Raw genomic sequence first — 41,593 nt, 5'->3', positions numbered from 1 at the left:
ATCGCGTGTATCGCTGATATGTGAAGAGACCATGTTCCCCGTAATAGATTTCTCACATTGGAGTGGCTGTTGGGAATAAATTTTTGATGGAGGTCTGCTCTCGATTCGGGCTTCCAGTCGGACACGACTAGGTTCCGATGTGGCTCAGATTACTGATAGACTGTAGGTGGCTCGTGGGGCTGGGGGACGCGGTTGCTAGGTGTTCAGGTCTCTCGTCAGTCACTAAAGGCGAGGTGACTTCGCTTTAATTGGATAAAATTTTTATCTATCTGGAATGGAAAATGCTCTCACTGAATTCGATCAAGCTTGCAGTAATTGGTCTAGGTTACGTTGGTCTACCGCTGGCGGTGGAGTTCGGAAAGCTTCGCTCAGTGGTTGGATTTGATATCAATCTGTCACGCATTGATGCCTTGCGCGGTGGACATGACGCAACGCTTGAAGTTGATGACGAAGAGCTGAAAGAAGCTAAGTTCCTCAGGTATAGTGCTGATCTTGAGGAGCTTCGGGATTGTAATGTATTTATTGTAACTGTTCCTACGCCAATCGACGAATACAAACAACCTGACCTTACACCCTTGATTAAAGCTTCTGAATCTATCGGAAAGGTTCTCAAGCAGGGTGATATAGTAATTTATGAGTCGACAGTTTACCCTGGGGCTACTGAGGAAGATTGCGTTCCTGTTCTTGAAAAGTTTTCGGGGCTGATTTTTAATCAAGACTTCTATGCTGGGTACAGTCCTGAGCGGATAAATCCGGGCGATAAAGAGCATCGGGTTACTACGATTAAAAAAGTGACATCGGGTTCTACGGAGGAAACTGCTGAGCTAGTCGACGGTCTTTATCGCCAGATAATCACTGCGGGTACACACAAGGCTTGCAGTATAAAAGTTGCAGAAGCTGCGAAGGTTATTGAAAATACTCAGCGAGACTTGAATATTGCATTAATAAATGAGCTTGCAATCATTTTTAATAAGATGGGAATTGATACTGAAGCAGTTCTCCAAGCGGCTGGTACCAAGTGGAATTTTTTACCGTTCCGACCAGGCTTAGTTGGTGGTCATTGCATAGGTGTAGACCCATACTACTTGACCCATAAGGCGCAGAGTATTGGTTATCATCCGGAAATTATTCTGGCCGGACGAAGACTTAATGACAGCATGGGTGCTTATGTAGTTTCCCAGTTGGTTAAGGAAATGATTAAGCGTAGAATTCATGTTGACGGCGCAAAAGTATTACTCATGGGGTTGACTTTCAAAGAGAATTGTCCTGACCTTCGAAATACCAAGGTTGTCGACATTGTAAAAGAGTTGCAGGAATACAACATCGTGGTTGACGTGTATGACCCGTGGGTCTCCACCAACGAAGCTCAGGCTGAATACGGCATAACACCTATTCTGAGTCCTCAGTCCGATACTTATGATGCGGTGATTTTGGCCGTTGCTCATCAGCAGTTTAAAGAGATGGGGGCTGAAGCAATTCGGTCTTTGGGGCGGAATAATCATGTTTTATACGACCTCAAGTATCTGTTGCCGGCAAGTGCAAGTGATTTGAGATTGTAAATGAAATGAATGAAGTTCATCACCTATTCACCCTTTTGATGATGCCATTATGAGTGCAATTGATACCGTTAAAACTAAATTGTCGCAATCCCCCCGCACGTGGTTAGTCACAGGCGTCGCGGGCTTTATTGGATCAAACTTGCTAGAAACACTTCTTAAGCTCGATCAGAACGTGGTCGGGCTTGATAACTTCGCTACTGGACATCAATATAACCTTGACGAAGTCAAGGCGCTCGTTTCTGACCAGCAATGGAAAAAGTTTCAGTTTATCGAGGGAGATATTAGGTATCTGCCAGATTGTCAAAAAGCTTGCGCTGGTGTCGATTATGTTTTGCATCAGGCAGCTCTTGGCTCGGTTCCACGTTCTATCAATGATCCCATTGCTACTAATGGCACTAACATTGATGGTTTTCTCAACATGCTTGTGGCTGCACGGGACTGCAAGGTGAAAAGTTTTACCTATGCGGCGAGCAGCTCCACATACGGTGATCATCCCGGGCTGCCGAAAGTTGAAGATCGGATTGGTAAGCCGCTTTCGCCCTACGCAGTTACTAAGTTTGTGAATGAGCTGTACGCTGAGGTTTTCGCTCGGGCTTATGGCTTTCAAACAATTGGGTTGCGTTACTTTAATGTCTTTGGCAAGCGGCAGGATCCGAATGGTGCTTACGCTGCTGTGATCCCTAAATGGGCGGCGGCGATGTTGCGCCAAGGCGAAGTTCAAATTAATGGCGATGGTGAAACCAGCCGAGATTTTTGTTTTATTGAAAATGTAATTCAAATGAATCTTCTTGCTGCTACGGCGAGCGAAGATGCAAAGAATCATATTTATAATGTAGCTTTCGGTGAAAGAACATCTCTCAATCAGCTATTTGAATATTTGGTGAGCGCGTTGCGAAAAAACGGCATCACATATGAGGCCGCAGCCGTATATAAAGAGTTTCGGGGCGGAGATGTTCGCCATTCACTGGCTGATATCAGCAAGGCACAGGCGGCGCTTGGTTATGCACCAACATTTAATATTAGAGATGGTATCGAAAAAGCGATGCCTTGGTATATTGGCCTCTTTAACTGATATAAAAATAGCATCACGCGCGTGGGAATAATTGTTTAGGGAGTGAGTATGTTTCAGGTTGGGGTTTGCAATGAGTAGGGGGACTATATTTTACATCGGCGGATTTGAGATGCCTGACAAAAATGCCGCTGCTTTGCGCGTTTTGGCTAATGGCAAAATTTTTCGCAAGCTTGGTTATGAAGTCGTGTTCATAGGTATTGATGCGAATATGACTTCCCATTCCGAACCCCAGTGCCATACCCATGCTGGTTTTGAATGTTGGTCGGTCCCCTATCCCAAGACGGTCTGGGCTTGGCTAAAATATATAACTGGTCTACCTGCGGTGTTAAATATTATTACGAGTGCGCGTGATGTTAAGCCGGCGGGGGTTGTATGTTATAACTATCCCGCCGTAGCAAGTTTACGTATTCGTAATGCATGCAAAAAACTAGGTATTAAGATGATGTCCGACGCTACGGAGTGGTATGATTCTAGTGGAGGTAACTTCTTGTATAGATTGATAAAATTCCTGGATACCAATCTACGTATGCAAGTAGTACATGGTCTTTCTGATGGGGTTGTTACTACAAGCCAGTACCTAACCGATTTCTATGCTCAGAAAGGAAAGGTAACCGTCGAGCTACCTACGCTTTTTGATGCTGATCTTTTTAATCCCCCTTCATCGCGGGGGAATAAAAGTTCTAAAAAATTTATCTACGTTGGTTCACCTTTTGATGCAGGCAAGGTCAATCGAAACAGAACAAATATTAAAGAACGACTAGATGCTTGCATTGAACTGTTTTATTCACTGCATGGAAAAGGTAAGGACTTTAATTTTGATGTTTTTGGGATCTCACTGAATGATTATTTAAAGGTGTTTCCTGAACATGGTTCGATGATTGAGCAGACGAATGGGAAAATCAAATTCCATGGTCGGCAACCGAATGCTCTGGTTCTAGATCAGATTAAAAAAAGCGATTTCAGCATTTTCTTTAGAGATCGTACGAGAGTGACTCTTGCGGGATTTCCATCAAAATTGGCTGAATCTATCAGCGTTGGAACGCCTGTTATTTCCAACAGGATGCTCAGCGTGGAGCGCTATGCTCAATGCCCAGGTGTTTTTTTGGCTGAAAGAGGCGATGAATTAGAGTTGGTTGTCACATTGACTGATCTTGCCGCCTCCGAAGTCGATGCTATAAAATCTAGCACATTTGAATCGCGTACGTTTCACTACGACAATTATACGGGCGCGGTATCTGATTTCTTGAAGAAGGTGGGTGTTTGAAATGGCGCTGCATAGACTGCTGAAGGTTTTTACTGTTCCGTTTCGTATGTTCTATGCTTTATATAAACCTGTCGAGTATGCACGCCGCATTGGAGTGTCTATCAATGGTAGTGTAACGATCTATGGGTCAAGTTATGCCATGTTCAGTTCTGAGCCTTACCTAGTTACGCTGGGGGATAATGTGTTTATCAGCGTCAATGCACGCTTCGTATGTCATGACGGCTCTACTCTTCCGTTCCGAAAGGAAATTCCGGATCTGGAACTGGCAGGTGAAATACACGTGGGAAACAATGTCTTTATAGGAATGGGGGCACTGGTACTCCCAAATGTCAAAATTGGCAATAATTGTATCGTCGGAGCTAATTCTGTAGTGACCAAGGATGTGCCGGATGGAGTTATCGTGGCGGGAAACCCCGCGCGTATTGTCAGCGAAACTGCGGATTTTTTAACGAGGGCTGAGAAGAAGTCATTGAAAATTGGTCATCTAAGTGGAGAGGAGAAAGTAAACGCCTACAAAAGGATTTTTAATAAAAAATGAAAATAATTAGCTATCGTTACCTGCCTGTAAATATATATATTTTGTATTCTTCTTTTGTGTTGCTTAGTTATTTTATTGGTCCTATAGAATACAGTGGGATGGACTCCCAAGTTCTTCTGGTTTTTCTGATTCCCGTACTTGTGTTGTTTTGTGCTGGCTTTATTCTGGGGGCAAGAGGTCATTATGGTGATCCTCTACCCTTTCTTGGGCGCTGCCATGCACTACAGCGCATTGCTGTTTTCTTCAAAATGATGCTAGCGCTGACGTGCTTGGTTTCTTTGGTGCAGTGGTTTGCGTTCCTGTCCTCAGGTGGTGGATTGTCATTCGATGCGATTGGCGAAAACTATGTTTCTGGCTATGAAGGATATGAGCGGGGGCAGGCCAGTATTGACGCTGCATATATTTTTAATATTTTTCAACAAGCCTTGACGTTGCTTACGCTATTGTTTGGCTTTTATTATTACAAGGTATTGGGTAATGTTGCTCGTTTGCTGTTTGTGTTTGTTGTATTGACTTATCTATTGGTCAACGTGCTTGGTGCCGGCAAGCAAAAATACCTTGGTGATCTTGTTATATTCTCTGTCTTTTGTGTCGCAATTAATTTGGCGGCAAGTGGCAGGCGCTTTCGAGCGTCTTCTATAGTTTTTGTTTTGGGAGCAGCGGTTTTTGTATTTTTCTTGTTTGTTGAAATTCTCAGGCAACGTTATCAAGCGGCTGGTATTAATATCGATAATATATACGATAAAGCTCACGCGTTAATTACATGGGATCGAGATGCCTGGATTTTTAGTATAGTAAATACGGACTATGCGTTGGCTTTGGGGATTTTTTTTGGTTACTTTACAAATGGACTATATGGTCTGTATTTGAGTTTGACTTTACCCTTTGAGTGGTCTTATTTTGTCGGAAACTCTTACTCACTGGGTCGCATAGTGGAAATTCTATTTTCAGCTAATGGAGCCGTGTTGGATCATACATATCCCTATCGCGTGGGTCAAACCTACGGCTGGGAGTTTGATAAGTGGCACTCGATGTTTGCTTGGCTAGCGTCAGATATATCATTCCCCGGTGTAGTATTGTTAGCGCCTATTTTCGCTTTTTTTTATGCAAGAATTTGGATTCAAGCGTTAAGAGGAAGCAATCCGTTTGCTGGCCCATTGTTTATCTATTTTTCCATGGGTTTGGTTTTTAGCTATGCGAATAATCAGTTGATGCATAGTCTTTCAGGTGTGATCGTTTTTTTTGTTTTATTGTTGGGGTGGGCGATATCTCGAAATCGTTCTGATTCAGTGGGTGGGTCAAATCTTGAAGACGGTTCGGGGCAGCAATGAAGCTAAAGTACTATGGTTACGCGGCCGTTGTATTCGGATTGGTTTTGTTAGGTAAAATTAGTGGATTATTCAAAGATCTTCTTTTCACGTATTATTATGGAGTGTCTGATGTAACTGATGGCTATTTCTTGGCAAACTCAATTTCTTCGCTGCTGTATATAGCTGTCTACTCTGCGGTTCCTGTTGTTATGGTTCCGATGTATTCGCATCTTACTTCGCTCGGGCAGAAAAATACAACTAATGGTAAACTCACGAATGCGTTAATATTTTTCTTTCTTATTTCTCTTTTTCTAGGGCTAAGTGTTGCTTTGTTTGCAGCTCAACTAATTGAGTTGTTTGCGGGTGGCGTCAGTAGGGCCGTTAAGTCCCTCGCAAGTGATTACTTGGTAATTATGGCGATGACCTTTGCGCTATCTACAGTGGTCGCATTTTTTAATGCCTTGCAAACGGTGCATAAACATAATCTGCCAAGTTATATTGTGCCTTTGGTCAATAATTTCATGTTCTGTGCCGGTCTTGTTTATTTTGGTTCGACGGGTGGACTTGCAGAGGTTTTATACTTAGGTGTTTTTGCTTGGTTTGTTTTACTCCTCGTAAATGCTTTTCTGGCGAAAAATTATTTTTCATTTAGCATCGCTACTTTTGGTTTTGTGCAACCCGACTTTAAAATTTTTGTCCTATTCTTGCCGGCCGTACTTTCATTCTATGTTGAACAAGTTAATGGTTTCGTAGGTGTGTACTTTGCCTCCCAGCTTGAGACTGGTGCTATATCGGTGTTGGGTTATGCTGGTAAACTTAATCTTATTTTTCAATCTGTTTTTCTTATTTTTTTGACTACTTCATTATTTCCTAAGATTGCTGGGTTGGTTGCCGATGGAAATCGTGCCCAGTTGAATGGCTATCTGGGTCGATGCTTTAGATTGGTTATTATCTGTTCTCTTCCTTTGATTATTTTCATGGTCTACTACTCGGCCGAGATTGTAGAGCTTCTTTTTAAGCGTGGAAAGTTTATTGATGATGATGTTCTCAGGGTGTCGGCCGTTCTGTCGATCATGCTGATCGCTGTACCGTTTGGCTTGCTACGGGATGTGATGAATCGTCTGTTCTTCTCGAGTGGTAAAAATACCTATCCGGTTTTACTGTCACTTCAGTCGTTGGTCGTAAATGGCGTGGTAAGCATGTTAGCCTATCGCAGCTTTGGACTCTCCGGGCTTGCATGGGCTATGGTGCTGGGCACGTTGTCGAGTTTTTTTGTCGCGCTTTTTATTGCCAAAAGGAATTTGGGCATCGTTTTATTGCGCGCAAACCTACGGACCTTGTTCGTCGCTGGCACAAGTGTGGCGTTTGCCACCGCAGTACTCATATGGCTCAACGGTCTTCTAGCAAAAATTTGGGTTTTGAATTTTTTACCGTTCGTCTGTTTCTATGTTGGTATGCTTTGCCTTTTTCGAGTTGAGGAATGCACCTTGATTATAGATCGGATAAAGCGTAATGGATTGTCTCGAAAAGGCTAACAGGTATTGCTGGCCATTACGTTCAAATGTTTTTACGAGGGGTATGTATGCGTGTTTTGATTCTAGGGGTCTCGGGGATGCTTGGGAGTACTGTGCTAGACGTTTTTAGCCAGGATCAGACTTTCGAGATATACGGCACTCTAAGGAGTGCGAGCGCTCTTCAATTTTTTCCGCATTCTGTGCACTCTCGTTTACTAACCAATGTCGATGTCCTAGATGCTGACAGTTTAATGCAGATCCTGGGACAGGTCCGGCCAGATGTAGTCATAAACTGCGTGGGTCTAATTAAACAGTTGGCTAATGCTAATGATCCTTTGGTTGCTCTGCCGCTAAACACCTTGTTCCCACATAGGCTATCTCATCTTTGCGCCCTGGCTGATATTCGGCTCATTCATATCAGTACAGATTGTGTTTTCTCTGGGCGCAAGGGTATGTACTGCGAATCAGATACTTCAGATTGCACAGACCTTTACGGTAAGTCTAAATATTTAGGTGAAATTCACGATCAACCGCATGCCGTCACGTTGCGCACGTCGATCATTGGTCATGAACTTAATTCTCAAGTATCCTTAATCGATTGGTTCCTGTCTCAAGGAGGCACGGCCAAGGGCTTTACGAAAGCAATTTTTTCGGGGCTCCCGACTGCTGAACTAGCATTTGTTATTAAAGATTGGGTGATACCAAATCCTCAATTAAGTGGTCTTTATCATGTTGCTGCTGAGTCTATAAATAAATATGATTTATTGAAGCTCACCGCATCAGTTTATGGAAAAGAGTGCGATATTACTCCCGATGAGTCTGTTGTTATTGATCGCTCACTGGATGCTAGCCGATTTGCAGCCGCAACGGGCTATAAGGCACCTAGCTGGCAAACGCTTATAGAAAAAATGCACACCTGGAGAGACTTGCGCCAAGCTCAGTTTGCACGGTGAACGTCCCTTTGGCATAGTTTCTATAGAGCAATTTAATTTTGGATGGAATGCACATGTTTGATGACAAAGTTTTAATGATAACGGGTGGCACTGGTTCTTTTGGGAATACTGTGCTTAAACGATTCCTGAATACGGGCGTCCGTGAAATCCGTATCTTCAGTCGGGATGAAAAAAAGCAGGAAGACATGCGTATCGCCCTTGCAAATGACAAGGTGAAGTTCTACATCGGCGATGTTCGTGACTATAATAGTGTCGCACAGGCGATGATCGGGGTTGATTATGTTTTTCACGCGGCGGCCTTAAAACAGGTGCCGTCGTGTGAGTTTTATCCCATGGAAGCGGTAAAAACCAACGTCTTGGGTACTGAAAACGTATTGAACGCCGCTGTCGCGTCGGGCGTTAAGCGTGTAGTTGTACTCAGTACTGACAAGGCAGTTTATCCTATTAACGCCATGGGTATTTCGAAGGCAATGGCCGAGAAAATCATGGTTGCGAAATCTCGCATGATTCCTGCTGATGGTCCCGTAATTTGCGCGACCCGTTATGGCAATGTAATGGCTTCTCGTGGGTCTGTTATTCCTCTCTTTGTCGAACAGATTAATCGAGGTGAGTCATTGACTGTGACTGATCCTGAAATGACGAGATTTCTCATGTCTCTAGAGGATTCGGTGGATCTGGTCCTACACGCCTTTGAACATGGGCAGCAAGGTGACATCTTTATCCAAAAAGCACCCGCTTCCACCGTTGGGGACTTGGCTGAAGCATTACAACAACTGATAGGGAAAACGGTCCCGGTTAAGGTCATTGGAACTCGGCATGGTGAAAAACTTTACGAGTCGTTGGTCTCTCGCGAGGAGATGGCAAAGTCAGAAGATATGGGGCGTTACTATCGAGTCCCTGCTGATAATCGCGATCTCAACTACAAAAAATATTTTGTTGAAGGAGAGCAAAAAATCTCCGAGGGTGACGATTATACGTCTCACAATACGGAGCGTCTGGATGTCGAAGGCGTTAAGCGCGTATTGTTGAAGCTTGACTTCATCAATGAGGTGCTCAATGCTTAAGGTTATGACGCTGGTCGGTACCCGACCTGAATTGATCAAGATGAGTCGAGTTATCGCCGAACTGGATAATCAAGTCAACCATGTGCTTGTTCACTCCGGTCAAAACTATGATTACGAACTCAACCAAGTATTCTTTGATGATCTTGAAATCCGAAAGCCGGACCATTTTCTTGGAGCTGTAGGTGAGACCGCTGCATCGGCAATTGCGGAAGTAATTAAAAAGTCGGATGAAATTTTTGATCTTGAGAAGCCTGATGCTCTACTTCTCTACGGCGATACCAATACTTGTCTAGCGGTAATCGCAGCGAAACGTCGAAAAATACCGGTGTTCCATATGGAGGCAGGCAATCGTTGTTTCGATCAGAGAGTGCCTGAGGAGCTTAATCGGAAGGTACTCGACCACCTAAGTGATATTAATATGGTGCTGACGGAACATGCACGTCGATATTTGATCGCTGAAGGCATCCGCCCAGAAATGATTTTCAAAACCGGTTCCCACATGGCTGAGGTCCTAGACCACTATCGTGAGAAAATCGATAATTCTGATGTTTTGGCGCGTATGTCGTTGAATCAGGGCGGTTACTTTGTAGTCAGTACTCATAGAGAGGAAAACGTAGATAGTCAACAGAATCTTAAGGACCTGATTGATACGTTGCAAGCGCTTGCAGAGCGTTACGGCATGCCCATAATCGTCTCTACTCACCCGCGCACGCGTAAACGTCTTGAGGAAAGTGATATCTCACTGAATAATCCGCTGGTTAGTTTTATGAAACCGTTTGGATTTCTTGACTATATCAAGCTGCAAATGTCGTCTTTCTGTGTCTTGTCTGACAGCGGTACCATTACCGAGGAGGCGTCGCTTCTCAATTTGCCTGCAGTCACCATACGAAATGCTCATGAACGACCTGAGGGAATGGATGAAGGGACGTTGGTGATGTGTGGGTTGAAAGCTGAGCGGGTTTTGGAGGCTGTCAAGGTTGTGACGAGTCAATATAATCGTGAGCGCCCAGTGGTATCTGTAGTTGGCGATTACCAAGGCGGTGCCGTGTCCGTGCAAGTTGTACGTATTGTGCTGAGCTATGTCGACTACATAAATCGCACTGTATGGTCTAAATCATAGTTAATCATTCTAGCGCGGCGCCCATTAATATTTTTAAAGGGCGCTTTAGTTAAGGTGTCAATAGGAATTAACCGCGACAATGACGATGAAATTTTTAATAGTTGCCAGCTTCCCAGAGTCGTTGTTGGGTTTTCGTGGAGCGTTGCTGGAGAGCCTAAAAAGTAAAGGCATAGATGTCCATGTAGCCGCGCCGGACCTTCCTGCCGGTTCTGCTCTTAGGGCAAAGATTGAGATGTGTGGGTATTGTGTTCACAATATCAAGCTCCAGCGTGTGGGTATGAATCCATTGCGTGATTTGATTTCAATAATTGAACTCTGGCGGCTTATGACATCGTTAAAGCCTGACGCAGTGCTTGCTTACACTGTCAAGCCTGTTGTATATGGTTTATTAGCTGCTCGATTAGCGAGTGTGCCCAAACGATTCGCGTTGATCACAGGATTGGGATACGCATTTCAGGGAGCAGAGTCTACCTGGGGATCACGTAATTGGTTACGTCTGATTGTGCAGAGATTGTATGCTCTAGCACTGCGTGGCGCTAACAAGACATTTTTTCAAAATCCTGATGACCAGAAATTGTTTTTTGAAAGGGCTCTATTGCGACCTTCAGCCGAATCTGTTGTGGTGAACGGTTCGGGGGTTGATCTGAAAGTGTACGAGCAAAGTGTTCCGCCGACCCCGATAAGTTTTCTGTTAATCGCAAGACTTTTAGGTGATAAAGGTATTCGAGAATACGTTGAGGCGGCCAGGCTGATTAAGAAATTGCACCCAGCAGTGAGGTTTAATCTCGTAGGTTGGATTGATGATAATCCAGATTCAATTTCTTCCGCCGAACTAAACTCGTGGGTCACAGAAGGGCTGGTAACCTATTGGGGGCGTCTGTCTGATGTCCGTCCCGCGATAGAGAGCAGCAGCGTCTATGTGCTCCCCTCTTATCGAGAAGGGACGCCAAGAACGGTGCTTGAGGCCATGGCAATGGGACGTGCAATTATCACCACTGATGCGCCCGGATGCCGTGAAACGGTAATCGATGGTCTCAATGGCTATTTGGTTGAGGTCAAAAATGCGGAAAGTCTTGCATTCGCAATGATGAGATTTGTTTCTGAACCGAATATAGTATATGCGATGGGCCAAGAGTCGCGTAGGCTGGCTGAGGAAAAATTCGATGTGCACGCTGTAAATAATAAAATGCTACGTGAAATGCAAATCTCAAAATATATTGGCTAAAGTTGTATTTATAAAACTTAGGTGCATCATGCTCAAGCGCTTTTTTGATTTTTTTTTCGCTGCTGTAGGCCTGATCATCCTTGCGCCCGTTATTGGCTACGTCGCGTGGGCGGTCAAGCGTAATCTTGGAGCCCCTGTCTTGTTTAGGCAAGTAAGGCCGGGGCTTAATGGTAAACCTTTTGAAATGGTTAAGTTTCGCACCATGCGAGATGCAAGGGACGCTGCTGGCAATTTCTTATCGGATGCTGAACGGATGACTCGTTTCGGCTCCTTTCTACGTGCAAGTAGTCTGGATGAGCTGCCGGAGTTATGGAATGTGTTAAAGGGCGATATGAGTCTGGTCGGGCCTCGCCCCCTGTTGATGGAGTATCTACCTTTATATAATGATCGACAATATAAGCGCCATGCACAGCGCCCTGGCGTTACAGGTTGGGCTCAAATTAACGGGCGGAACTCTCTAAGTTGGGAAGAGAAGTTTGAACTGGACGTATGGTATGTCGAGAACCGCTCTCTTTGGTTGGACTTGAAGATAATTCTCGCAACGATCAAAAAAGTCATCCGACGCGATGGAATCAGTGCGGAAGGGGAAGTCACGATGTCTAAGTTTACTGGTACTAAGCCATGAGGCACTTGGCCATCCTCGGTGCCAGTGGTCATGGGAAGGTGGTGGCCGACACTGCCGAGGCGTGTGGTTGGAAAAATATTCTTTTCTTTGATGATGCTTGGCCGGCCATAGTTGCTAACGGTCCATGGACGGTTGCTGGCACTTCATCAGACCTTTTTAATCGGTTGAAAGAATTTTCTGGCGTGATAGTGGCCATCGGTAACAATACAGTCCGTTACGCTAAGTTAGTCGAACTGATAGCCGCCCAAGCTCCGCTGGTCACTCTGGTTCATCCGCGTTCGGTTTTGAGCCCTTATGCGCGGCTGGGTGTGGGGTCTGTGGTTTTCGCGGGCGCAGTCATCAATGCTGGCGCAGTGATTGGACGTGGCGCGATAATCAATACTGGTTGTAGTGTTGATCACGATTGCCAGCTAGGCGAGGGCGTGCATGTCAGTCCAGGTGCACACTTAGCAGGTGGCGTTGTCATCGGGGACAAATCCTGGATTGGAATTGGTGCTACAGTTCGACAGCTGATATGTATAGGAAGCAATGTCACGGTAGGAGCCTCTTCAGGGGTGGTTCGTGATGTTCCTGATAACATCGTTGTGGTCGGCGTACCTGCTCGAGCGTTGGGCTAGCGCGTATCAACCTATTCAATGGCGGCAGGTGTAAACTGAGTTCCACTCTCCCGTCCAAAAGCATCTATTTTGTAGGAATGCACTGTGCTGAATACCTCGTTTTCCCCTTGGCCTTCGTTTAGTGAAGAAGAAGCAGATCGCGTGCGCGACGTGATTCTCTCCAACAAAGTCAATTATTGGACGGGTCAGGAATGCAGGAGCTTCGAGCAAGAATTCGCCGCGTGGGTTGAAGTCAAGCATGCTGTCGCGGTAGCAAATGGTACGGTGGCGCTCGACCTAGCATTCAAAGCACTTGACATCGGGCCAGGCGATGAAGTCATTGTTACCTCCCGCACTTTTCTGGCCTCGGTGTCCAGTATTGTCAATTGTGGGGCCGTTCCAGTCTTCGCTGATGTCAATCGCGACTCTCAGAACATTGACGTTGAAACCATTAGTAGCGTGCTGAGCGCACGTACCCGTGCGATCGTCTGTGTACATTTGGCTGGTTGGCCATGTGACATGGATCCGATAATGGATCTCGCGGAGCAGTTCAATCTGAAGGTGATTGAGGACTGCGCCCAAGCTCATGGCGCAAGGTACAAAGGCCGCCCAGTAGGGTCTATCGGTCAAATCGGTGCTTGGTCGTTCTGTCAGGACAAGATCATGACCACGGCGGGTGAAGGCGGGATGGTGACGACTAATGACCAAGGTCTCTGGTCTCGCATGTGGTCTTATAAAGATCATGGTAAGAGCTGGGAGGCCGTTTACGAACGGGCGCATGAACCCGGATTCAGATGGCTGCACGAAAGCTTCGGGACCAATTGGCGTATGCTTGAGGTTCAGGGCGCCATTGGTCGCATCCAGTTACAGCGGATGTCAAGCTGGCACGCTGCGCGAGTTTCGAATGCCGAGCAAATCTGGGATTGTGCGAGGCAGCTTCCGGGGTTGCGAGTACCCAGCGTACCGGAATTAGTAGTACATGCTGCTTACAAATGCTACGTTTTTATCGAGCCATCTCAGTTGGGCGAGGGCTGGACGCGTGATCGAGTAATCAGTGAAGTGGTTGCCGAAGGTGTACCTTGCTACTCAGGCTCTTGCTCCGAGGTTTATTTGGAAAAGGCATTCGACGGAACCGGCTGGCAGCCTTGTGAGAGGCTGCCAGTGGCAAAGGAACTCGGCGAGACCAGCCTTATGTTCCTGGTTCATCCTACTCTTAGCAATGAAGAGATCATGAAAACCTGCGAAGCTTTGGAGAAGGTGATGCGGCTAGCTGCTAAGCGATAAAAGCCCTTGTTTGGTGGTATTCGGGCGGTTTAATGATCAAAGCTAAAGCTGATGTTTGTTGTTCGTGGTGTTGATGTGCTAGCAAACAGGCGGAGAGTACAGGAGTTGGGTTTGGTTCGGAGTCAGGAGAGCAAGCGAATGATGGACAAGGTTCGTACGGGAATGTTGTCGTTACCCCGTCGTTATAAGCGCACACTCCAAGTCGTTACTGACGTTATATTGGTTTGGCTAGCCTTGTGGCTCGCGTTTCTTGTGCGCTTAGGCACCGATGAAATGTACGAGCCAGTACAGGTTCATTTCTGGTTGTTCGTTACAGCACCAGTTATCGCCGTCCCGATTTTCATTCGCTTTGGAATGTATAGGGCGGTAATGCGCTATTTCGGTAATGATGCCCTTATAGCAATCGGCAAAGCAGTTTCACTTTCGGCGTTGCTTCTGGCATTGGTTGTCTACTGGCATAGTAATCAATCTGCAGTCGTCCCTCGCTCCATCATATTTAACTTCTGGTGGTTGAGTCTGGTGATGATTGGTGGCTTACGCCTGATAATGCGTCAGTATTTTTTAGGCGATTGGTTCGCGGCAAGACAACATGTGCCGTTTACCAATCGCGATGATGGTTTGCCGAAAGTAGCGGTTTACGGCGCAGGAGCTGCAGGAAATCAGCTCGTTGCTGCGCTACGTATTGGCAGAGCCATGCGGCCGGTAGCATTCATCGATGATGACGAAAGCGTAGCTGATCGAGTAATTTCGGGGTTGCAAGTCTTTCGAAGTAAAGACATTCAGAAGGTTATCGATGTGACTGGGGCAGAAGAAATTTTGCTGGCGATACCTTCAGCCACACGCACACGGCGTCGCGAAATTTTGGGCTTCCTGGAAAGTTTCCCTTTGCATGTGCGTAGTATCCCAGGCTTCATGGATTTGGCCAGTGGTCGAGTAAAAGTTGATGATATTCAGGAAGTTGATATCGCGGACTTGCTTGGTCGGGACGCTGTTCCTGCTCAGAACGATCTACTAGCACGCTGCATAACTGGTAAAACCGTTATGGTTACTGGTGCAGGTGGGTCCATTGGGTCAGAGCTGTGTCGCCAAATTTTAATGCTGAAACCCAAAACGTTTTTATTGTTTGAGCATAGTGAGTTCAACCTCTATAGTATTCATGGGGAGCTGGAGCAGCGCATTGCTCGTGAGTCTCTTTCTGTGCATTTGGTACCATTTCTGGGCTCCATTCGAAATCCTAAGCATCTTTATGACACAATGAAGATGTGGCGGGTGGATACCGTATATCATGCTGCGGCTTATAAACATGTTCCCATGGTTGAGCATAATATCGCAGAAGGTGTACTAAATAATGTGATTGGAACTTTGAATACTGCTCAGGCTGCTGTGCAGGCAAATGTTGAAAATTTTGTTTTGATTTCGACAGACAAAGCCGTGCGCCCAACTAATGTTATGGGAAGTACAAAGCGGCTATCTGAAATGGTTCTTCAGGCTCTTAGTAAAGAGGTGGCACCTGTTCTCTTTGGTGACTCTTGCAATGTTTCGCGCGTTAATAAAACGCGTTTCACTATGGTGCGGTTTGGTAACGTCCTAGGCTCTTCAGGTTCAGTTATTCCTCTTTTCTATAAGCAAATAAAGGCAGGGGGACCTTTGACTGTTACACATCCTAAAATTACTCGATATTTTATGACTATTCCAGAGGCAGCTCAGCTTGTAATTCAAGCTGGGTCGATGGGGCAGGGTGGGGATGTGTTTGTGCTCGATATGGGGGAGCCGGTGAAAATCGCCTCGCTTGCCGAGAAAATGATTCATTTGGCTGGTTTGAGCGTGAAGTCGGAAAATAATCCCAAAGGCGATATAGCTATTGAGTTTACAGGCTTGCGGCCAGGTGAAAAGCTATATGAAGAATTATTAATTGGTGACAATGTTTCTCCTACCCAGCACCCTATGATTATGTCTGCAAATGAGGACTGCCTGGCATGGGACGCCTTGAAAGAGCGTCTGGCTCGGCTTCTGCAGGCTGTGACAGACGAAGACTTTTCGCATGTTAGACAAATTTTGCGTGAGGTTGTAAGTGGTTATGCGCCAGAGGGCGAAATTGTTGATTGGTACTATCAGCAGCGACGTTTAGATGCGTAAAATTTGGTTTTCTTAAAATAGGCACGCTTTATCTAGATTTTTCTTATCAGTTGTCCGAGTTTTTCACCGTCCTTGGCTTTTTGGCCTTGGACGGTGAATCTGAAACCTTGCTTGAATACGTCTGAATCGCCCCTGGTTTCGTAGACACCTCCAAGCCTCATAATGAGGCCCAAATAGGAGGAGCCATGAGTCGTCAGCGTTACCCCGAAGAATTCGTAAGTGATCCATAAACCCCACCCGTTACATGAAGGACGGGGAAATTAGGTATTCGAGTCGGGCGCCTGCCCCGCTTGAGCCCTTAACCCGAACAACTGGTCAGCTAGCTGACGGCCTCTCTCCAGTCCCTCCGCCGTCAACCAAATGGATTTGTTTCTGTTAACAGGATCACTGATGAAGCCCTGTTCATGCAGTCGATTCATGATCTCGAAGTCGAATCCTTTCCACGCGTTACCCTTGTCGGAGCTATAGGCTGCCAACAGGGCAAGCACTGCGTCTTCAATCAGCCTATCGTCGTATTCCATAGTCGTTACTCCGTTCTTGTTCTTCAAGGCTCCACCTGACCCACAATGGGCAGAGCACTCAGCTATGTATTTTAGGCGTGCAATTCCACGGCAGCAGCGCTTCATAGTCTTCCACTGAGGACGCCAGCGGCAAGCGTTCCAGTGCGTGGCGCAGCCACGCATAAGGCTCTTTGCCGTTGGCTTTGGCCGTCTCAACCAAGCTGTAAAGTTGCGCACTGGCCGTCGTGCCTCTGGGCGTGTCACTGAACAACCAGTTCTTTCTGCCAATGACAAACGGGCGGATCGCACGCTCGGCGGCGTTATTGTCGATCGGCAAGTCACCATGCTCGACGTAGCGTTCTAACTTGCTCCAGTTGCTGGCCAGATAGCCGATGGCTTTACCCAGTACATTCTGGGCCGTGACCTGAGGCTGTGTTTTCTCCGTCCAGCTTTTCAACTGGGCCAGCACCGGTTGACTGCGCGCCTGGCGGGCCAGCTTGCGATCTTCATCGCTGCCGTCCTTAAGGTCACGCTCGATGCCATACAGCTTGTTGATCAAATTCAGGGCGATGTCTGCGCGCCCGGTTTTACCCTTGGGCTGCACTTTCTGCGCGTCGACGAACTTGCGGCGTGCGTGCGCCCAGCAGCCCAATCGCTCCACGCCGTCCTGTGCGGCCAGCGCGTTGTAACCGGCGTAGTCGTCGGTCATGACATAGCCGCGATAGCCATCCAGCAGGCGCGTCGGCACTTCCTGCGCTCGGCTGGGGGCATAGTCGAAAAGGATCACTGGCCGATCAGGTGGGCCGCCGGTTTGTACCCACATCCAGGATTGACTGCTGGGCTCACGCCCAGGCTCTTTCAACACCTGCACGCGGGTTTCATCACAGTGGATGATCCGACTGCTCAACAGGCTTTCGCGCATCAGATTCAGCAGCGGCTGCAAGTGCTCGCTGCACTGAATCACCCAGCGTGCCAAGGTTTGGCGTGGGATATCGATACCGTGGCGCCCCAGAACTTTTTCGAAGCGGTGAAGCGGCAGGCCGTCTACATATTTGGTGGTCAGCAGCATGGCCAGCACACTTGGGCTGGCCATGCTTTTCTCGATCACCTGGGCGGGCTTGTCCGCCATTGCGGGCGCTGACTCGCAGTCCCGGCAGCCGTACACCTTGCGAACATGTTTGATGACGCGAATTTGCATCGGGACGATTTCAAGCTGTTCGCTGACCTCTTCACCGATGACATGTTTGCGGCAGCCGCAAGCGCAGGTCAGTTCATGCTCGGGCAGTTCGTGGACGACTTCGATACGCGGCAAATCAGCCGGCAGTGGCTTACGCTTGCCACAGCGCTTGGTCGGTGCAACGACTTCTTCGTCGCCGGCCTCATCCAAGGGCTCGGCCAGGCTTTCCGCCTCGTCGAAGAGCGGCAATTGTGGCGTTGCCGCATCGCCTGTCTGCTCGGTCTTGCGCCCGAACAGGCGCTGGCGCAGCAGCGCAACTTCCTCTTCGAGATGAACGATCTTGCCCTTGTCGGACGCGCGCTCGTTGATCATCTGCTCAAGCAATTGCTTGAGCAGAACAGGGTCGTCAGGGAGGTTTTCGGGCATGGAAATCATGCCGCGGATTATACCGAATCAGGCCACGTATCGAGGCGTCAAAACCTGATGCGGACGGTTGCGCCAGAGGTCGAAGCCGTCGAGTAGCCAGTTCAGTTCCCGAACGGTCAGTACGATGGCGACGTCAGTTGGATCGGGTGAGGTTTTGAACCGTTCGGAGTCCAGGCGTTTGAGCCACAGGCAGAAGCTGTTGCGTTCCCAATACAAGATCTTCACGCGGTTGCGCGGCTTGTTGAGGAAAACGAAAAGCACCGGGTCGAACACCGCCACCTTGATATCGAGTTCGACCAGCGCGGCCAGGCCATCGATGGATTTTCGAAAGTCGACGGGCTTGGGGTAGAGGTAGACTTTTTCGACTTTGGCGTCGGGTCGCATCATCGTCGGCGAACTCCAGAAAGAAATCGGGAGCACAGCATCGGGGATCGGGTAAGCGCTTTGAATGTGGGGTTCATGGAGCGCTTACGTTCAAAGTCAGTGAGCCGAATAAGGTCTGGGTAACCGATATCACTTACATCCGCACCTATGAAGGATGGCTGTACCTGGCGGTAGTCCTGGATCTGTTTTCCCGCCAAGTGATTGGCTGGTCAATGAAGCCCCGGATGTGCAGCGACCTGGCGATTGACGCGATGTTGATGGCCGTGTGGCGCCGCAAACCACGGCAGCAAGTGATGATTCATTCAGACCAAGGCAGTCAATTCAGTAGCTCAGATTGGTAAAGCTTCTTGAAGGCCAACAATATAATCAGCAGCATGAGCCGGCGGGGAAACTGCCACGACAATGCCGTAGCCGAAAGCTTTTTCCAGCTTTTGAAGCGGGAGCGAATCCGACGGAAAATCTACGCAACACGTGACGAAGCCCGAAGTGATATTGGGCCTGCCCTGTGGCAGCGGACGCCAAGAAGCTGGTTACTGAGCCAACTGCCTTAAGCCTTTTGCGTATTCGTTCGGTGAACGATAGCCCAGTGCCGAATGCAGCCGACTGCTGTTGTAAAACCCATGGATGTAGCTGGCAATTGCCAGGTGAGCCTGTTTCTTGGTGGGGTAGACCGTGCAGGCTTCCTCCCTCTTCAACGTAGCGAAGAAGCTTTCAGCTACAGCGTTATCCCAGCAGTTTCCTCTCCGGCTCATGCTCTGCGCGAAGCCCTTCTTGGCCAAAGCGAAACGAAATTTGCTGCTCGCGTACTGGCGCCCTTGGTCGGAATGGAAAACCACTCCGTAGACGCCCAAACATGCGTTCCAGGCGTTCATGAAAGCGCGCTCGACCAAGTCGTCAGGCATCCTGTCCGCCAAGCTGTAGCCCAGCACTTGACGCGTTTGGATACTCAGTACCACTGCCAGATAAAGCCAACCCTCTTTCGTAGAGATATAAGTGATATCGCTGACCCAGGCTGGGGTGGTGCTTTGGACAGAGAACTGTCGATCCAATAAGTTACTCGCCACCGGCAGCGCATGGTGACTGTCGGTGGTGCACGGCCTGAAACCGCCCTTGGATCGGCCTTGTAGGTGCTCTTCATGCATCAGCCGGTCAACGCGCTTGTGACCCACCGCGTGGGCCTGTTGCCGTAGCGCCTCGACCAGCCTCGGTCGACCATAGGTCTTACGGCTAGCCGCATAAGCCTTGCGCAGATCGATGCGAATTTGTGCATCCGGATCTGGACGGCCTTGGCGGTGCAGATAGTCGTAAAACCCTGAAACCGAGACACCCATCACCCGGCACAATAGACGCACCGGGAACTGAGCCCGTTCTTCAGCGACGAAGGCGTATCTCACCTGGACTCTTTGGCAAAGAATACCGCCGCCTTTTTTAGGATTTCACGCTCCAGTTTGAGCTCAGCGTTCTCGGCTCGTAATCGCGCTAATTCGCTATCTTCCTTGGTGATCGGGCGACGGTCAGCAGAGCTCAACGGCTGGCCACTGCGCGAAGCGTTAACCCAGTTGTCCAACGTTTTCACAGATATCTCCAGCTGGCGAGCAGCTTCCGTCCTGCCAAGCGTTTCAGCCAGCGCAACGGCCTGAATCTTGAACTCATCGGTGTAGTTGCGGCGAGTGGTCGGGTACATGGCAACCTCCAAGATAGCGATGTAAGTATCGCTTCTTGGCGTCCGTTGTCACGGGGCAGGCCCACTGATTAGTTTTTATGCAGGAACAGCGGCAGCTTTGTCCTTGAACATTTTCGATGCGACCCGCCGCCCTTTTTCCCTAAGTGGAGACTCGATGAATCTGTATGAAGCCTCACTCAGCAGGAGGGTTAGAGCAAGTGCCGCGATTCCCAGGATGTAAGGCGTTTCACCACCCTTAGGCAGCACGCCATAGAAGCGGACAAATGTCTCACGCACAAGGAGAATGGAAAGCATATGAGTAAGGTACATTGAGTATGATCTCTCTCCAAGGTAAGCCATTACCTTCGAGCAAGCTCCAGTGCGCGCAAAGTATCCTTTATCGTAGGAGGCAACAAAGACAAGCAAGCCAGAGACCAAGGCCACAAGCCCGTTAAAGAACCAGACAACCTCCTTCTTTGCAACCAACACCAAAAGCATACACAGAACAATTGAGCAAATCATTCGCGAACGTGTTGAATCCAAGAAGCGTGGAGCCAGACTTTCTGCATACCCCTTAACATGAATACATGCTATCAACACGCCAATGCAGATAGCATCGGTCCGGAAAAACCAAAGCGGAGACGGCCATGGGCGATGGAGGAACATCTGAGAAACAGCCAAGGCGGCGGCCAATATAGCGATCTTTCGATTCCCAAGGAAAAACAGTAAAACTGGGAAAATAAAGTAGAACTGCTCTTCAAGTGAAAGGCTCCAATAGATCCTTAATGGCGAAGCGGCAGTACACTGAACATACTCAGTGTAAAGACAAGAAACCATTCTGAAATTTTCTACTTGAAGCCAAGCCGCCACTGCTGCTAAAACGTTGTGCTCGAACGTATCAAAGGAGTTGCGTTGGTTGTAAGCAAAGGAGAGAAACAGCACTACTAACGACCAAAACAGTGCAGCAGGCCACAGCCTAAAAAACCGTCTAACCAAGAAAGGTACATAGAAACGGATGAAGTTAGATTCGCGCTTAGCAAGAAGCCCTCTGGCAATTACGAACCCCGATATACAAAAGAATAAGTCAACACCACCACCAAGCCAAAAATAGTGCGTATATGCGCTAAGCGGCAACACAAGCGGCTCAAGGTGAGCGATTACCGTCAACAATATGGCGTATCCGCGTAGGCTCTGAATTTCTAAATTTTTGCTTGCCACAACCCCTCCCTAAAGCAGTCACAATCGACGCAAAAACGGGATAATACAGTAGCCCTAGGTTGTGCGCATTCGCCAATACTGCCAGCTCGTCGCGATGTCACTCTGGAGGCTTAGGCCAGTCTACATCGGATCAGTATCCAAGCTGTTCCGTGATGCGATTTAGAGCTACACGGTATCGCTTCCATTCGATCAGCGATGCAATCTCAGCCTCGGTCGCCTCATCGAGATCAGCGTAAGCGGTCAGGCATCCCGTCTTGCGCAACTAAGTCGGTTGCCATCGATGCGGCAACAACTCCCCAATCTCACTCGCCCGCTGCGTCGGCAAGCGAGTAAGAACATCCTTCAGATAAGCATACGCATCATGCCCGTTGAGCTTGGCCGATTGGATCAAACTCATCAGCGCCGCAGCACGTTGACCGCTGCGTAGTGAGCCAGCAAACAACCAGTTCTTCCGCCCTAGAGCCCATGCCCGTATCTGATTTTCCAGGTGGTTATTGTCTATGGGCACCGCGCCGTCATCCAGGTAACGGCGCAACGCAGCCCAACGCTTGAGGCTATAATCCAGCGCCTTGGTAATCCCCAAACCTTCATGCACACGCTCGCGCTGGGCGATCATCCAGGCATGAAACGCGTCCATCAGGGGAGCTGCTTTTTCCTGGCGTATTCGTCGCCGGACATCCGGTTCCAAATCGCGGACTTCGCGTTCAACTTCATATAAAGCCGCGATGTACCGCAATGCTTGCTCGGCCAGCACGCTTTTTTGGGTGACGTGCAGATTGTAGAACTTACGGCGGGCGTGGGTCATGCAGCCGATTTCAGTGACGCCAAGTGCAAAACTGGCTTTGTAACCACCGTAATCGTCGCAGACCAACTTGCCTTTCCAGCCGCCGAGGAAGTTACGGGTATACTCGCCCGAGCGGCCAGGGCTGAAGTCGTACACCACCGCGCTTATCTCAGCGAACGCGGTCGTGGCGTAGCCCCAAACATAAGCTCGATGGGTTTTCTTCTCGCCCGGCGCGAGCATCTGCACCGGCGTTTCATCGACATGCACCACGTTGTGCTCAAGCACGACTTCGCGCAGGGCATCGACCAGTGGCTGTAATTGCACGCCGCAAACGCCGACCCAACTGGCCAGTGTTGAACGAGGAATCGCGAGACCTGCCCGCCCGAAGATTTGCTCCTGGCGGTACAACGGCAAATGATCGGCGTATTTCGCGATCATCACCTGGGCCAACAGCCCGGCCGTCGGGATGCCTTTGTCGATCACCTGCGCCGGCACTGGCGCCTGAATCAAGGTTTCGCAGTTGTCGCAGACCCATTTGCCACGAATATGCCGTTCAACGCGAAACACACCTGGTACGTAGTCGAGCTTCTCGCTGACGTCTTCGCCGATGCGCTTGAGGGCGCACCCGCATTGGCATTGAGTGTTTTCTGGATCGTGATGAATCAGTGTGCGAGGAAACTCGGCAGGCAACGCAGTGCGTTTGGGTTGCTGGCGGACTGCCGATTGCGCTGGCTTCGGTGCCAGGATTTCAAGCTCTGCTTCGATGGCGGCCAGGTCGGTCTCAATCAGGTCGTCGAGCAAGCTGGCCTGATCAGGGCTGAACGACTCGGAACGTTTGGCGAAGCGGTGGCGTTTGAGCTGGGCTATTTCGTGAATGAGTTGCTGATTGCGGGTCTTCTGATGAAGCACCTCTTTGTCGAGGCTCGCCAGCTGCGTATCTAGATGCTCAACGCGTTTGAGCAACTGCGCAGCGAGGCTGCGCAGTTGTTCGGTGTCGAGCTGATCGAGAGGAGTAGTAGGAATCATGGCGTTGACTCTGCCCGATCTGCTGATCAATGTATGTCATCCATGTCTCTTAATGGTTACGGATGGCTCCGTCAGACCCAAGCCGTTGCCAGGGAAGACCGACGACCAGAGCCTGTAATTGCTCGGGGCTTAACTCCATTTGATCGCCATGTCGGTTGCTCGGCCAGGAAAACTTCCCCTGGTGCAGGCGACGTGACGCCAACCAAACGCCCAGTCCGTCGTGCACTAACACCTTCATGCGGTTGCCCCGGCGATTGGCAAAGAGGTAAGCGCAGTGCGGCTGCGCCGCACCGAAGACAGACACGACACGGGCGAGGGCTTTCTCGGTGCCGGAGCGCATATCCATCGGTTCGGTGGCCAGCCAGATCGCATCGATGCGGATCACGAAGCAAGTCCACGGACAAAACGGACACACCCTTCGGGATCAGAAGACGGCCATTTCACCGTGATGGTTTGCTCGCCAAATGGCAGCTCGATGACCACAGATGACTCGGCCTGCCTTTTCGGGGCGACCTTTACCGGAACAAACGCCGGCAGGGTTGCGGGTGGTTGATCTCGGAAAAGTGGCAGCCACTTGCGGATCACGTTGGCATTGATGCCGTGACTGATGGCTACGCTGGAAATGGAGGCGCCGGGTTGCAGGCATTCCTGGACAACCTGGGCTTTGAACGACTTGGGGTAAGAGCTTCGTTGGCGCATTTAAGGGCTATCGCGTCCGCTTAAAAATAGGCGGACACCATCGCCCTTAATTTGGGAGGTCGGTAGGTGTGTTCACCGTTCGCTTACAGATCAGCTGCATTCTGAAGGGGGGCAAACCTAAGGGTAGCGGTAGCCAACAATCCATCTCGGGTAGTTAATGCGATGCTTTCCAGACTTGGAGCAGATGCCTGAGGGAATTCGGCGAATCGTGAGTCACATCTCCAATTTCAACGATGCCAGGCCATACATCTGGGTTTTGTTCGCTTGGGAATACGCTTATGATTTTTCCGTTTGCATCAATCTGGGTAAATAGCATGTCATCAAATCTCGTACTGTGTAGCGCAACCGATAAAGGACGCCTTACCTGTATTAGAGTTTGTCGAGGCATAGACTGTCTGCGCGACGGCTATTGGCGAGAGCAGCGAATCAAGGAGCTTGAGCAGCAGCTTGAGCTGATGAGCCAAAAGGCTCAGTTTTTTGAGACGGTAGTTGATGTCCTGAAGAATTATTACGGTGTATCGGTCATAAAAAAGCGATCCGGCAAGTCCTCTCGCAAGGTCAAGTCGAAGGACTGAGCATTGCCAGGGCTTGTCAGTTTCTAGGCATCAGCCGACAGGCTTACTACAAGCGTAATCGAGCTGCCGATAGCAAAGCATATCAGGCAGATCGGGTTGACGAGTTTGTTCAGCAAGTCCGGATGCGCCAGCCCCGCTTGGGGACGCGAAAGCTTCATTATCTGCTGCATCGCCAGCCTGACAGGCGTGTCCAAGTCGGGCGAGACCGGTTGTTTCAAGTCTTGGGAGAGCGTCGCTTGCTGGTGCTGCCCAAGCGGGCATATCACAAGACAACGCAAAGTTTTCATCGCTTCTACCGTCATCCCAACCTACTCAAAGCAGGCCCGAATCAGGTTGTCCCGTCAGGCCCGGAGCACGGTAAAGGTCTTCTTCGCTGACCCCCATAACCCATAGCAGCGCGGTACGAACGAAAATACGAATGGTCTTCTGCGCCAATACTTCCCCAAAGGTACCGACATGTCTCGCTGGAGTGCTCAACAGATCCAAGCTGTAGCCCAGGTACTGAACGCGAGGCCCCGAAAATCACTTGGCTGGAAATCACCCGCTGAAGCTCTGAATGAGCATCTGTTCAACAATCCAGTGTTGCAACCACCGATTCAATCCGCCCAGTTTAGTAGCTAAGATTGGCAATGTAATCAGCAGGATGCGTCGCGTGGAAATTTCCACGACAATGCCGGGGTCGAAAGATATTTCCAGCATTTAAAGCGGGAACGAATCCTACAAAAAATCTACGCAGCGCGCGAAGAAGCCCGAAGTGATATCCCCGATTGCATCTAGATGCAATATAACTCTAAGCTTCAATATGGCAGTGCTATGCAGCTGAATCCAGTAGATTATGAAAAACGCTATTTTCTGAGTTTGGATAGCGTCTAGGGAGCCAGGAACGATTCATGCTGTACTTGCATTGTTGGTAATTGTCGAGTCGTGGTTACAGTGTAGGGCTTTCTGATGGCGGTGTTATGCCGTTTTGGCCAAGATTTGTATCAATAATTGAACTTGAAAACGTAATAGAGTATCGCCCAAGATCACTAAGGTTCCGTCCAAAGTTTACAGACACCCCTTGAGTAATCCACTTGTAAGCCTCTGTCTCGTAACATGCTCCAGAGTTTAATTTTACCCAATGGCTTGCACTTGTTGCTGGCTCCCCTAGCTTATCAGTGAGCATTTCTTTGACCAGATACAGATTGCTGGCGTTGCCAGTCAACACCAATTGACTTACAGTCTGATCCGTAACAGTAGCGAAAAGCTTATAATTTTGCGGAATTGGCAAATACGGTAAACCCCGGATCTCATAGGTTCCAAGTTTTGTGGTCGCAATCCGGCAAGGTTCACTTGGATAATTTTCTGCCGCTGCACACTCCGGCACCTCGGCCATGAAATTCCCTTGCAGCTCAACACCTAGGAACGCACTAGGCGTGATAACTTGGTCAGCAAGCTGCGTGGATTGTGCCCAGATAGGCAAGGGGGCAAACAGGGCCGCAATAACGACAGAACGAATCATGGAAGGCATGAGCGATCCCAGTGAGTGGATGGTTTTCGTGAAAATGGTCAGTATTTTGCACTGCCGGCAATGACAGTACAAGTGTCAACAGCGTAAAAGGCGTCTTACCGCTATACTTCTGCAAATTCCCGTCTAGAATTGCGCTAGCTACTTTCAGTCACACACATGAGAAGCGTTCAACCCTATGACAGTACTGGTTACCGGCGGCGCCGGCTTCATCGGTGCGAATTTCGTGCTGGATTGGGTAAGCCAGTCAGGCGAAAACCTAATTAACCTGGACAAGCTGACGTACGCCGGCAACCTGCAAAGCCTGGCCAGCCTGGAGGGAAACCCGCAGCATTTTTTCGTGCACGGTGATATAGGTGACGGTGCGTTGATTAAGCGCCTGCTGGAGGAGCACCGCCCGCGAGCAGTGCTCAACTTCGCAGCCGAGTCGCATGTCGACCGCTCCATTCACGCGCCGCAAGCTTTTGTGGAAACCAACGTGGTGGGTACCTTCCAGCTGCTTGAAGCGATTCGCGGTTACTGGCAGGACCTGGATGAGGTTGATCGGGCTGCGTTCCGCTTCCTGCACGTCTCTACCGACGAGGTCTATGGCTCGCTCAAAGCTGGTGAGCCGGCGTTCACTGAAACGCATCAATATCAGCCCAACAGCCCATACTCTGCCAGTAAAGCGGCGAGTGACCACCTGGTACGCTCCTACCACCACACCTACGGTCTGCCCGTGCTGACCACCAACTGCTCGAACAACTACGGGCCACTGCATTTCCCGGAAAAACTCATTCCGTTGATGATCGTCAACGCCTTGGGCGGCAAGGTGCTGCCAGTGTATGGCGATGGTCAGCAGATTCGCGACTGGCTGTACGTCAAAGACCACTGCAGCGCCATTCGCCGGGTGCTGGAAGCCGGCACGGTGGGCGAGGTGTACAACGTTGGCGGCTGGAACGAGAAGCCGAACCTCGAGATCGTCAGGTGCGTCTGCGCCCTGCTGGACGAGCTGCGCCCGCGGGCTGACGGCAAGCCCTATGCGGCGCAGATCTCCTACGTCGCCGACCGCCCTGGCCACGACCGGCGCTATGCCATCGATGCCCGCAAGCTGGAGCGCGAGCTGGGCTGGAAGCCGGCCGAGACGTTCGAGACCGGTATTCGCAAAACGGTGCAGTGGTACCTGGACAACGCCGCCTGGGTCGAGGGCGTGCAGTCGGGCAGTTATCGCGAATGGGTAGAAAAGAACTACAGCGGCCGTTCAGGGAAGCACGACACATGAGCACGATCAAACCACGCAAAGGCATCATTCTGGCGGGCGGCTCGGGTACGCGCCTGCACCCGGCGACACTGGCGATTTCCAAGCAACTGCTGCCGGTGTACGACAAACCGATGATCTACTACCCGCTGACCACGCTGATGCTGGCGGGTATCCGCGACATTCTGATCATCTCCACCCCGATGGACACACCGCGCTTCGAGCAATTGCTGGGCGATGGCCACCAGTGGGGCATCAACATCAGCTATGCGGTGCAGCCTTCGCCGGACGGCCTGGCCCAGGCCTTCATCATTGGCGAAGGTTTCATCGGCAACGACCTGTCGGCGCTGGTGCTGGGCGACAACATCTACTACGGCCACGACTTCCACAAGTTGCTCGACGGTGCCATGGCGCGCAGCGAAGGGGCGAGTGTATTCGCCTACCATGTGACCGACCCCGAGCGCTATGGCGTGGTCGAGTTCGATGGCCAAGGCAGGGCTGTCAGCCTGGAGGAAAAGCCACAGCAGCCGAAGTCCAACTATGCGGTGACCGGGCTGTATTTCTACGACCAGGATGTGATCGAGATGGCCAAGGGGCTCAAGCCATCGCCACGTGGCGAGCTGGAGATCACCGACATCAACCGGCTCTACATGGAACGGGGGCACTTGTCGGTCGAGGTCATGGGCCGGGGTTATGCCTGGCTCGATACCGGTACCCATGATTCGCTGCTCGAGGCCAGTGGTTACATAGCCACCCTCGAGCGCCGGCAGGGCCTCAAGGTCGCATGCCCGGAGGAAATGGCCTTCCGCCAGCAGTGGATCGGTGCGGAGCAGCTGCAAGCGCTGGCCGAGCCGATGCGCAAGAACGGCTATGGCCAGTACCTGCTGCGTCTGCTGCGTGATCCTGTCCTGCAAGGTTGAAGGTAGTGTGCACGCCTGCCGTAGGATGTTTCGCTGGCGGGTGTGCAACATGCTGTGACGTCTGATTTGGTAACCATTGCCCGCTGGGAACAACTGCCTGTGTGCCGCTAGGTTGTAGGGGCAGCCAAGGAAACTGGCTGTCCGCAACCTCAATTCACAGGAGTGACCCTCATGCGCAATACCGTCCTCAATTACCTGCTGTTGCCTCTGTTCGCCGGCTTGTCGTTTTCCCTCAGCGCGGCGCCGGGGGCTGCGACGGTGCCGACCGAGCCAGTACCGCTGGTCAGCCAGGCGCAGGCGCCGGTGGAACGCTTGAATTTGAACGCCGCTGATGCATCGACATTGCAGAAGGAGCTGAACGGGATCGGCAAAGCCAAGGCCGAGGCGATCGTGGCGTATCGGGAGGCCAATGGGCCGTTCGCCACGGTGGACGAACTGCTCGAAATCAGGGGAATAGGCAGCGCGCTGCTGGAGCGCAATCGCGACAGGCTGATGGTGGAGTAGTGGTGTAACAGCATGCCCTTTGTGGGAGCCGGCTTGCCGGCGATCGGGCCAACCCGGTTTCTTGTCTGTGCTGGCCTCATCGCCGGCGAGCCGGCTCCCGCAGGGGTTGTTGCTTCAATCTCGGTTATCGGTCCTGCGCATCCTTGGCATCCGCCTCGGCATTGCGTTCATGCACCTTGCGCAGTTGCTCTTCGGTCAGCGGCAGTTTTTTCGCTGTATCGCGCAGCATCATCAGCCCGCCGACGATCGAGCCGAGGGCTATGATGAGTATCAGCCAGGCATACCAGGGCATTGTCGTTCTCCTGTGGCGTCGAGGGCTTCGCTTGTATAGCGGTTGATCGGTTCCCTTGACCATTGGTTCAATTATAGGAGCCATGCCTGGCCGGGCCAATTCTGATGACCCGCGGCCCCCAAAGCCTGCGTCACTTCGTTTACAATGCGCGCCGATTTCGACTTGCCAAGAGACCCTGACCATGTCCGCCTGCCAGACGCCCCTGATCGTCGCCCTGGATTTTCCCACCCGTGACGCCGCCCTGAAGCTGGCCGACCAGCTCGACCCTGCCCTGTGCCGGGTGAAGGTTGGCAAGGAGCTGTTCACCAGCAGTGCTTCGGGCATTGTCGAGACCCTGTGCGCCAAGGGCTTCGAAGTGTTCCTCGACCTCAAGTTCCACGACATTCCCAACACCACGGCCATGGCGGTCAAGGCGGCGGCGGAGATGGGCGTATGGATGGTCAACGTGCATTGCTCCGGTGGCCTGCGCATGATGTCGGCCTGCCGCGAAGAGCTGGCCAAGCGCAGTGGCCCGCAGCCGCTGCTGATCGGTGTGACCGTGCTGACCAGCATGGAGCGTGAGGACTTGGCCGGCATCGGTCTGGATGTCGACCCGCAGGAGCAGGTGCTGCGCCTGGCTGCGCTGGCCGAGAAGGCGGGCATGGACGGTCTGGTGTGCTCGGCCCTGGAAGCGCCGGCGCTCAAATCTGCGCACCCGTCGCTGCAGCTGGTGACGCCTGGCATTCGCCCGGCCGGGAGTGCGCAGGACGACCAACGCCGCATTCTTACCCCACGCCAGGCACTGGATGCCGGTTCCGACTACTTGGTGATCGGCCGCCCGATCAGCCAGGCGGCAGACCCGGCTCAGGCGCTGGCGGCGGTGGTGGCCGAGATTCGCGGCTGATTCGCGAAGCAAAAAAATGGGGCTGCATGTGCAGCCCCTTTTTTTTGCTTCGTGTTTCAGGTAATGACCAGCGGCTGGAACGACTTGACCAGGTCATCCAGCGCCTTGATCTGCGCCAGGAACGGCTCCAGCTTGTCCAGTGGCAGGGCGCTCGGGCCGTCGCACTTGGCCTGGTCCGGGTTCGGGTGGGCTTCCAGGAACAGGCCTGCCAGGCCTACAGCCATGCCGGCACGGGCCAGGTCGACGACCTGCTCGCGGCGGCCACCGGAGGCGGCGCCGGACGGGTCGCGGTTCTGCAGGGCGTGGGTGACGTCGAAGATGATCGGCAGGTTGTTGCAGGTCTTCTTCATCACGCCGAAGCCGAGCATGTCCACGACTAGGTTGTCGTAGCCCATGCAGGTGCCACGGTCGCAGAGGATCAGCTGGTCGTTACCGGCTTCGTTGAACTTCTGCACGATGTTCTGCATCTGCGAAGGGCTGAGGAACTGCGGCTTCTTGATGTTGACCGGCTTGCCGGTCTTGGCCAGGGCCACTACCAGGTCGGTCTGGCGGGCCAGGAAGGCCGGCAGTTGCAGGACGTCGACGACTTCGGCGACCGGGGCGCACTGGTAGATCTCGTGCACGTCGGTGATGATCGGGACGCCGAACTCGGCTTTGACCTTCTCGAAGATGCGCAGGCCTTCTTCCATGCCCGGGCCACGGTAGGAGTGGATCGAGGAGCGGTTGGCCTTGTCGAAGCTGGCTTTGAAGACATAGGGGATGCCCAGCTTCTGAGTGACGCGCACGTACTCTTCACAGGCCTTGAGGGCCAGGTCTTCGGATTCGAGGACGTTGATGCCGCCGAAGAGGACGAAGGGTGCGCTGTTGGAGCACTCGATGGTTGGGGTGATCTTGATCATGTTCTTTCTCTGCAAATCCCAGTCACTGGTTTCAGTGGCGATGGGTGATCTTACAAGATCTCGGTGAGCCGTGCAGGCCCACGAATTCTGGAAAGCTCATGGATAGCGCGATCCCTGTGGGAGCCGGCTTGCCGGCGATAGGGCCCGAATGGTGTTTGCATGGGCCGGCCTCATCGCCGGCAAGCCGGCTCCCACAGTCAAACGAGTGGATTCAGACCTTCAGCACCAACTTGCCGAAGTTCTCCCCGCTGAACAGCTTGAGCAGCGTCTCGGGGAAGGTCTCCAGGCCGTCCACCACATGTTCTTTGCTCTTGACCTTGCCGCTGGCCAGCCACCCGGCAATCTCCTGCGCGGCCTTGCCATAGTCCTTGGCGTGGTCCATCACCACGAACCCTTCCATCCGCGCGCGGTTCACCAGCAGCGCCAGGTAGTTGGCCGGGCCCTTGACCGCTTCCTTGTTGTTGTACTGGCTGATGGCGCCGCAGATGACGATGCGGGCCTTGAAGTTGATGCGGGTGAGCACCGCGTCGAGGATCTCGCCGCCCACGTTGTCGAAGTACACGTCGACGCCCTTGGGGCATTCACGCTTCAGGCCGGCCAGCACGTCCTCGGCCTTGTAGTCGATCACGCCATCGAAGCCCAGTTCGTCCATGAGGTACTGGCATTTCTGTGCGCCGCCGGCGATGCCGACCACACGGCAACCCTTGAGCCTGGCGATCTGGCCGACGATGCTGCCGACCGCACCCGCCGCGCCCGAGATGACCACCGTGTCGCCGGCCTTGGGCTGGCCCACGTCGAGCAGGGCGAAGTAGGCGGTCATGCCGGTCATGCCCAGCGCCGACAGGTAGCGGGGCAGGGGGGCGAGGTTGGGGTCGATGTTGTGCAGGCCCTGGGGTTCGCCGGTGAAGTAGTCCTGCACGCCCAGCGCACCGCTGACGTGGTCGCCGGGTTTGTAGTCAGGGTGCCTGGAGGCAACCACTTCGCCCACGCCGAGCGCGCGCATCACCTGGCCCAGGGCCACGGGCGGGATGTACGACTTGCCTTCGTTCATCCAGCCGCGCATGGCCGGGTCCAGCGACAGGTACAGGTTGCGCACCTGTACCTGCCCCTCGGCCGGTGCTTCGGCGGGCACGGTCTCGAAGCTGAAGTCGTCGCGGCGCACGGCACCGACCGGGCGTTTGGCTAGCAGGAAGCGGCGGTTGCTCTGGGTCATGGCGGGTCCTTGAGGGCGGTAGGCGAAAGCGTTGAATCTAGTCTGCTGATGCAGGGCAGTGGGCAAAATCACTGGTAAGCATGGTAGCCCAACCGTTGCCCTGATGATGCTGCCCAGCCGGGCGGAGGGCTGACTAGACTCATGGCCGACCTTTCACGATCGGGAGCAACCCATGAGCATGACCTTTTCCGGCCAGGTAGCCCTGGTCACCGGCGGCGCGGCGGGTATCGGCCGGGCGACGGCGCTGGCGTTCGCCCGCGAGGGCCTGAAGGTGGTGGTGGCCGACCTCGATCCGGTGGGCGGCGAGGCCACGGTGGCCCTGTTGCGCGAGGCCGGTGGCGAGGCGCTGTTCGTGGCTTGTGACGTGACCCGCGATGCCGAGGTTCGCCAGCTGCATGAGCGGGTCATCCAGGCCTATGGCCGCTTGGACTACGCCTACAACAACGCCGGCATCGAGATCGAGCAGGGCCGCCTCGCCCAGGGCAGCGAAGCGGAGTTCGACGCCATCATGGGGGTCAACGTCAAAGGCGTATGGCTGTGCATGAAGTACCAACTGCCGCTGCTGTTGGCCCAGGGCGGCGGTGCGATCGTCAACACCGCATCGGTGGCCGGGCTGGGTGCCGCGCCGAAGATGAGCATCTACAGCGCGTCCAAGCATGCGGTGATCGGCCTGACCAAGTCGGCGGCCATCGAATATGCCAAGAAGGGTATCCGGGTGAATGCGGTGTGCCCGGCGGTCATTGATACCGACATGTTCCGCCGCGCCTACGAGGCCGACCCGCGCAAGGCCGAATTCGCCGCTGCCATGCACCCGGTGGGGCGCATCGGCAAGGTCGAGGAAATCGCCAGCGCGGTGCTGTACCTGTGCAGCGATGGCGCGGCGTTCACCACTGGCCATAGCCTGACCGTGGATGGCGGGGCGACTGCCATCTGATCAAGACCTGCGCAAGAAACTGAGGGAGAACCTCTGGGAGGGCCTGCGAGAAAAAAACTGTGGGAGCCGGCTTGCCGGCGATAGAGCCAGAGCAGGTATTCGCCAGGATTGGCCTCATCTACCAGGGCGCACCCAGCGACTGGCTGCGGATCAATGTCGCTTATGGGCAGGACGCATGCGCCCAAGCCTTCCTTCTGCACGCAGGGCGACCTTCAGCACGCTGAAAGCGACACGCACATAGCCATTTGACACTATTGTGCCGCCGAGCGCTTGTGCGCGGGCTGGCAAGGTTGCCACCCTTGGCCCTCGGCACAACCTGACAAGTCGAAGGGGGATCGGCGATGGCAGCGAGCAGGCACGGTGTTCTGGCCAACCTGGGCATGGCCCGCAAGATGGGCCTGGGCTTTGCCCTGGTGTTGCTGCTGACCCTGGCGGTGGCAGCCATCGGTATCGCTGCCTTGCACAGTGTCGGCCAGCGTTTCGACAGCCTGCGCGAGCTGGGCCGTTTGAATACCGACCTGTTGCGGCTGCGTCAGCACGAGCAGGCCTTCGCCCTGCGCTCCGACAGCGAAGAGGCCGAAGCCTTGCGCAGCGGCCTGCGCAACCTGAGCGAGCGCGTCCGCAGTCAGCCTGCTCTGGCGGCAGTCGAGTCAGACCTGGCGGCCTATGGCCAGGCATTTGATGCCTACGTCGAAGTGGTGCAGGGCAAGGAGCTGGTGCTGGATACCGCCAGCTGGTCGGTGTCCAGCGTGGCCAACAACCTCGACGTGGTGCAGGCCGGATTGGCTGACGACGGCGCCTACACCCTCAAGCAATCCCAGGGTCAGCAAGGCAGTGAATTTCTCGAGCAGTCCGCGCAGGTGGCGCAGGTGTCGCGGCTGATGCTGCAGGCCATGGACCAGGCACGGGTGCGCCTGGAGCAAAGCCGCAAGGGTGAGGGGGATGCCAGCCAAGGGCGCATAGAGCAGACGGTCGAAGCCGCAACGCTGGTCGACCAGCTCAAGACAACGGTGGCCGATGCCGGTTACCAGAGCGTGCTGGGCGAGGTGGCCGGACACATTGCCGGATTTACCGGCAAGCTCGACGAATACACCGACCTGCTCGGCAAGGAACAAGGCCTCAAGGCGCAATTGCAGGCGCGTGCCGAGCAGGTCACCGGGCGGGTGGATCAAGCCTATGTCGGGCAAGAGCAGGCCATGCAGGCCGAGTTGACGCGCAATGCGCTGGCCATCGCTGCCGCGACCGCCCTGGCGCTGCTGGTGGGGGTGCTGGCCGCCTGGCTGATCACCCGTGCGCTGGTCGGCCCGCTCAAGCGTGTGATTGCCCGGGCCCGGCGCATTGCCGACGGGGAACTGGGCGATGAGCCGCAGGCCCCGCGCAACGATGAAGTGGGCCAGTTGATGCGGGCCATGCAGCACATGGCGACCGGCTTGTCGGGCATCGTCAGGGGCCTGCAGCAAGGCATCGAGCAATTGGCGGGCAACGCCCAGGCGCTGTCGGCGGTGACCGAGCAGACCAACCGCGAAGTGGGCAGCCAGAAGGATGAGACCGAGCAGGTGGCCACCGCCATGCAGCAGATGACGGCCACCGTGCACGATGTGGCGCGCAATGCCGAAGAAGCCGCGTTGGCTGCGCAGGCCGCCGATGCCAAGGTCGATTCCGGCCAGCAGGTGGTGCGCCAGAGCATGCAGCGCATCGAGCAACTGGCCGCTGCGGCGGAAACCGCCAGTGCTGGCATCGATAGCCTGAGCGCCGAGATCCACACCATCGGCGGTGTGCTGGAAGTGATCAAGAGCGTGGCCGAACAGACCAACCTGCTGGCGCTCAACGCCGCCATCGAAGCGGCCCGGGCGGGCGAACAGGGGCGAGGTTTTGCGGTGGTGGCCGATGAGGTGCGGGCCCTGGCCCGGCGTACACGGCAATCGACCGAGGAGATCGAGCGGCTGGTCGCCAGCCTGCGTGGCAATGCCCAGCAGTCGGTGGCGCAGATTCGCGGCAGCACCGAGCTGGTGCGCCTGGCGGTGGCCGACGCGCTGCAGACCGAAAGTGCCTTGGGCAGCATTGCCCTGGCGGTGTCATCGATCCAGCAGATGAACCAGCAGATTGCCGCGGCAGCGGAGCAGCAGAGTTCGGTGGCTGAAGAGATCAGCCGCAGTGTCACGCAGATTCGTGGGAGTGCCGATCAGGCGGCGTTGGCGATGCAGGGCAATGCGCTGTCCAGTGTCGAGCTGGCGCAGTTGGGCAACGACCTGAAGGGGATGGTGGGGCATTTCAGGTTGTGATTGTCTTCGTGGGCCCTATCGCCGGCAAACCGGCTCCCACAGTGTCACCACGGTTCTCAGGCTTGCGGTGTACCTGCGGGAGCCGGCTTGCCGGCGATAGGGCCCAACCAGTCAAACCCTGCGCGGGCTGAGAATCAACAGGGTCAGCACCCCCGCGACTATCCCCCAGAACGCCGACCCGATCGAGAACAGGGTGAACCCCGACGCCGTCACCATGAAGGTGATCAGCGCCGCCTCCCGCTCCCGCACTTCACCCATGGCCACCGTCAGTCCGTTCATGATCGATCCGAACAGCGCCAGCGCCGCGATCGACAGCACCAGCTCCTTCGGCAACGCGGCGAACAGTGCGGCCAGGGTGGCGCCGAATACCCCGGCTATGCCGTAGAAAATCCCGCACCACACCGCTGCGGTGTAGCGCTTGCTCGGGTCTTCATGGGCGTGTGGCCCGGTGCAGATGGCCGCGCTGATCGCTGCCAGATTGACCCCGTGCGCGCCGAACGGCGCCAGCAGCAGCGAGGCAAACCCGGTGGCCGAAATCAGCGGCGAGGCCGGAAGCTGGTAACCATCGGCCCGCAGCACGGCCACCCCGGGCATGTTCTGCGAGGTCATGGCCACCACGAACAGCGGTATACCGATGCTGATGGTCGCGGCCAGCGAGAAGCTGGGCGTGGTCCACACCGGCGTTGCCACTTCCAGTTTGAAGCCGCTGAAGTCCAGCAGGCCAAGCGCGCCCGACAGCGCCGTGCCGACCAGCAACGCGGCCAGCACGCAGTAGCGCGGCGACAGGCGCTTGACCAGCAGGTAGCTGAAGAACATGCCCAGTACCAGCAGCGTGCGGTGCTGCGCGGCGACGAAGATCTCGCTGCCGATCTTGAACAGGATGCCGGCCAGCAAGGCCGATGCGAGGGACGCCGGGATACGCTTGACCAGGCGCTCGAAGCTGCCGGTCAGGCCACAGATCAGCACCAACACGGCGCAGGTGACATAGGCACCGATGGCTTCGCCGTAGCTGACGCCGCCCAGACTGGTAATCAGCAGCGCTGCACCGGGCGTCGACCAGGCCACGGTGACGGGCGTGCGGTAGCGCAACGACAGGCCGATGCTGCAGACCGCCATGCCGATCGACAGGGCCCAGATCCAGGAAGAGATCTGCGCACTGGTCAGGCCTGCCGCCTGGCCCGCCTGGAACATCAGCACCAGTGAGCTGGTGTAGCCGGTGAGCATGGCGATGAAGCCGGCGACCACCGCCGACGGGGAGCTGTCTGCCAGGGGCCGCAGGCGTGCGGAAGTGGCATCGGTCATGGGTTGGGTCCTTGTCCATGTGTAAGCGTTTTTTGCAGCCTAACGCGGGCCCGCTTGATCCTTGTCATACAGCGAGCATTGCTTTTAGCCGTACAGTCGCCAACTATTGGGCCCTGACGCGCAACTGCATGGGAGGGAGCGGGCGATGTACAAGGTCTATGGCGATTACCAGTCGGGCAACTGCTACAAGGTCAAGCTGATGCTGAGCCTGCTGGACAAACCGTATCAATGGCACCCGGTGGATATCCTCAAGGGCGAGACCGAGACCCCCGAATTCCTGGCCATGAACCCCAACGGCAAGGTACCGGTGCTGCAACTGGAGGACGGCACTTGCTTGTGGGAGTCCAACGCCATCCTCAACTTCCTGGCCGACGGCAGCGAGTTCCTGCCCAGCGAGCCGCGCTTGCGCACCCAGGTGCTGCAGTGGCAGTTCTTCGAGCAGTACAGCCATGAGCCATACATTGCCGTGGCGCGGTTCATCCAGTTCTACCTGGGCTTGCCGGACGAGCGGTTGGAGGAGTACCGCAAGCTGCACAAGGGTGGCTACAAGGCGCTGAGGGTGATGGAGCGGCAGTTGCAGATGACGCCGTACCTGGTGGGCGAGCAGTACTCGATTGCCGATGTGGCGCTGTATGCGTACACCCATGTGGCGCATCAGGGAGGGTTCGAGCTGACGGACTACCCGGCGGTGCGGGCCTGGCTGGAGAGGGTGGCCAGGCATCCGCGGCATGTGTCGATGGTGGACTGAGACCTTATCGGCCCTATCGCCGGATCAGGCGAACCGTTTGTCCAGGTAGGCAATGATGGCCTTGGACTCGTACATCCAGGTCACCTTGCCAGCTTCTTCGATACGCAGGCACGGCACCTTCACCCGGCCACCACCTTCCAGCAGCGCCTGGCGATGCACTTCATCGTTCCTGGCATCGCGCAGCGCCACCGGTACGTTCAGCCGATGTAGGGTGCGGCGGGTCTTGACGCAGAACGGGCAAGCGTGGAACTGGTACAGCGCAAGGCCCTTGGCCTGCTGCTCGACGTGGGCCTGGGCCGTGGCATCGCGCTTGCGCTTGGCCGGGCGGCTGATCCAGTCGCCGAACACGATGAGCTGGCCGAGGCCGACCCGCAAGGCTTTGACGATCATGGGCAACTCCTGAAAAGAAAAAGCCGACCCCGCGGGGTCGGCTCGGGTCACGCGCCGATCACTTGATCAGGCTGAGGAACTCGCTGCGGGTAGCGGAATTTTCACGGAACTCGCCGAGCATCACCGAGGTGAGCATGGTCGAGTTCTGCTTTTCGACGCCGCGCATCATCATGCACATGTGCTTGGCTTCGATCACCACTGCCACGCCAGCGGCGCCGGTCACCTGCTGGACAGCCTCGGCGATCTGGCGGCTGAGGTTTTCCTGGATCTGCAGGCGGCGAGCGTACATGTCGACGATTCGCGCGACCTTGGACAGGCCCAGCACCTTGCCCTTGGGCAGGTAGGCCACGTGGGCCTTACCGATGAAAGGCAGCATGTGGTGCTCGCACATCGAATACAGCTCGATGTCCCGGACCAGCACCATCTCGCTGTTGTCGGAGGTGAACAGCGCGCCGTTGGTGACCTCTTCCAGCGTCTGCTCATAACCGCGGCAAAGGTATTTCATGGCCTTTGCAGCCCGCTTGGGCGTGTCGAGCAGGCCCTCACGGGAGACGTCCTCGCCGATCTGGCTGAGGATCTCGGTGTAGTTCTGTTCCAGGGACATGTATCTACCTGTGGGTAAAATCGCAAAAACGAAGGGTACGGCGGCAAAGCCTACGCTGCAAGTGTGGCGTTACTCGTCGCGGCCTTCCATCATGGTTCGCTTGAGCATTACATACACCGCGCCGGTGCCGCCGTGGCGGGCCTGGCAGGAGGTGAAGCCCAGCACTTGCGGGTGCTGGCGCAGCCAGGTGTTGACGTGGCTCTTGATCATCGGCCGCTTGCCGTCCAGGCGCGCAGCCTTGCCGTGGGTGACACGCACGCAGCGCACTTCGAGCTTGGTGGCTTCGGCGATGAAGTCCCACAGGGTTTCGCGGGCCTTTTCCACGCTCATGCCGTGCAGGTCGAGGCTGCCTTCGAAGGCGATCTGACCGAGCTTGAGCTTGCGAATCTGGCTTTCCTGTACCCCGTCGCGGCGCCACATGAGCTCGTCTTCGGCACCCACGTCGATGACGAACTGGTCGGACAAACCGTCGATCACCAGCGGCTGGTCGCTGCGCACGGTCGCGGCCTGGCGCAGGCTGGCCAGCTGCTTGCGGTCGGCCTTGGGTTTGCCGATATCGGCGCGGTCGTGCTTGATCGGCTTGACGCCGCGCACTTCGGCGCTGAACAGGGAAAAATCGTCGTCTTGCATGCTGCCTCCACCTGGGCGGCGTAGTCTACGCCATCATCCTGGTGGCGTCAGTAGCGGCCCTATCGCCGGCAAGCCGGCTCCCACAGGTACATCACAAAAGCCTGAACACTGTGGAGTCCCTGTGGGAGCCGGCTTGCCGGCGATGAGGCCAGAAGCCCCGACAGAAGCTTCAATGGTGCTTCTTCATCAGGTGCGGCGAAAGGTTCAACTCCCGTCCTCGACGCAAGCGAATACGGCTGCGCCGCCAGAACCTCACGCCGAAGTACAACAGCACCAGCCCAACCACCGTGACGATGCCGGCCAGCGGCCGATTGGCATTGAGCTCGGCCAGCGCCGTGTAGTTGCCGAGCAGCCCGGCGATGCCGGCCATGGCCAGCAGTACGCCGAGGGTGGCGAGCAATGCCGACAGGCCGGCAGCCAGGCGAGCACCCCAATTGCGCGGTTCGCGTTGGCGCAGGCGCTTGGCGTCGAAACTGCCTTTTAGCTTCATTCCGATTTCCTCTCTGGACATCAGGAATTGGACCGGGCGCCAACTGTCGGGTTCCGCCTGGCTGCCGGGCGGTCAGATCAGGCTGGCAGTCGGGGCGACGCAGGCGAAGTTGTCAGCCATCACGGCCATTTCGCACTGGTGGATCTGCGCAGCAGGGATTACCCGGTCCTTCAACGCCAGGTCGCGGGTGGCCGAGGCATCTTCCACCAAGGTGCAACGATAACCATAGTCCTTGGCGCGGCGTACCGTGGTGCTGACGCTGGAGTGGCTCATGAAACCGCAGACGATCAGGTCAAGGTGCCCCAGCGCTTGCAGGGTTTCGTGCAGCTTGGTGTTCTTGAAGGCATTGGGCATGCGTTTTTCGATGACGACTTCACCTTCGCGCGGCTCCAGGCCCGGGATGAACTGGCCAGCAGGGCCCTGCGGGTCGAAGCGGCCGCCAACGGTACCGAGGTGGCGAACGTGGATGATCGGACGGCCCGCCTTGCGGGCAGCGTCGAGCAACCTGGCGATGTTGGCCACGGCCTCGTCCATGCCCGACAGTTGCAGAGGGCCGCTCAAGTACTCCTTCTGCGCATCGATGACGATCAGGCTGGCTTGGCTCAGCTTGGCCGGCGGGTAGTCGCGGCCAGTGAGGCGGAACATCGTGGTTGGAACGGACATCAAGGGCTCCTTGGGTAGGGCTTTTGTATACCTATTCTCCCTTGCCTTGGCGCCAATGTGAATGGTTGACATCGCAACCAGCGTGGTTGCTGGCCTGTGGAGAGTTGCCAGGCGATCCGTGGCAACAAATGTGCGGGTGGGGCTGTTAGACTTTTGTACGGTCTGAATTAGGAGTACCCCGTGATCACATCTCGTCTGCGCACGTTGCGCGACCATATCCGTTGGGCGGTCAGCCGCTTCCATGAGCACGAGTTGTTCTTCGGCCACGGTGCCGACAATGCCTGGGACGAAGCGCGCCTGCTGGTGCTGGGTGCCGTGCACCTGCCGTGGGAGATTGCCGACAGCTACCTCGACTGCCAGCTCGAGGACGATGAGCGGGTGCGGCTGCAGCATCTGCTCAAGCGCCGCATCGAAGACCGCGTACCGACCGCCTACCTGCTGGGCGAGGCGTGGTTCTGTGGCATGTCGTTCATCGTCGACGAGCGCGTACTGGTACCGCGTTCGCCCATTGGCGAGCTGATCGAAAAACGCTTCGAGCCCTGGCTGGCCGTGGAGCCCGCGCGCATCCTCGACTTGTGCACCGGTTCCGGCTGCATCGGTATCGTGGCCGCGGAAGTGTTCCCTGAAGCCGAGGTGGTACTGGCCGACCTGTCGTTCGACGCGCTCGAAGTGGCCAACCAGAATATCGAGCGTCACGGCCTCGAGGAGCGCGTGTACACGGTGCAGGGCGACGGCTTCGGCGGTTTGCCGGGGCAGCGTTTCGACTTGATCCTGTCCAACCCGCCGTATGTCGACGCCGAAGACTTCGGCGACATGCCAGCGGAGTATCACCACGAGCCGGAGATGGGCCTGGCCTGTGGCAATGACGGCCTGGACCTGGTGCGGCGGATGCTGGCCGAGGCGGCCGAGCACCTGACCGACAAGGGTTTGCTGATCGTCGAGGTAGGCAACAGCCAGGTGCATGTCGAGGCGCTGTACCCCGAAGTGGACTTTGCCTGGCTGGAGTTCGAGCGGGGCGGACATGGGGTGTTCATGTTGACTGGCGAGCAGTGCAGGCAGCACCAGGAGCTGTTCAAGGCTCGCGTCTGACAGGCATTGGGGCTGCTTTGCAGCCCATCGCCGGCAAGCCGGCTCCCACATCAGATCACCGCCGACCTTGTGGGAGATTCTATGGTTTTCAGCAAGCCAATTTGCCGCCCTTGGTGACGTATTCGTCCTGATTTTTCATCAGGGCGAATGCCACACGTGCGAGTTTCCGGGCCAGGATGACCAGGGCTTGAGTGGTTGCTTTGCCGCTGTTCCGATGATGCTCGTAAATATCTTTCCAAGCCGCTGACCTGCTCGCAGCCATTGCCGCGTTGTGCAGCAGGCGGCGGATCTCAG

The 41,593-nt window shown here is 54.2% G+C and carries 42 protein-coding genes and 6 pseudogenes; 27 read left to right on the top strand and 21 right to left on the bottom strand.

Going from position 1 to position 41,593, the window contains the following annotated elements; translation table 11 throughout:
* The first annotated feature begins 281 nt into the window (after positions 1-281).
* From tviB to PPL01S_RS21885, 14 genes are all read left to right on the top strand, one after another.
* The gene (tviB, locus tag PPL01S_RS21920; RefSeq protein ID WP_033743813.1) at positions 282-1,559 is read left to right on the top strand and encodes a Vi polysaccharide biosynthesis UDP-N-acetylglucosamine C-6 dehydrogenase TviB; all 1,278 of its coding nucleotides are present in this window, start codon (positions 282-284) and stop codon (positions 1,557-1,559) included.
* Positions 1,560-1,608: 49 nt separating this feature from the next.
* Positions 1,609-2,631, top strand: a complete 1,023-nt coding sequence (locus PPL01S_RS24920; RefSeq protein WP_081663477.1) for an NAD-dependent epimerase/dehydratase family protein — start codon at positions 1,609-1,611, stop codon at positions 2,629-2,631.
* 109 nt (positions 2,632-2,740) lie between these two features.
* Complete coding sequence (locus PPL01S_RS25285) at positions 2,741-3,895, top strand: glycosyltransferase family protein (protein ID WP_144062857.1); 1,155 nt, start codon at positions 2,741-2,743, stop codon at positions 3,893-3,895.
* A 1-nt stretch (position 3,896) separates the two neighbouring features.
* Complete coding sequence (locus tag PPL01S_RS24915) at positions 3,897-4,433, top strand: acyltransferase (RefSeq protein ID WP_016392005.1); 537 nt, start codon at positions 3,897-3,899, stop codon at positions 4,431-4,433.
* Positions 4,430-5,764, top strand: a complete 1,335-nt coding sequence (locus tag PPL01S_RS25280; RefSeq protein ID WP_144062856.1) for a hypothetical protein — start codon at positions 4,430-4,432, stop codon at positions 5,762-5,764. Before PPL01S_RS24915 ends, PPL01S_RS25280 begins: the two co-directional genes overlap by 4 nt.
* On the top strand, positions 5,761-7,278 hold the full coding sequence (murJ, locus tag PPL01S_RS24910; RefSeq protein ID WP_016392004.1) for a murein biosynthesis integral membrane protein MurJ: 1,518 nt from the start codon (positions 5,761-5,763) through the stop codon (positions 7,276-7,278). Before PPL01S_RS25280 ends, murJ begins: the two co-directional genes overlap by 4 nt.
* A gap of 47 nt (positions 7,279-7,325) precedes the next feature.
* Positions 7,326-8,210 (top strand): dTDP-4-dehydrorhamnose reductase family protein, encoded by an 885-nt coding sequence (locus PPL01S_RS24905; protein ID WP_016392003.1) that lies wholly within the window; start codon positions 7,326-7,328, stop codon positions 8,208-8,210.
* 53 nt (positions 8,211-8,263) lie between these two features.
* On the top strand, positions 8,264-9,274 hold the full coding sequence (locus tag PPL01S_RS21905) for a polysaccharide biosynthesis protein (RefSeq protein ID WP_016392002.1): 1,011 nt from the start codon (positions 8,264-8,266) through the stop codon (positions 9,272-9,274).
* On the top strand, positions 9,267-10,394 hold the full coding sequence (gene wecB / locus PPL01S_RS21900) for a non-hydrolyzing UDP-N-acetylglucosamine 2-epimerase (RefSeq protein ID WP_016392001.1): 1,128 nt from the start codon (positions 9,267-9,269) through the stop codon (positions 10,392-10,394). The genes PPL01S_RS21905 and wecB overlap by 8 nt, the downstream gene beginning before the upstream one ends.
* An 85-nt stretch (positions 10,395-10,479) precedes the next feature.
* On the top strand, positions 10,480-11,619 hold the full coding sequence (locus PPL01S_RS24900) for a glycosyltransferase family 4 protein (protein WP_016392000.1): 1,140 nt from the start codon (positions 10,480-10,482) through the stop codon (positions 11,617-11,619).
* A gap of 28 nt (positions 11,620-11,647) precedes the next feature.
* Complete coding sequence (locus PPL01S_RS21895; protein WP_016391999.1) at positions 11,648-12,244, top strand: sugar transferase; 597 nt, start codon at positions 11,648-11,650, stop codon at positions 12,242-12,244.
* Positions 12,241-12,861 (top strand): acetyltransferase, encoded by a 621-nt coding sequence (locus PPL01S_RS24895; protein ID WP_016391998.1) that lies wholly within the window; start codon positions 12,241-12,243, stop codon positions 12,859-12,861. Before PPL01S_RS21895 ends, PPL01S_RS24895 begins: the two co-directional genes overlap by 4 nt.
* An 84-nt stretch (positions 12,862-12,945) precedes the next feature.
* Positions 12,946-14,124: a DegT/DnrJ/EryC1/StrS family aminotransferase gene (locus PPL01S_RS21890; RefSeq protein WP_016391997.1), complete on the top strand. Its 1,179-nt coding sequence runs from the start codon at positions 12,946-12,948 to the stop codon at positions 14,122-14,124.
* A 141-nt stretch (positions 14,125-14,265) separates the two neighbouring features.
* Positions 14,266-16,260 carry a polysaccharide biosynthesis protein gene (locus PPL01S_RS21885; protein WP_042156686.1) on the top strand — a complete coding sequence of 665 codons (1,995 nt, stop codon included), beginning with the start codon at positions 14,266-14,268 and terminating at the stop codon, positions 16,258-16,260.
* Positions 16,261-16,520: 260 nt separating this feature from the next.
* Here PPL01S_RS21885 and PPL01S_RS21880 read toward each other — a convergent pair whose 3' ends face one another.
* The 3 genes from PPL01S_RS21880 to tnpB (PPL01S_RS21870) are packed head-to-tail and all read right to left on the bottom strand — an operon-like array spanning position 16,521 to position 18,750.
* The gene (locus tag PPL01S_RS21880; RefSeq protein WP_016391994.1) at positions 16,521-16,781 is read right to left on the bottom strand and encodes a DUF6429 family protein; all 261 of its coding nucleotides are present in this window, start codon (positions 16,779-16,781) and stop codon (positions 16,521-16,523) included.
* Between the two features lie 58 nt (positions 16,782-16,839).
* Positions 16,840-18,372, bottom strand: a complete 1,533-nt coding sequence (gene tnpC / locus PPL01S_RS21875) for an IS66 family transposase (protein WP_016391993.1) — start codon at positions 18,370-18,372, stop codon at positions 16,840-16,842.
* 18 nt (positions 18,373-18,390) lie between these two features.
* Entirely contained in the window at positions 18,391-18,750 is a 360-nt protein-coding gene (gene tnpB, locus PPL01S_RS21870) for an IS66 family insertion sequence element accessory protein TnpB (RefSeq protein ID WP_016391992.1), read from the bottom strand.
* Between the two features lie 86 nt (positions 18,751-18,836).
* Between tnpB (PPL01S_RS21870) and PPL01S_RS21865 the strand changes: the two are divergent.
* A pseudogene (locus PPL01S_RS21865) lies at positions 18,837-19,241 on the top strand (IS3 family transposase); the annotation flags it as partial.
* Between the two features lie 36 nt (positions 19,242-19,277).
* Here PPL01S_RS21865 and PPL01S_RS21860 read toward each other — a convergent pair.
* The 7 genes from PPL01S_RS21860 to tnpA form a co-directional block, all read right to left on the bottom strand.
* Positions 19,278-20,141, bottom strand: a complete 864-nt coding sequence (locus tag PPL01S_RS21860) for an IS3 family transposase (protein WP_016391990.1) — start codon at positions 20,139-20,141, stop codon at positions 19,278-19,280.
* Entirely contained in the window at positions 20,138-20,431 is a 294-nt protein-coding gene (locus tag PPL01S_RS21855; RefSeq protein ID WP_028626147.1) for a transposase, read from the bottom strand. The genes PPL01S_RS21860 and PPL01S_RS21855 overlap by 4 nt, the downstream gene beginning before the upstream one ends.
* Before the next feature lie 75 nt (positions 20,432-20,506).
* Complete coding sequence (locus PPL01S_RS24885) at positions 20,507-21,628, bottom strand: acyltransferase family protein (RefSeq protein ID WP_081663474.1); 1,122 nt, start codon at positions 21,626-21,628, stop codon at positions 20,507-20,509.
* 130 nt (positions 21,629-21,758) lie between these two features.
* A complete protein-coding gene (locus PPL01S_RS24880; protein ID WP_081663472.1) occupies positions 21,759-21,890 on the bottom strand; it encodes a tail fiber assembly protein in 132 nt (43 codons plus the stop codon).
* Entirely contained in the window at positions 21,891-23,438 is a 1,548-nt protein-coding gene (tnpC, locus tag PPL01S_RS21845) for an IS66 family transposase (protein ID WP_016391987.1), read from the bottom strand.
* A 49-nt stretch (positions 23,439-23,487) separates the two neighbouring features.
* A complete protein-coding gene (gene tnpB, locus PPL01S_RS21840) occupies positions 23,488-23,823 on the bottom strand; it encodes an IS66 family insertion sequence element accessory protein TnpB (protein WP_016391986.1) in 336 nt (111 codons plus the stop codon).
* The gene (gene tnpA, locus PPL01S_RS24875) at positions 23,820-24,137 is read right to left on the bottom strand and encodes an IS66-like element accessory protein TnpA (protein WP_016391985.1); all 318 of its coding nucleotides are present in this window, start codon (positions 24,135-24,137) and stop codon (positions 23,820-23,822) included. Before tnpA ends, tnpB (PPL01S_RS21840) begins: the two co-directional genes overlap by 4 nt.
* 416 nt (positions 24,138-24,553) lie before the next feature.
* Here tnpA and PPL01S_RS24870 point away from each other — a divergent pair.
* From PPL01S_RS24870 to PPL01S_RS25830, 3 pseudogenes are all read left to right on the top strand, one after another.
* Positions 24,554-25,068: pseudogene (locus tag PPL01S_RS24870) on the top strand (transposase family protein); the annotation flags it as partial.
* Positions 25,064-25,333 (top strand): annotated as a pseudogene (locus PPL01S_RS24865) (IS30 family transposase); the annotation flags it as partial. The pseudogenes PPL01S_RS24870 and PPL01S_RS24865, both read left to right, overlap by 5 nt.
* Positions 25,332-25,585: pseudogene (locus PPL01S_RS25830) on the top strand (IS3 family transposase); the annotation flags it as partial. The pseudogenes PPL01S_RS24865 and PPL01S_RS25830, both read left to right, overlap by 2 nt.
* Positions 25,586-25,640: 55 nt before the next feature.
* Here the strand turns inward: PPL01S_RS25830 and PPL01S_RS25275 are convergent.
* Positions 25,641-26,222, bottom strand: a complete 582-nt coding sequence (locus PPL01S_RS25275) for a hypothetical protein (protein ID WP_144062855.1) — start codon at positions 26,220-26,222, stop codon at positions 25,641-25,643.
* A gap of 175 nt (positions 26,223-26,397) precedes the next feature.
* Between PPL01S_RS25275 and rfbB the strand changes: the two genes are divergently transcribed.
* From rfbB to PPL01S_RS21815, 3 genes are all read left to right on the top strand, one after another.
* Positions 26,398-27,480, top strand: a complete 1,083-nt coding sequence (rfbB, locus tag PPL01S_RS21825) for a dTDP-glucose 4,6-dehydratase (protein WP_016391982.1) — start codon at positions 26,398-26,400, stop codon at positions 27,478-27,480.
* Positions 27,477-28,376, top strand: a complete 900-nt coding sequence (gene rfbA, locus PPL01S_RS21820; protein ID WP_016391981.1) for a glucose-1-phosphate thymidylyltransferase RfbA — start codon at positions 27,477-27,479, stop codon at positions 28,374-28,376. Before rfbB ends, rfbA begins: the two co-directional genes overlap by 4 nt.
* Before the next feature lie 171 nt (positions 28,377-28,547).
* Positions 28,548-28,880, top strand: coding sequence for a ComEA family DNA-binding protein (locus PPL01S_RS21815; protein ID WP_016391980.1), 333 nt, complete (start codon positions 28,548-28,550; stop codon positions 28,878-28,880).
* A 124-nt stretch (positions 28,881-29,004) separates the two neighbouring features.
* Here PPL01S_RS21815 and PPL01S_RS24860 read toward each other — a convergent pair whose 3' ends face one another.
* Positions 29,005-29,172, bottom strand: a complete 168-nt coding sequence (locus tag PPL01S_RS24860) for a DUF2897 family protein (RefSeq protein ID WP_003252762.1) — start codon at positions 29,170-29,172, stop codon at positions 29,005-29,007.
* A gap of 181 nt (positions 29,173-29,353) precedes the next feature.
* Between PPL01S_RS24860 and pyrF the strand changes: the two genes are divergently transcribed.
* Positions 29,354-30,055, top strand: a complete 702-nt coding sequence (gene pyrF, locus PPL01S_RS21810; protein ID WP_016391979.1) for an orotidine-5'-phosphate decarboxylase — start codon at positions 29,354-29,356, stop codon at positions 30,053-30,055.
* A gap of 56 nt (positions 30,056-30,111) precedes the next feature.
* On the opposite strand, the gene kdsA is transcribed toward pyrF, so the two are convergent.
* Both kdsA and PPL01S_RS21800 read right to left on the bottom strand, forming a co-directional pair.
* Positions 30,112-30,954 (bottom strand): 3-deoxy-8-phosphooctulonate synthase, encoded by an 843-nt coding sequence (gene kdsA / locus PPL01S_RS21805; protein ID WP_016391978.1) that lies wholly within the window; start codon positions 30,952-30,954, stop codon positions 30,112-30,114.
* Positions 30,955-31,165: 211 nt separating this feature from the next.
* Positions 31,166-32,167, bottom strand: a complete 1,002-nt coding sequence (locus PPL01S_RS21800; RefSeq protein ID WP_016391977.1) for an NADP-dependent oxidoreductase — start codon at positions 32,165-32,167, stop codon at positions 31,166-31,168.
* 172 nt (positions 32,168-32,339) lie between these two features.
* Between PPL01S_RS21800 and PPL01S_RS21795 the strand changes: the two genes are divergently transcribed.
* The 3 genes and pseudogenes from PPL01S_RS21795 to PPL01S_RS26110 all read left to right on the top strand — a co-directional run bounded on the left by PPL01S_RS21795 (position 32,340) and on the right by PPL01S_RS26110 (position 35,383).
* The gene (locus tag PPL01S_RS21795) at positions 32,340-33,101 is read left to right on the top strand and encodes an SDR family oxidoreductase (RefSeq protein ID WP_016391976.1); all 762 of its coding nucleotides are present in this window, start codon (positions 32,340-32,342) and stop codon (positions 33,099-33,101) included.
* 341 nt (positions 33,102-33,442) lie between these two features.
* A pseudogene (locus PPL01S_RS26115) lies at positions 33,443-34,522 on the top strand (HAMP domain-containing protein); the annotation flags it as partial.
* On the top strand, positions 34,502-35,383 hold the full coding sequence (locus PPL01S_RS26110) for a methyl-accepting chemotaxis protein (protein WP_415639472.1): 882 nt from the start codon (positions 34,502-34,504) through the stop codon (positions 35,381-35,383). The pseudogene PPL01S_RS26115 and the gene PPL01S_RS26110, both read left to right, overlap by 21 nt.
* 111 nt (positions 35,384-35,494) lie before the next feature.
* Here the strand turns inward: PPL01S_RS26110 and PPL01S_RS21785 are convergent, their stop codons facing one another.
* Positions 35,495-36,685, bottom strand: coding sequence for a benzoate/H(+) symporter BenE family transporter (locus tag PPL01S_RS21785; RefSeq protein ID WP_028626143.1), 1,191 nt, complete (start codon positions 36,683-36,685; stop codon positions 35,495-35,497).
* 145 nt (positions 36,686-36,830) lie between these two features.
* Here PPL01S_RS21785 and PPL01S_RS21780 point away from each other — a divergent pair, with 145 nt between their 5' ends.
* Positions 36,831-37,433 carry a glutathione S-transferase family protein gene (locus PPL01S_RS21780; protein WP_016391974.1) on the top strand — a complete coding sequence of 201 codons (603 nt, stop codon included), beginning with the start codon at positions 36,831-36,833 and terminating at the stop codon, positions 37,431-37,433.
* A gap of 24 nt (positions 37,434-37,457) precedes the next feature.
* Here PPL01S_RS21780 and PPL01S_RS21775 read toward each other — a convergent pair whose 3' ends face one another.
* From PPL01S_RS21775 to PPL01S_RS21755, 5 genes are all read right to left on the bottom strand, one after another.
* Entirely contained in the window at positions 37,458-37,823 is a 366-nt protein-coding gene (locus PPL01S_RS21775) for a glutaredoxin family protein (protein WP_016391973.1), read from the bottom strand.
* Between the two features lie 58 nt (positions 37,824-37,881).
* Entirely contained in the window at positions 37,882-38,427 is a 546-nt protein-coding gene (gene folE / locus PPL01S_RS21770; protein ID WP_016391972.1) for a GTP cyclohydrolase I FolE, read from the bottom strand.
* A 69-nt stretch (positions 38,428-38,496) separates the two neighbouring features.
* Positions 38,497-39,057 carry a Smr/MutS family protein gene (locus tag PPL01S_RS21765; protein WP_016391971.1) on the bottom strand — a complete coding sequence of 187 codons (561 nt, stop codon included), beginning with the start codon at positions 39,055-39,057 and terminating at the stop codon, positions 38,497-38,499.
* A gap of 169 nt (positions 39,058-39,226) precedes the next feature.
* Positions 39,227-39,547, bottom strand: coding sequence for a hypothetical protein (locus PPL01S_RS21760; protein WP_028626142.1), 321 nt, complete (start codon positions 39,545-39,547; stop codon positions 39,227-39,229).
* A 72-nt stretch (positions 39,548-39,619) separates the two neighbouring features.
* Complete coding sequence (locus tag PPL01S_RS21755) at positions 39,620-40,210, bottom strand: cysteine hydrolase family protein (protein WP_016391969.1); 591 nt, start codon at positions 40,208-40,210, stop codon at positions 39,620-39,622.
* Positions 40,211-40,390: 180 nt separating this feature from the next.
* Here PPL01S_RS21755 and prmB point away from each other — a divergent pair, with 180 nt between their 5' ends.
* Complete coding sequence (gene prmB, locus PPL01S_RS21750; RefSeq protein ID WP_016391968.1) at positions 40,391-41,299, top strand: 50S ribosomal protein L3 N(5)-glutamine methyltransferase; 909 nt, start codon at positions 40,391-40,393, stop codon at positions 41,297-41,299.
* A gap of 88 nt (positions 41,300-41,387) precedes the next feature.
* On the opposite strand, the pseudogene PPL01S_RS25360 reads toward prmB, so the two are convergent.
* Positions 41,388-41,593: pseudogene (locus PPL01S_RS25360) on the bottom strand (IS110 family transposase); the annotation flags it as partial.

Source organism: Pseudomonas plecoglossicida NBRC 103162 = DSM 15088 (assembly GCF_000730665.1).
GTDB classification, from domain to species: Bacteria; Pseudomonadota; Gammaproteobacteria; order Pseudomonadales; family Pseudomonadaceae; genus Aquipseudomonas; species Aquipseudomonas plecoglossicida.
Note: the sequence above shows the minus strand (reverse complement) of the source record. Positions and strands in the feature narration are given on the sequence as shown.

Coding starts and splice junctions, on each gene's coding strand:
- tviB (WP_033743813.1), top strand. CDS start 282: ATGCTCTCACTGAATTCGATCAAGCTTGCAGTAATTGGTCTAGGTTAC.
- PPL01S_RS24920 (WP_081663477.1), top strand. CDS start 1,609: ATGAGTGCAATTGATACCGTTAAAACTAAATTGTCGCAATCCCCCCGC.
- PPL01S_RS25285 (WP_144062857.1), top strand. CDS start 2,741: ATGCCTGACAAAAATGCCGCTGCTTTGCGCGTTTTGGCTAATGGCAAA.
- PPL01S_RS24915 (WP_016392005.1), top strand. CDS start 3,897: ATGGCGCTGCATAGACTGCTGAAGGTTTTTACTGTTCCGTTTCGTATG.
- PPL01S_RS25280 (WP_144062856.1), top strand. CDS start 4,430: ATGAAAATAATTAGCTATCGTTACCTGCCTGTAAATATATATATTTTG.
- murJ (WP_016392004.1), top strand. CDS start 5,761: ATGAAGCTAAAGTACTATGGTTACGCGGCCGTTGTATTCGGATTGGTT.
- PPL01S_RS24905 (WP_016392003.1), top strand. CDS start 7,326: ATGCGTGTTTTGATTCTAGGGGTCTCGGGGATGCTTGGGAGTACTGTG.
- PPL01S_RS21905 (WP_016392002.1), top strand. CDS start 8,264: ATGTTTGATGACAAAGTTTTAATGATAACGGGTGGCACTGGTTCTTTT.
- wecB (WP_016392001.1), top strand. CDS start 9,267: ATGCTTAAGGTTATGACGCTGGTCGGTACCCGACCTGAATTGATCAAG.
- PPL01S_RS24900 (WP_016392000.1), top strand. CDS start 10,480: ATGAAATTTTTAATAGTTGCCAGCTTCCCAGAGTCGTTGTTGGGTTTT.
- PPL01S_RS21895 (WP_016391999.1), top strand. CDS start 11,648: ATGCTCAAGCGCTTTTTTGATTTTTTTTTCGCTGCTGTAGGCCTGATC.
- PPL01S_RS24895 (WP_016391998.1), top strand. CDS start 12,241: ATGAGGCACTTGGCCATCCTCGGTGCCAGTGGTCATGGGAAGGTGGTG.
- PPL01S_RS21885 (WP_042156686.1), top strand. CDS start 14,266: ATGGACAAGGTTCGTACGGGAATGTTGTCGTTACCCCGTCGTTATAAG.
- PPL01S_RS21880 (WP_016391994.1), bottom strand. CDS start 16,781: ATGGAATACGACGATAGGCTGATTGAAGACGCAGTGCTTGCCCTGTTG.
- tnpC (WP_016391993.1), bottom strand. CDS start 18,372: ATGATTTCCATGCCCGAAAACCTCCCTGACGACCCTGTTCTGCTCAAG.
- tnpB (WP_016391992.1), bottom strand. CDS start 18,750: ATGATGCGACCCGACGCCAAAGTCGAAAAAGTCTACCTCTACCCCAAG.
- PPL01S_RS21855 (WP_028626147.1), bottom strand. CDS start 20,431: ATGTACCCGACCACTCGCCGCAACTACACCGATGAGTTCAAGATTCAG.
- tnpC (WP_016391987.1), bottom strand. CDS start 23,438: ATGATTCCTACTACTCCTCTCGATCAGCTCGACACCGAACAACTGCGC.
- tnpA (WP_016391985.1), bottom strand. CDS start 24,137: ATGCGCCAACGAAGCTCTTACCCCAAGTCGTTCAAAGCCCAGGTTGTC.
- PPL01S_RS25275 (WP_144062855.1), bottom strand. CDS start 26,222: ATGCCTTCCATGATTCGTTCTGTCGTTATTGCGGCCCTGTTTGCCCCC.
- rfbB (WP_016391982.1), top strand. CDS start 26,398: ATGACAGTACTGGTTACCGGCGGCGCCGGCTTCATCGGTGCGAATTTC.
- rfbA (WP_016391981.1), top strand. CDS start 27,477: ATGAGCACGATCAAACCACGCAAAGGCATCATTCTGGCGGGCGGCTCG.
- PPL01S_RS21815 (WP_016391980.1), top strand. CDS start 28,548: ATGCGCAATACCGTCCTCAATTACCTGCTGTTGCCTCTGTTCGCCGGC.
- PPL01S_RS24860 (WP_003252762.1), bottom strand. CDS start 29,172: ATGCCCTGGTATGCCTGGCTGATACTCATCATAGCCCTCGGCTCGATC.
- pyrF (WP_016391979.1), top strand. CDS start 29,354: ATGTCCGCCTGCCAGACGCCCCTGATCGTCGCCCTGGATTTTCCCACC.
- kdsA (WP_016391978.1), bottom strand. CDS start 30,954: ATGATCAAGATCACCCCAACCATCGAGTGCTCCAACAGCGCACCCTTC.
- PPL01S_RS21800 (WP_016391977.1), bottom strand. CDS start 32,167: ATGACCCAGAGCAACCGCCGCTTCCTGCTAGCCAAACGCCCGGTCGGT.
- PPL01S_RS21795 (WP_016391976.1), top strand. CDS start 32,340: ATGAGCATGACCTTTTCCGGCCAGGTAGCCCTGGTCACCGGCGGCGCG.
- PPL01S_RS26110 (WP_415639472.1), top strand. CDS start 34,502: ATGCGGGCCATGCAGCACATGGCGACCGGCTTGTCGGGCATCGTCAGG.
- PPL01S_RS21785 (WP_028626143.1), bottom strand. CDS start 36,685: ATGACCGATGCCACTTCCGCACGCCTGCGGCCCCTGGCAGACAGCTCC.
- PPL01S_RS21780 (WP_016391974.1), top strand. CDS start 36,831: ATGTACAAGGTCTATGGCGATTACCAGTCGGGCAACTGCTACAAGGTC.
- PPL01S_RS21775 (WP_016391973.1), bottom strand. CDS start 37,823: ATGATCGTCAAAGCCTTGCGGGTCGGCCTCGGCCAGCTCATCGTGTTC.
- folE (WP_016391972.1), bottom strand. CDS start 38,427: ATGTCCCTGGAACAGAACTACACCGAGATCCTCAGCCAGATCGGCGAG.
- PPL01S_RS21765 (WP_016391971.1), bottom strand. CDS start 39,057: ATGCAAGACGACGATTTTTCCCTGTTCAGCGCCGAAGTGCGCGGCGTC.
- PPL01S_RS21760 (WP_028626142.1), bottom strand. CDS start 39,547: ATGAAGCTAAAAGGCAGTTTCGACGCCAAGCGCCTGCGCCAACGCGAA.
- PPL01S_RS21755 (WP_016391969.1), bottom strand. CDS start 40,210: ATGTCCGTTCCAACCACGATGTTCCGCCTCACTGGCCGCGACTACCCG.